This window comes from Parachlamydia sp., assembly GCF_050255895.1.
Lineage (GTDB): Bacteria > Chlamydiota > Chlamydiia > Chlamydiales > Parachlamydiaceae > Parachlamydia > Parachlamydia acanthamoebae.
The window spans coordinates 1-44273 of record NZ_JBFWIR010000017.1; the positions used below are offsets into that span (position 1 = coordinate 1).

Consider the following 44273-nt stretch of genomic DNA (forward strand, 5'->3'; position numbering starts at 1 on the left):
AGCCATTTTATAACAATCCAATGTATCGTAAGCCCCATCCCCAACCGTTCTCTTAACAGATCTGGGAGCTTTCTTCAAAAGCTTTGGACCCACTTCACAATCTGCTGTTTCTATTGAGTGCACACTCGTATATGGAACTTCTTCCATCGCCTTCTTTTTTGCTTACCATGTTGTCTTACCTTCCATTCGCCTCTCCATAATAGATTTTAACTATCAAACACTAGGTCTGTGAGAGATTCTTTCGATAATCTCTTGAAATATTTACCCAATAGCTTTGCTCTGGCAGCTACTGTAGTAAAATGAGGAATCTTCAACTCCAATTCCATGGAGATAAAATAGATTCAACAAATCCAATTAACTAGCGATAAGGGAGGCTATAAACAACCTTCAATAGCATCATTAGAGTATTATTGAGGAGAGTCTAAGAAATGGGGATCTTTCCGAGATCGCCATCTTTCAATAGCATCTTCATTAATCCAAAGAGAAAGTTTATCATGATTTTTCAGGGATTCGGTATACTACGACCAGTTCCGTGCTTTGTATTGGGACATTGTAAGCTCAGTTGTGTTTCAAAGCCGATGAGCTTACAAATTTTTCATAAAAATTTTAGGATAAGTCTCTCTTTAGTCGACTTATCCTACAAAACCCTCTTTTAGCACAATTTTTGAGTCTTCCATCAATTCAGCTCTTAAAGCTTTTGCATAGGCCTTTTCTCCAGAATCTGGAGTGCAATCGGCACAATTAAGAGCAAATCGCCATTCTGTCCATACGGATACCTCTCGCTGGGTCACCTGATTAATGCCCAACCATGTAGGGAGAATTTCACCGTTTTTTTTTCTCCAATTAATTTCAGGCCTTAATTTTTCAACTTTCTCTGCAACCTTATTGAGCTCATATGCCAATTGAAGAGCATATCGCTCTGAAACTTTTTGATTAAAGCTCGAGTCAGAACTCATTTTGGCACTGAATGTCACTTGAATATCACTTATTTTGATCTCACCTAATTTTCTTCTCACTTTTTCTAAAACACGTTTTTTAGCTTCGATCACGCTTTTTTTGATCAAAGAAATTTCTTCAGGCCCTAGCTCTCCTCTTATGAGATATTTTTCTGGAATATGAGGCTCTGTCAAAATGGAATCAGCTGGGTTTAAATAAACGGTAGTTAACTCGATCATGTGTCTCTGTATTAAATAAATGATTGAATGGACTTTGATTGAGAAGGTCGGAAATTCCCACCTTCTCACCTTTTGATCTAAAAATGAATGGCATGTCCCAGGGCATTTAATGCCGCTTCTTTGATTGCCTCACTCAATGTCGGGTGAGCATGAGAAGCATAGGCGATGTCAGAAATGGTGGCTTTTTTCTCAATCGCGATCACGCCCTCACCAATCATCTCCGAGGCGTTAGGACCAATAATATGCATTCCGATTAAACGTCCTGTATTGGCTTCTCCGATGATCTTGACCAATCCATCCGTATCGCCAATGCATCGCGCTCGTGAATTGGCTTTGAAAAGGCAGCTTCCTATTTGCAATTTTAATTGCGCATCTTTTGCTTCTTGCTCAGTTAATCCTACCGCAGCAACCTCCGGATGCGTATAAATCACATTAGGAATAGCCATATAGTTCACATGAGGATGTAAACCAGCTAGCTTTTCCACAGCTGCTATTCCTTCTTCGGATGCGCGATGTGCAAGCATAGCCCCGTCAATGAGATCTCCTATCGCATAGATAGAAGGAATGTTCGTTTGTAAATCCTGATTGACTTCCACGAATCCTCTAGGAGAAACTTGGACACCAACGTCCTGCAATCCTAACCCTTTGCTATAGGGACGACGTCCAACGGCCACGAGTACATTGTCCGCATCAAACGTCAGTTTTTTGCCTTCATGCTCGACATAGACAGCAACTTGCTCTTTACCAACCTCTGCACCTGTGACTTTGGCACCTAAGTAAAATTCAAGCCCTTGCTTTTTTAAAGTCTGCAATAAAGTTTTGCGAATGGTTTGGTCCATCATGGGGCAAATATAATCGAGCATCTCAACAACCACAACTTGTGTACCAAGGCGCGAATAGACTGAGGCTAATTCAACTCCGATGACTCCCGCACCTACCACAATCAATTTTTTAGGAATTTTTGGCAGGCTGAGAGCTCCCGTAGAAGAGAGCACAATCTTTTCATCAAAAGGAAGAAATGGCAATGCAATTGGCTCTGATCCTGTGGCTAAAATTGTGTATCTAGCCTGAATCTTTTGAGTTTGACCATCTTTTGTGACTTCAATTTCATTGGGAGAAAGCAAACGCGCTATGCCCGTGATTCTTTCCACATTATTTTTTTTGAAAAGACCCGCGACGCCCTGCGTGAAGCCTGTCACTACCTCTTGCTTACGTTTCATCATTTGAGAAAATTCGACACGCAAATCAGAAATTTCAATTCCGTGTGTTTTCCCATCTTTTTGTAAAAAATGAAACATCTCCGAAGAATAGAGTAGGGCTTTAGAAGGAATACACCCGACATTTAGGCAAGTACCTCCTAAAGTAGAGTCTTTTTCAATACAAGCCGTTTTAAAACCCAACTGAGCAGCGCGAATAGCTGCTACATAACCGCCAGGTCCGCTACCAATGACAACAACATCAAATGAGGTATTACCGTTCATGTTACACCTCAATTAATAGTCTTGAGGGATCTTCCAAGGCATTTTTGACATGCACTAAAAAGGTCACGGCTTCTTTTCCATCGACGATGCGATGATCATAGCTTAAAGCTACATACATCATGGGCCGAATCACAATCTGATCATCCACAACAACCGCTCTTTTTTCTATTTTATGCATCCCTAAAATGCCACACTGCGGAGGATTGAGGATAGGCGTGGAGAGAAGAGAACCATAAATCCCGCCATTGGTAATAGTAAAACCTCCCCCTTGCAAATCATCCACAGCGAGTCGACCTTCGCGGGCTTTTTTGGCATAAGCTTCGATATCTTTTTCAACTTCTGCAAAAGAAAGTTGTTCACAATTACGTAAAACGGGCACGATTAAGCCACGATCTGTTCCGACCGCAATTCCAATATCAAAATATTCGCGATGGACGATCTCATTTCCATCAATATAGGAATTCAAATCGGGGACTTCTCTTAGAGCAGATACCACAGCCTTAACAAAAAAAGACATAAAGCCTAATTTCACACCATGTTTTTTTAGAAAAGCATCTTTGTATTTCTCTCGAGCAGCCATGATAGCTGAAAAATCGATCTCATTAAAGGTTGTTAGCATGGCTGTGGTTTGTTGAGCTTCTACCAATCGATTCGCAATCACTTTGCGTATCTGAGACATTTTACGTCGCGTTTCGCGCCCTTCCATTTTTTTAGGAGGGGGAGCCTCTTCTTCTAGCTGTGGAATTTCTTGTTCACGTGTTTTTCCCACAGGCACAGATTGTGGAAAATCTTTTTGTTCAGGTTTTACCACATCCTCTAAAAACGCCTCTTTTCCATACCGAATGCCCTGTGAAGGCTGTGGAGCTTCTTGCGGTTTGGCTTGAGCTTTTTCTTCGGTTTTTGGAACAGTAGCTTGAGGTTCTGACGCTGAGCCTTGTGTTGCTTTTGCTTCTGTATCTACAAAGCCGACGACCTGACCAATTGTAACTGTCTCTCCTGGTTTGACCTGCAAAGTTAACACTCCAGATGCTTTAGCATAAAGAACCTGATTGACCTTGTCAGTTTCCAATTCCAAAATTTCATCATCAACTTGAACTGTTGAACCAGACGGTTTGATTAAGGTTCCCACAGTTGCTTCAGTAATCGATTCTCCCATTGCAGGGACTTTGATTTCCTCTTTCATTTTTTTGTGTGCCTTTGTTTTACTTTGCCTTCTTTCCAAAGATGGCTTGGATGATTTCGGCATGTTCTTGTTTATGCAAAGCGTATGATCCAACGGCTGGGGAAGCTTTACAAGCTCTTCCTATATACTCTAATTCGAGAGTTGAGGGAAGAATTTCTCGCAATTTTGGTCGAATAAAGTTCCAAGCTCCCATATTGCGAGGCTCTTCTTGTACCCAAGCACAGCGGCTAAACCCTTCATATTTTTTTATAATCTCTAATAATTTCTTCACGTTGAGGGGATACAGCTGCTCGATGCGTACAATTACCATGTCCTCCACCCCTTGTTTTTTGCGCTCTTCATCGAGATCATAGTAAAAGCGTCCACTACAAAACAGAAGCGTTTTCACTTTCTTTGATGCGCGAGGATCATCATAGATGTCTTGGAAAGAGCCATTCACAAAATCTTGGATGGGATTCTGAGCAGCAGGATGGCGTAAGAGCCCCTTTGGAGTAAAAACCACCAGAGGCTTTAAGGAAGCAAGCATCGTTTGCCGACGTAAGAGATGGAAGAATTGAGCAGGCGTCGTCGGATTGACAATTTGCATGTTGCAATCCCCCGCGAGGGTCAAAAATCTTTCGATACGTGCAGAGGAATGTTCGGGTCCTTGACCTTCATAGCCATGTGGTAAAAGCATAACCAAGCCCACTTTCTGGCCCCATTTTTCTTCTGCGGCAGAAATGTATTGATCGATCACAATTTGCGCACCATTCGCAAAATCTCCAAATTGTGCCTCCCAAATCACCAAAGCCTTCGGATTTCCAATGCTATACCCATATTCAAAAGCTAAAACAGCATATTCAGAAAGTGGCGAGTTGTAGATATTAAAGCGACCTTGTTTCTCCTTTAAATGTTGAAGCGGAAAATAGGGCTGATCCGTCTGTTGATCAACCCACATAGCGTGACGATGACTGAAAGTTCCTCGGCAAACATCCTGCCCAGAAATTCTGACACTCACACCATCCCATAGCAGAGTACCGTAAGCAAGTGTTTCGGCCATTCCCCAATCAACAGACTTTTGACCGATTCCCATCTGACGACGATCTTGAATCAAATTTTCGAGCTTTCGGTGAATATGAAAATCGGGCGGAATTGTGCTGAGCTTTTCCGTTACTTCTACTAAAGTATCTTGTGGAACACCCGTCGGATAAGTGACAAACAACTCATCTGCATCTTCGGATTTAACTTTCTTGACTTTTTCAGTCGGTATTTTCGTTTCTTGCAAAGCTTTTTGTAACGACTCTTTAAACTCGTGTTCTAAAGATTCAGCCATTTGTTTTTCTAGAATCCCTTGGTGAATCAAATTGTCTCGATATAGCTCTCGAATAGGCTTTTTTTGCCGAATCAGTTGGTATTGATACGGCTGAGTATACGCAGGTTCATCAGTTTCATTGTGGCCAAATTTGCGATAGCAGTTTAAATCAATAAATACATCACATCGATATTTTTGCCTTAACTGCACAGCTAAAAGAGTCGCGTACACACACGCCTCGGGATCTTCCGCATTCACATGAAAAACAGGCGCACGAAATGTCCGTGCAATGTCTGTACAATAATGAGTTGAGCGAGAGTCACGCGGCAACGTGGTAAATCCGATTTGATTGTTAATCACGACATGGATTGTTCCGCCAGTCGAATAGCCTGGCAAATCATACATTTGCATAGTTTCATAACAAACTCCTTGCCCAGAAATAGCTGCATCCCCATGTACCAAAATAGGGAGCACTTTTTTCTTTGTTTCATGATCGCCAGCGAGGATTTGACGAGCATAAACTTCCCCTTCCACTACCGCATCGACCGATTCTAAATGGCTCGGATTGGGGGGCATCTCCACACGCACTTTATGCCCAGTAGCTGTTTGCACATTGGAAGAGAAGCCTTTGTGATATTTAACATCTCCACTCCCTTCAAAAGAGTCTGGAATATATCCTTCATCAAATTCTGAAAAAATATCGGCATAAGATTTGTCCAAAATATTACTGAGAACATTTAAACGTCCTCGATGAGCCATACCCAATACAAACTCTTCCACCCCTTCTTGGCTTCCTTTCTCAATAATCGCATCTAGGATTGGAATAAGAGTCTCTCCACCCTCTAAGGAAAATCTTTTTTGTCCTGTATACTTTGTGTGCAGAAAGAGTTCAAATAATTCCGACTTATTTAAATGCTGCAGAATCAAGCGCTTTTGCTCAAATGTCAGCTCAATTTTAAAGCGTGTGGGCTCAATGTGATTTTGCAACCACTTTTCCATGTCAGGATTTTCCAATCCCATGTATTCAATCCCGATGTTTTCACAGTAAATCTCGCGTAAGCAGTTAATCAATTCCTGAAGGGTTGCAGAGGCTTCATTCAAAAGTCCACAAGTGGGAAAACGATGAGACAGTTCTTCTGGAGTAAAACCTAAAGTCTCTAGCTTGAGCTGCCACGGTTCCTCGATCGGAGCTGTAGCGATTGGATTAACTTTAGCCATGTAATGCCCATATGTCCGATAGGCCTCAATTAAGTGGTAGATGCGCACTCCACCAGCTGCGACTTGATCGATAAGCATCTGATCGATCCCTCTTCTATCTGAGGGAAAGGTTTGAGTCGCTCCCGGTTTAGCCTCTTCAAACAAATGACGCCAGGAGGAATCCACACTGTGAGGATCTGCCTGAAATTTTGCATACATTTCGTCGATCAAAGCTAAATTAGCAAAGCCTGATTGAATTAAAGCATTATAGGACGTCATTTCGAAAACCTCTTTATAGATCACCACTCAAGTTATGTATTAAAAAATGATGGCAGAGAAAAAGGCAATCCTTATCACCATTTTTTTGCACATAGCGTTAATTCTTGTTTAACTCAGAAAAAATTTATTTGGAAGAATAACTGCAATGATTAAGATAGATGACTAAATTGTAGGAAATATCTATGACTTCGCGATTGATTTTCATTCTGTTATGCTTTTTTCTGTGGGGATGCAATACGCCCCCACCTTCCGACCCGCGACAAACCCAAGAAATTGGGGGGAGAGAAGATGGAAACCCACCGACCCGCTTTCCTGTTTACCAAGCCAAAGTCCCCTTGTCATGGATTCGAAAAGATGCGCTCCACACTCAATCTCTTCAAGATAGTACTTTACCCATTTGCGAGTTTTTTATTCGAGAGGAACAAAATGAAGTGCGTGTTACGGTACATAATTTTCCGAATGCATCACTAGAAAGCCGAGTTCCACCTTTGGCTCAAATTTCTCGCTGGAAAAAACAATTTGAGCAGTTAAATCCTTTGCATCAACATACGCAACCTCAATCATGGGGAGGATTCGTCGGCCTTTATTTCGAAGGAAGCGGACAGATAAAAGGAGAACAGGTCAAAATGCTTGGCTGGTGTATGCAATTGGCTCGAGACCATTTTTTAAATGTTCAACAAAAATTGTTGATTTCTCCTGATCCCTACTTCAAGCAGGCTTTGGCTGACTACACGATTAAGGCTTTAGGACCTAAGGAATTCGTTGAGCAACATCAAACTGAAATCGAAGCATTTGCAAATAGTTTTGAACTCATTAAAGAGCTACCTAGACAATGAAGAAATTGATCAAAACCTTTTACCGATTTTTAGGAAGCATTCAATTTGCTGTCACTTTGATTGCCATCTCTGCTTGTTTCATCGTGGCAGGAACTTGGATTGAATCCCTAACAGATTCTCACCGTTCTGCGGCGCAATTTGTTTACCAAAATCCGGTCTTTAAATTTTTGCTGATCGCTTTTTTTATCAATATTCTTGTTTCTGCCCTTAATCGCTGGCCATTTAAATGGAAGCATATTCCTTTTTTAATTACGCACGTAGGCTTGTTAATGATTATAGCAGGTGTGTTTATCAAAAATATGTATGGGGTCCAAGGTTCACTCGAAATTGTCGAAGGCAGCGGTAGCCACTCCTTTTTCTCTCTTGACAATCCGATTGTTCATTTAGAAAAAAAAGACTCCCCTCTGACAGAAAACTATGCACTTAGATCATCCCCCTTAGGAAATCTCACTCTTCATGCTCCTGAATCAAAAGCATTTCCAGAAATCTCTGTTGAGCTTTTAAGCTATGCCCCTCATTCGGTTGAAAAAGCCCATACATGGATCGATCAAAGCCAAGGCAGAATAGCGGGTTTGAAACCATTTCCCATTTATCTTTGGGAAGGCAAAGATTCACCCCTTCCTTATAGTTCACAGGTTAAATTGCATCACCCACGCTCTTTCCCATGGCGGATTTATGCATTCCGTACTCCATATGTTGAAGAACTGGCAAAAGAGCTTTTTCTTCATATGACCGAGGTAGCAATCAGTGACACGACAAATGATCAGCTGCTATGCCATATGCCCTTAAAAACAGCTCTTGAAATACCCATGACTTGGAAAAATGGGAAGGCAACCCTTTCTTTAGACTTTAATTTTTCAACTCTTGCAGGATTTCAAAATCCCCATATTCTGTTAGAAGGAAAGCACAATAAAAACTTCAAAATTAAAACACAACTTACCGGTGATCAAGCTATTTTTAATCAAAATGAGCTTGTCACACAAATGGGTAAGGCCCCTGTATCTCTGGATTTAGTTTGTTCTCCCAGTTTAGCTTTCATAGAAAATGAGGAAGGAGATGTTTATTTACTTGCATTTGATTCAAATGGTGAAGTTCATTCGCAATTTTTTAAAAATGGGGCTTTAGACAAAGTTGTCATTTATGACCAAGGATTTGGAGGCTATTTTGCGACAGCAACAATTCCTTTTTCAAACCTACCCAATACACGAAAAGAAAAAGAAGCGGCTCGCCTGCAGGGCTTAGCTATGCAATTGCGACAAATGCTTAAAAGCGCCTCTCTTTTACCACCACCCGTTCAATTGCTCTCGAAGACATGCCAAAAGGTTCAGAAAGATTTTGTCTCCTCCTTTTTACTCTTTTTGCATGAGTGGGATAAACAAGGAGGCTGGGTGTTGTCGTCTTCAGACAATTTGCCAGACAAACTGAATGCTTTGCTAACATCTTTGGACTGGAGTACTCTCTCTCCGATTGATCTTAAAGCTTGTCACTGGATCGCTCTACTTTCCCAAGAAATCGAATCCAAGCTTTGGGCTGGAGAAGATCTGTCTATTTATTTAAAGGAAAAGGGATGGCCCTATCCAGTCCCTAAATTAGTAGAAAAACAATTTCCTGCTTTTATGACCGATTTCACCCAACAGATTTATGCACTTTCGACAGATCTTCCTGCGATTGATACGCAAAATTTATCCAAGCCCCTTCCAGATGCAGCTTTATTATCTGCCTATTTCAGAATTTACTCTCTTCATCTCAGTCATCTGCAAAATGTTCAGAATCAAGAATCTCTTGCCGATATTTGTCAAAGTTACTTTGCCTCTCAATTTTTAGAATCCCTATTACAAGAACGATTAGAAGCTTCTAATCAACCAAATTTTTCTGAACTCATTACAAATCTTGCGGAAGATGATCAAGAATGGTTAACTTTGCAAAAATCTTGTCAAACTCTTGTTCCTTTCTTTTTTAAGCGGGGGAATGAAGATCAGCTAACAAAAGAAGAGATCCTCCAATTAATTGCTCTTACATTGCCTCTGCCTGTTTGTGAAACGACCTATTCAAGTGAGAAAATGCAGATGGATCTGGAAACCTCTTCTCCTGTCACGATCGAATGTCCTTTGACATATAGCTATCAAGCTTTGCCTTCCTTAGAAAAATTGGAAGCCAATATTCCGATTATTAAACTACTCGTCAAAGATGGCAAAATGGAAGAAACACAAGTTATGTCTTTCAAGCCACATGGGACACATTTGCGGCAACCCGTTTTGGGGGGTGACTATGTGATTTCTTTCGAGACTAATAAAGAGGAAATCCCTTATCACTTGCGTTTGAAAAACGCCCGACAAATTCAATATGCCCAGTCTTCCCAAACCTACAGTTTTGAGAGCGACCTTTTAATTTTGGACCAAAAAAGAGGATCACAAGTTGAAACAACTTTAAGTATGAATCGAGTTTATGAGACTTGGGACGGATATCGCTTTTACTTAGCAAATATGACTCCCGCTACAGAGAATTCAGCTAAGCGCGTACAAATTGTCGTTAATTATGACCCCGCTAAGTATATTTTAACTTATCCTGGTGCAATCATCCTTTCTATGGGAATTCTTCTCCTCTTTTGGTCTCCTTACCGAAAGAAATAATTAAAATATTAGTTTAACTTAATATTGAAATTAATACATTTTTAGTATAAAATAAAAGAAAGCTTTATTAGAGGGCACAATGACTAAACATCCCCCTGATAAATTATTTTATCAAAAACTTGAAGTCCATATTCACCCTTCTAAAACAAATTCATCTTCATTTGTTTCGAAATTATTTTCTAAACTCAAACGTAAAATTTTTAGTGAGCCAAATCAAAATCCCTTGCAAGGAAGAATTCAAGAGCTGCATTGGAATAGCACGCAAATTCGAGAAGAATTGGAAAAGATCAAGGCAGGGGTAGATTTAGATTTACAGCCACTTGTTTTTGAAGTGATTGATCCAATGCTTCGCAGTATTCAGCAACTGCACCATATCACACAAAATGCCTCTCTTCCTGCTGTTCATGAAAAAACTGTACAACGGTATATGAAGTGGATCGAGCAAGCAAAACTATGGGTTCAGCTATACACGAAAGCAAAAGATAAAGAGGAAGTTTTAAAAGCGGTCATCGATCACATCGTTTTAGCGTCCAATCAAATTATCGAACGCGATCTTCAAATTTTAAATGAATACAAAATACAGGCTATTGAATTTTTGGATGGCAATCCCGAGAAAAAAGAGGCTTTACGAAAAAATTTATATGATCAAATGGCACCATTTTTAGACAATCTTGATCAACTTAAGCGTATCAATTGTCCCGAATTTCAAGATTTAAAGGCTGTCAGTTCTTGGAAAGCTAAAATTGACAGTCTAAGGCAGGAAAATTTCAATAATGCCTTACATGCTATTGATACTTTCATTGAGGATCATCGTTAGCCTTAACGGCGAAAAATTGGCGTAGTTGCACAATATTCCCTTCACTGATTCCTTTCATTTTTTTGAGCTCTTCATCGGAAGCTTCTTTTATTTTTTTTATGCTGCCAAAATGCTTCAAAAGAGCCTTCTTTTTGGCAGGTCCTATTCCTGGCACATCATCGAGAATACTTTTAATGGTTCGCTTTTGCATACGCTTACGATGAAACTTAATGACGAATCTGTGGGCTTCATCTCGTATCTGTTGCAAAATAAAGAGAATGGGAGAGGTCACTTTTAGAATTAAAGGATCTTTCACATTTGGTAAGAAAACCTGCTCTAGCGTTAATCCTCGGTCGTGGCGCCCCTGCTCTTTCGCAATGCCTATCACATTCACAGAAATGATATCCAATTCGACCAAGACTTTAAGGGCAATATTGAGATGCCCCTTCCCCCCATCAATGATCAATAAATCAGGCAAATCATTTTCATCTTTAGCTTTTCCATACCGACGGGTGAGCACTTCCCGCATAGCCCCATAGTCATCGGAAGGACCGGCTTGCTTGAGTGTATAAGTCCGATAATTTCTTGTGTCTTTTTTACCATCGGTAAAGACAATGACTGAAGACACGTGCTCGGTACCAGCAATGTGCGAATTATCAATGCATTCAATTCTTTTTGGATAATTGGTTAAATGAAACTGCTCTTGTATGGCTAATAAAATATTTTCACGCAGCGTTTGCTCATTCTTTTCTTTCTTAAAAGAGGCTTCGGCATTCGCTTGAGCCATGTCAATTAAAACACTTTTTCCCCCTCTTTTAGGAGCATACACTTGAACTTTTCTGGCGCGATTTTCAGATAAAAGTTCGGTGAGAGCAACTTCATCCTCTATTTCTATAGGAAGCAATATTTCATGAGGTAAAAAATCTCGATTTTGGTAGTGCTGCAAGACAAAAGAAGTCAATAATTCGGCATCATCGTCCGCTATTTTTGTGAAATTGAAACTTTGGGAAGAGGTCAACCTTCCCTCTCTAAACAACAACTGACAAAGCATCACGTCTTCACCCTGTCGATAAATACCTAAAGCATCGGCGTCTTTACCTGACACACTATCCACATACTGAGGTTCGATCGTTTTTTCAATATAACGTATGGTATCTAACGATTTACCAGCTTTTTCAAATTCCAAATTCTCCGCATAAGTTTCCATTTCCTGATACATTTCTTGTAGAATTTCTTTATTTTGCCCGCGCAAAAACTTGATCGTCCGGTCCACTTGTATCTGATACTCTTCTTTTGTGCATTTTTGTACGCACGGAGCAATACACCGTTTCATGTCATAAAGAATACAGGGACGTGTTCTGCGCGCAAATTCCGCGTCTGAGCATTGACGGAGAGGAAAAAGGCGATGGAGAAGATCCAGGGTACGCCGTGCAGCCCCAGCGTGCGTATAGGGACCAAAATAAACACCATCTGCTTTTGGTTTACCACGGTAACGCTCCAGACTAAGCATGGGCCAAGGATTTTTCACATTAATCTTTAAAGCGACATAACTTTTATCATCTTTTAGTAGGGCGTTATATTTCGGTTTGTGCTTTTTGATTAGATGGCTTTCTAACAACAAAGCCTCTTTTTCAGAGGTAACGCTAATCGTTTCAATGGATTCTATTTGGGGAACAAGGAAAGGAATCATTTCGCGGCCGTCACCGCTTGTCATAAAGTATTGTCGAATGCGGGTGCGGAGATTTTTGGCTTTGCCGACATATAAAATCATCCCGGTGCGATTTTTCATTAAATACACACCAGGATGATTTGGATAAAGAGAGAGAGTTTTAGGATCAAAAGGCATATCAGGCTTGCGGATTTATCCGATTTGCGTCGATTTGTTTAGTTTTATCCATTAAATTTTGAGAGTGTTCCCCATGTTTATGGGTTTTCTTTAATTGTTTTTTGAACTCTTGCTTTTTAGCTTCTCGTTGCTCACGCAAATGTTTTTCGTTGCGAATTTCGAGTGTAAGCTCTTCTTCCGTTTCTAGATTTTTTTTTGTATCTTTAGTCAGGTATTTGGAAAAGATTGCATTAGTCTTTGCTTTATTGCGTTCAAGCTGCGTCGATTTGCTCTGATTTTCTAGTTGTTCCTCAACATTTTGAGCAGGTTGATCTATTTCACAATCTTCATTTTTGCTATCTTCTCTAGATAGTCCAATTTCTGCCTCAGAGAATTCTTCTACTGGTTCTTTTTGCTCATCTTGCGATTTATAAAGAGAGCTGTCTTGATTGTAAAATTGCCGAAGAGAATCTCCTCCAGCAGGAGAATTTAAATTCGTATTCACGTTTTTCTCCTTCACTCCAAGTTTTCACTTGCAACACTATTATTATACTAAATAATTCAATAGTTAGGCAATTTTTTCTTTCTCAAGCTCTTGCAATGCTAACTGACCACATGCTGCGGCAATATCATCCCCTTTTGTATAACGACAGGTGTTGACAACTTTCGCTCCAAAAAGAACAGCGCGAAATTGTTTAATCGCTTTTTTCTCAGGTCTTTTCAATCTCAAGCCAGGAACGGGGTTGTATGGAATCAAGTTGACGGTAAATTGGCTTTTACCATGCAAAAGATGCGTTAATTCAAAGGCATGATCGGGATGGTCATTGATCCCTGCAATTAGAGTGTACTCAAAAGTAATATCCCGTTTTGTCAGTTTCGCATACTCATCCATCGCTTCCATAATTGCGTCTAAAGGATATTTACGAGCATAAGGGATGATTTTTTGACGAATATGTTGATTAGGCGCATGTAAGGATAAAACCAGGCTTACTTTGAGCTCTTCCCGACTTAAACGCTTGATTCCTTCAACGATGCCCACCGTAGAAACGGTAATACGTCTTTGCGAAAGATTTAAAAGTTCAGGGTTGCTGAGTAAACGGATTGACTTGATGACTGGATCATAATTTTTGAGAGGCTCACCCATTCCCATATAAACAACGTGAGAAACACGTTCATTTTTGTCTTTCAGCCATTGGTTGATGAGGAAAACTTGTTCAACAATTTCATGCGGACGTAAGTTGCGAAAAAAGCCTTGTTTTCCAGATGCGCAAAAAGCACATTTGGCAGGGCATCCCACCTGCGAGGACACACATACAGTACGCCGATCTCCGGAGCAAATTAATACAGATTCAACAAGTTTATTATCTTTTAATCGCCATAAAAATTTATATGTTTCTAAATCAGCCGATGGTTTTACATGTACAAGCTGTAGATGTGATAGTGAAATTTGCGACTGAAGTAATTTTTTTAGATCAGTGCTAATATTAGTCATTTCATTCCAATCAATAATTCCTTTTCCATAAACCCAATCGATTAATTGTTTGGCGTGAAATGGTTTTTGATCGAGAGAAGTCAATAAAGTCTTGAGTTCTTCTTCTGTCATTTCAAAAAACTGATGCATCTTTTAAATCTCATGATAAATTTTAAATTCGGTCAACTAAAGGAAAAAATTTTATCACATACCCACATATTCTTCAATGCTTTGATTTTTTCAGCTTGATATATGAGAATCAAAAAGTTTCATTATTTTTTTAATTAAAACCAAAAAAGATTTTGCTTTTTTCTTGTCGCTTATTTGCCACTTAGATATTGTTCATGCATAAGAAAATGATCGAGTTGTGGCATCAACTCGTGGATTACATTCTATAAAACCTGTTTAGTAAACAGGCATTAATCTTTTGAATCCAGAATTTAACGCTAACAATCGTTGAAATATGTCAAGTATTAACAACATTTAGAAAATAAAAAAATGCACACTTCAGAAGTGCACGTGGTAGACAACGAGAAATGCGGGCAAAATTTGACAAGCTTGCGGAAAACCTCTTGCATCCATATAATTTGTACTTTTCTATTGTTGTGATGGGTTGTTTTACTCAAATGCAAGAGTACTCAATTACATGAAAATATAAACTGAAACGATAAGTAACTAAATTGTACACAGGAGTGTCTTATGCTAAAAAAAACTTTTTTAATCACAATGCTTTCAATCTTTGCAGCTAGTGCTAGCTATGCGAACGATACCAAGCAAGAAGAAGAAGAAGCTCAAAAGTTTTCAACAGCAATTTATCATCACGATGATGAAGAAGAGCATGGCAAAGAGCTAGCAAATCTTCAAGCTGAAGAAGAAGAGCAAAACCTACTCGTTGCTAGTGAAGAAGACGAAGAAGAACAAAAAAACCTACTCGCTGCTAGTGAAGAAGACGAAGAAGAGCAAAATCTTCTAGCTGCAAGCGATGACGACGACGAAGAAAACCTTCTCGTTGCTAACGAAGACGAAGAAGAGCAAAATCTTTTAGCTGCAAGCGATGACGAAGAAGAAGAAAACCTTCTCGTTGCTAACGAAGACGAAGAAGAGCAAAATCTTCTAGCTGCGAATGATGATGAAGATGAAGATGCTTTAGCAAAATGCTCTTGCGGTGGAAAAACAAAACAAGATAAATTTTCCGATAATGAAGACGAAGAAGATCAACTTCTCGCTTATTCTTACAATGATGAAGATGAAGACGAAGACGACGATCTAGTTTAATTTTTATCTCATCTAGATTTAGATGGCAGATCACTGCCATCTTTCCTTTCTTAGTTACCCAGAAAAGCCCCCCTCACATTTCTCAACCATAGCTTTAAAAAACGCAGAATATCTTTTTGTCTACATAACCATCGAAAAGTTGCATAGAGGCCAAAATAATGAAAAACGGTTTTCATTGTTTCATAAAAATGAGTTAGAACCATGCGACGTGTCACTAGACGTAAATCATAATCCGTTAACACACGATTAGTTGAAATGCTCTTCAAACGACGATTTAAAATAAAGCGACACAACAATTCATAGCCACCTCTCAATTTGTATGAGGTATTGAATTTTCCTAAGACTTTTAATGTATCAGTTTTGAACCAACAAGATTGTAAGCTTGTTGGTTGTTGCCCCATTTTCAAAAGCTTTAGATTTAGATGTCGAAATAGCGTCTTAGGTTCCGAGCGGCCATTTCGAAGAAATGTACCACAAAAAACCAGATCAGGAGATTGGTGGTTTAAGGCAAGCATCATCATATATTTTAGGGTTTCACGTCCTAAATAAAAATCACCAGGAAAAAGACAATTCAGATACTCGCCTTCCGCCTGAGCAATCCCTTTATTCAGCATCTCATAGCGATGATAACCTGAAACTGAAAAAATCCTAATCCGCTCATCCCGATAATTTTTGATCACTTCCAAAGTTCGATCTTTAGAACCCGCATCAACCACCACAATTTCAAAACGCGGGTATAGCTGGTTTAAAATATGATCTAAAGTTAGAGAAACGGTGTGCACACAGTTAAATGTAGGAACAACAATGGTTACTTTCGGATATGCGTAGTCTTCGTAAGGATAGGGATTCTGAAAATCAGAAGAGAAGTTTACCGTGTTATCGTAGATATGTCCTGATTTATCTATCATATAAAGAAAGCTATAGCCTTTGTAATCTATTCTTTTGTTGGAATAATGACTTTCAGTTGAGGCGGATTACGTTTAAGTTCATCAAAACGTTTCGCAAGATCCAAAGCCTCATCATCTGAAAGTTGTCCACTTTGAATTTTCATCTTGATCTCCTCACGCATTTTCATCCAATTGCGATCTAAAATGCGTTGCACCGTTTCTTTGAAATATCCTTCAGCTTTATCTTTATTGATTTTTTTCTCAAGAATTTCAGAAATGAGTGTTTGTCCTTCTTCATCATCAATGGCTATCGCTAATGAAAGGAGATCGGGCACCTTCTGATTTTTATATCCTTCTAAAAAAGCCGTGAATAGACGGCCACAAACCAAATGATAAAAATCTTCTACTTTCAAATTTAAGCAAACCATTTCGATAAAGTGGGGATGTGTCTCACCCATTAATAGCATCCAACGCAATAAATCACACTCTAAAATGCGATCAGGGTCAACTTGAGCCGCAGTTCCAATACTTGCTCCTTTTTTCATAAAAGCATGTGAAGAACGAGGAAGCACTCCTTGATTGACCATATTTTCAGGCACCTGCATTAAATGCGCCAATTGTCGCAAACTTTCGTGCACCATGACGGGATGGTTCCATTTTTGAATTTGCTCGGTGACAGTCTGAACCAGTTCACTTTTACCCGCAGGCGAGGCACTATTGAATTTTTTTGATAAATGGGTAACAAGAAAAGAGAGATAATCAACACTTTTTTGCAAAAGGATTTGAAAACTTTCAGGTCCTTTTTCACGTAAGAAAATATCGGGATCCATTCCAAGGGGAAGTGCAACAATTTTAACATCCACTCCTTCCTTTTGAAAAAGATTTCCAATCTTCGCCGCAGCTTCTTGTCCAGCTCCATCGGGATCTAAAGCCAAATAAACAACCTGGACACCGAGCTGCATCAACTCTTTGACATGCCCTTCTCCAAAAGCTGTGCCCTGTCCAGCAACAGTCATATTGAATCCCGAATAAATTAAACGTAATGCATCGACTTGACCTTCGACAATAATAGCGCGTCGCTCTTTTGCAATTCTTTTGCGGCAGTAATTCAGACCAAATAGGACTCGAGATTTTTTAAATAAAGGTGTTTCCGCCGTATTGACATACTTACCACCAAATGTTTCCTCTTTGAATTTTCTCCCTGAAAATCCAATGACGCCTCCAGTTGGATGATGAATAGGAAACAAAATGCGGTCGTAAAAAAAATCCTTTTTTTTCCCTTCTTTGGTTTCAATTATAAGCCCCGCTTCTAGCATGGCATCATCCGAAATCGAACGCGCATGTAAAACTTTGCGAAGCATGCCAAATGGAGGAGCAAATCCAATTTTAAAATGTTGAATAAAGGCTAAATCAATCCCTCTTTTATAAAGATACTGCAAGCCTTGATGACCTTCGGGTGTGTGCAAGAGAGCAAAATGATAAAATTCAGCAGCCAATGCAAGGGCTTCTCTTAAACGCGCCTTATTGATCGTCTTGGTTTCTTCACCATTTTCAACTTGATCCAAATGTACGTGAAAACGGTTAGCGAGATATTCTACGGCTTCAAGAAAGCTCATTTTTAAATGGTTCATTAAAAAATGGATAGCGTCCCCATGTGCCCCACAGCCAAAACAGTGATAATGGCTATCCCCTTTCTGTACCACAAATGACGCAGATTTTTCATCGTGGAAAGGGCAGAGAGATTTATAAGAAGCTCCCGCCCGTTTTAAATCAAGATGCGCGGATAGAACATCCACCAAATCAATTCTCTGACGTAAAGTTTCAAGGCTTTCTTTGGTAAAAACTGGCATTTTAATTCCTCTCGGGCTTCACATTTTCAATTTGATCGGGACTATTTTGCCGTAAAAAATGTTTGCCTGCAAGTCGGGCATGCGTTCGAAGAAAAAAAGATCTTTTAATTTATTTCCCGACAATTTAAACGATTTCCCACTGATCACGTTATAGATATAAAATATTGTTATCATAGTTTAAATATTTTATGAAGTTTATTAAGATTATCAACAATCCCACAATATTTAGTTAAAAAATAAAGAGATGAGGATTTATGAAAAAAGCAGACTACAAAAAAGTAGCTTTTAATGGGCTTAATAGGAGCTAGTTTATTAACACAACGCAAACCCCTGCTGTTCAATACGATAGCAACAACCTAACCACTCAACAATCTGTTAAAAGCCCTCTCTCAGAAACAGATTTTTTATTAGGGCTTAATCCCGGGCGAAAATCAACCTACCCATTTAGACAATGAAAGAAAAGTCTGGCATGTAAACTAGCGGCCAAACCTGTAAAGGGCAAAATACATGTAAATCAATAGAGAATGCATATGCAGGTAAAGGAGGCTGTAAAGAGATAAGTAAGTACCTCTTTCGAGCTACGATGAAGCAGTTGAAGTTGCAAAACAGATGTCCGAAAAACGGTCTAAGATAAATAATTGAAATTTAAAGTAACTTCATTTCTAGGGTTTCGACTTTTGTTATCAAAAGTTCGAAGCCTTCATTCTCTGATGATATCTTCCGATATGATACCCTATCAAACGACACCTTCTGTAGCAAGCGCTGGCTTTTTTACAAATTTTTGTTTAATCCGAAGATTGACGCAATACACTAAAAACATACAAACAGAACTTACCCCAACGATAATCCAACCTAAAGTATCGTAATGTTCAAGTGGGCTAAAGTTATCTTTTTGAATAACAATCATCCCTGCAATGGAAGAGGCAACCCCTCCCGCAATTTGCTGCAGCGATGAATTGACACTCATGAAAGCGCCACGATCTCTCATCTCGGGAATGGCTGTCGTTAAAGCCATAGCTGGAACCATACGCCCCATAATCCCAAGCATCATGAGAACATTTAATAGCATAATAATCCAGAGAGGCATTGGGGAAAGATGAGCGTAGATGACAATGATCCCCATTGTAAAGAGCGAAGCGATTGCAAAAAGCTTAAATTTGTCCATTTTATCGCTTAGACGTCCTATCGTGGGCATCATAATCAATGCACTGACTCCCGACATCATAAAAAGAAAAGGTAATTGCTGTGGAGTCACATGCAAGTTATTAATTGCATACGCGCTGCTAAAAGGCATGATCATAAACCCCCCGATCGAAAGCAATGCCGTTGCGGCAAAACCAATGCGATAGTGAGGCTGTGCGATTGTCTCGCGTAAATGCGCAAAAGCATTGTGCTCATGTTGTAAGGCAAGATGCGCAGTAATCGGTTGCATATTGAACCAAATCAGCAAAGCTAAAATTATGGCCATCACAACGATCATCAAAAAAGGAGATTGCCAGCCGGCCATAGTTGCTAAATAGAGGCTAATCGGAATGCCTAGCACCTGACTTGCTCCAAAACCCATTTGCGTAAATCCCATAACGCGACCTCTCTGCTCAATCGTAAAGACATCGGATACAATCGCAAGGGAAATCGAGCTTATGACGCCCCCAAAGAGCCCTGTAATAATTCTAGCGAAAATCAACATGGAATAGGAATTAGCCAAACCACAAAATAAAGTTCCCAAAATGAATCCGACATAGAAAAATAAGAGAATTTTTTTACGATCAAATCTATCTGCAAATCCAGCGGCCAGAAACCCTGAAATCCCCGCACTGAACGCATAAGCAGAAACTGCAAATCCAAATTGAGAAGGTGTAATCGTCATCGATTTCATAAGCAAATCTCCTAGAGGAGACATAACCATAAAGTCTAAAATAACGCTAAATTGAACGAGCGCAATCAAAGCGATAATTATTTTTTGATATAGCGAAAAAGACGTTGCTTTCATAGATACGACTTAAGAGTGAAATTGATGGTAGGTAATGACTATTCATTAGTAAAGATGACCATCATAAAGTTTTTTCTTTTTCTAGAACAACAAAAAATTCAGGAAGAGACATACGATTAGAACTTTAGATTTTTTCTACAAAATAAAAATGATCTCTTGTATGCACAAAAACGATATATTTTTTTAAAAGGAAAAGATGACAAAATTAATAGGCAAAGAGACTCATGGAGAATAGGAGACACATTCGCATTTTATTGGACTTGGCAACTGGAGCATATGAGGAGATCCCAAATTTTGATTGTCTATGAGAACACTCATTCTAAGCTTCCTTCATTTTTTAATCATTTTGCTGTTTCAATGTTTGCAAATTTAGTCGTCATTTTAAATGGGAAGCAAGCGTACGCCAAAAGGATTCACAACTTTTTGGACACGACCTCTCGAAACGCGGATTTTTAAAGATCCGAAAGGCTCAGCCAGAGATTCCGGAGGAGAAGATTTAATAACTGTCGCAGCAATCCAGTGAGCAGTGTGAGGCAATTTGACAAGAATCCGCCTTTCTTTTTTTATGCCATGCATATCTAGAATTTCAGTCGATTGCAGAGCAATTTCTTTTGAAACAGGATAGCCGTCCACAATTTTATCCTTTGAACCTTCTTCCAAAATCTTTAGTATGGCCGATGGGAATGCTAAATGTTTGCTATGGATATTTAGATCAACAATCGTTTCATCTTGGTGATGAGAGATAAGGAATTTCGCATAATCGAGTGCCTTGTTTTGATTGTCTTGTTGCAAAAAATGCTGCAAAATAGACACATGAAGAGCTAAGTAAAAAATTTTTGTCTCTGCAGGATCTTTAGCAGTGTATACAAGACGTTCACGCTGGCTGATCAATAAATCAATCGCATGTACGTCGTTCAAAATATCTTCTAAAGCCCATGCAGAAAATTCATTTAACCCAAAAAATCGGTTTTCACTTCCGAATGCACAAAATTGGCGTGGATGTGTATGTAAAAAGTTTACTAAAGCAAAAAAGACCTTTGAAAATAAAGGAGAATCCTCTTTTTGAAAATGCAATCCTATGTGTGAGAGAATCGCCTGGCATTCTTTGTCCCATTTTTGAGCAAAACAACTTTGCATCAAAGCATGAAAATAAGGTGCCCCGGCTTTAAACCAATGTAAAGTATTCTCTTTGGAATCCCACAATGTTTTCCAAGTCTGCACATTGCCCTTGTCCAAATTTTCTAACTTGAGCGCTGTTAGCTTCTCCCGCTCTGCTAAAGTGTCTTCTAATGCCTTGACTAGAACATGAATAATTATTTTGAGTTTTTTTTCAGATTTTATTTCTTCCTCATGAAAACGCCATCTAAAAAGGAGCATTTTTAAACGCGCATCATATTCTGGATAGATTTCACATTTTAAGTTTTGCGCAATACTCTGCACACACACATTCTTCCCAATCGTTTCCATACGCCCCCCACGATTGTGTCCAATGATGCGTACTTCTACTTCCACTTGTTGGGTTAAAAGATGGTAAGTTACATCAATAATCGTGCTATGATTTTTAACGGGGATATTATACTTCAAGCTAAAGCATGGATAATGATACGACACCCCTACCCAGTTCGCATGAACAGGAACTTGAACTCCTGGTCTAATGAAACAATCCTGTTTGATACTAAGCAATGCGTGATGCAACGGATAAATTTCTGAAGGTAATTTTCCTTCCCAAAGAGGGATGCATGCAGTCATCTGTGCAATTAAAATGTTTTGGTGCATTAACGAACACAAATCTTCTAACGTCGAATGTGTGGGTAATTCTTGGCTTTTGAAGTAGGCGCTACTAATGACTAACGCATTGACGTTAAAACCTGTACTGGGCAGAAGTTGCTCTTCCCCATTAGAGGTAATCTGATTAAAGCTACGCTGAATGGCTTGAATGATGGTTTGTCGATAGTCTCCTGGTAATTTATCTCCAAATCCCTCAATTGACCGAATCCATTCTTCGATATTTGCCGATGGAATGTGCGTGACCCAAATTTTCATTAATTCTAAGAAAGGAATAAGCATTTCTCTGAAACGAAATACCTGAAGAGCTTTGTCATGATACATAGAGCTACTTTTCAGCTCTTTCATGGCAAGATCATACATTTCAATCGATTCTTGCAGGAATTTCAATAAGACAACACGTATTAGCCATTGATTGTCTGGAATGGAGAAGAATTGATAGGCAACGTCATTTAATTCAAGTAAGAGACTGATTTTGAATTCTCTCCAAAGTCTTTCATAATGCTCAGGTAGAGCCCACAGAGCTAATCTGTCTCTAAAGTTATTCCAATTTTGTCGAGCACTCGCAATCTGACGCATAGCTGGAATGGAAATTTTAAATTGTGCTTCCAAGTGATTAAGAAGATCTTTGGAAGATTCTGCATACTTTTCCTTCCACGCATACGCAAAAGCTATATTAATCCACTCTTCATTAATTTGGTTTTCTTGAATTTCATGAATTAAATATTCCAGTTTTTTAAGCGTTTCGGATTCTAGAAATAACGGCTCGATAAAAGCTTTCCAAGCCATTTTGACTTGAGGAAGAACAGCGAATTTTTCCATTTGAAAAATTAAATATTGTTCTTGAAGAATTTCACGTCGCGAATCTGTTTCGACGATATCTACACTTCTTTTTTGAAAAAACAACGCCTCTAATCTTTTAAGAGCGTGTAAACGCTGTTTACGTGGAACCTCTCTTAAAAAATACATCTGAAGAATTTTATGGGCATGGCTTAATAGCACATCCATTCGTTTTTGAAGAATGGGCTTATCTTCAAGCGTTTGCATATCCCATGCCAACGTTCCCACAAGCTTCTGAACGGGTATATTCTCGGTGAGTCTATGGGCTTCTCTAAATAGAGTCTCTATCTCCTTATCCGTCAGGGCTTGCCGAAAATTCAGTTTTTTTAAGGTCGTCTCTAGTTCATACCGTGGAATGGATTCAATCGAAGGAATTGGGTGATAGGTCCAGCCTTCTTCTACAACGCCCTTTTCGCTTAACCATTCCCACAATTGGGTTTTATCGCGATCTTGGCCATGTATGATAAATAATTTTCCCTGCTGAGGATCAATCAATGCAAATGCATCGGCACGATCTAGTTCTTCAGGAAGAACATCGATCCCGCACAAAACTTCAATACCTTGTTCACGTAATGAGCATGCGGCATGGGAAGTTGCAGCTGCAGAAAGTCTCGCAAAAATCGCTTTTGCGGTAGGCTTACTTTCTTGCAGATAATGGTTAAATCCTTTCTCCAAAGTAACATCTTGTAAAAGATCATAAGAACCTGTTAATAGGGTCACAGCTCCTTTCGAAGCAATAGTTTCACCTTGATAAACTGTAAAATCCCCTACACAAGCATGTAAATTCGACTCATTCACAAAGCTTGGACCTAGCTTTTTTGTTTCAATCAAAGGCCTGGCCTGAACCAAATAAAGCGTTTGATGAGAATACACCCATTCCACTTCCATCATTTTTTTGTAGAAAGCTTGAATTTTCCCGGCAATTTGATAAAAAGCAAAAAGTTGTTCGTGATTTAAAGTCGCACTTGTTCGCAATTCCCACGGATTATCAATTGTAACAAACTCTCCCGCTAAACTAGGAACCATCCTTTTCTTTTTAAAACGAATGATCGCATGCACATCGTCTGGATACACATAAAAGCTATCACAAGGCTGAATATTTTTGACTAGAGCTTCGTTATGACCATAAAGGGCCTGTATTTGAATAAGCTTTGGAGTATGTCCCAAAATTTCTTGGGTGTGCAAAATGCCAGATACAGGAATCCCTAAGCGACAATTTTTTTCATAAATTTCCCCAACCATTACCTGAACAAAGACTGATAAAAAAGGAGAAGAATAGGGATCATCCTCACCAAAAATGCGTAAACGCAAAGATTTTACAGAATGATAGGATGCAATCACTTTTCCAATGGCAGCTGAAATCGCTGCGATTTCTGGCAAAATGCCAGACTCAGAACGGTTTCCCCCTGCATTTGAAAAGGTTTCTCCATCCTCTCTTCCTGTACTCCGAACAACAAGCACCTGATTATTTTCGACTTCCTTACCGATAAATGCATCCAAAGCTGGTGATTCAAAAGGATGATTTGCAAACAAATGGATAAGGTTTTCTTGAATCTTCCATAACGACAATTGCGCATCCGGGCTAAACAGAATTCCTTCTTTCTGAATCTGCGTGAATATCGTCCAATCTTCCAAATATTCAGGGTAGTATTGCTGAATGTGCGCGAAAATTTCAGAATGCGCAAAGCAAATGAAGGGAGGAACGCGAACCTGAATATCTGGAATGGATAACAAATGGCATAATTCATTCAATTTAATAAGATTAGCAGCTTTGTGCCCAAAATTAGTTTCCGGAATCACTCTCAGATTCAATCCTTCATATATCGATGTTGATCAACGTTGGTATTTTCCAATTAAGACAGCTTTCGCAAGGATGTGACCTCCCATAGCATCCAATACACTTTTTTTGGAACTTCCTTTTGGTAAATTAAGCTTAATATCTAGCGCATAAACTTGGATGACATAGCGATGAGGATTTCCTGGTGGAGGGCAAGGTCCTCGATATTTATCGACTTGAAAACCATTTTTGCCTTCCATTGGAACATGGGCGCCTTCTTCCAAAAGCTGCGTCGTGGGAGGTAAATTCCAGACAATCCAATGGTCAAATACACCTTTAGGTGCATCTGGATCTTCAATAATCAAAGTTAAACTTTTAGCACCATCCGGAACATTGTGAAATTCGAGTGGTGGAGATAGGTCCTCTCCTTCACACGTGTATTTTTGGGGAATCTTCTGTTCATGCTCAAATGCAGGACTTGCAATTTCCATATATGACTCGATTTAAAAGTTATTCTTCAGGTTCGAGAGAATCCACTTTTTCTGCTCGAATTCCCCGTTTATGATCTTCCTTTAAATTTTTGATTAAATTTTGAAAATCTTCAATCGTATTCCAAAAAAGAGAGGCTTGTAAGGCTCCTGCTTTTTCTTGTGTAACTTTATCTTTAATCACATGAATTTCTGTCAAAAGTTTCTGTATAAGTTGTATTTCCTTTGCAAATTCGGAATGAGATTCAAGAGACTTAACATTGTAATCACGTAAGTTTCTCAGGTTCTTCAATACGGCATGCGTTTCTTTTAAATGATGAGAAAAATCATCTATCTCTTTTTTAGAAACAGGGGCTTTAGATGTAGAGATGATCTCTATGAAATCCTCAAGAGTTTTGGAAGCTTGACTCAAAACTTGATGAATAGAATTATCCATGGTTACACCTTATGGTTTTCCGATTAAATCTTCGACAGCATCAACAAGAGATTCTTCATGAAAACTCCCTTTTGATAAATAATAATTTGCACCCGCTTCCATTCCTAACAAACGATCTTCTTCTTTTTCCTTGTAGGAAACAATCATCACTGGAAGATTCTTTAGTTTTGGGTCGTTTTTAATGTGGCGCACAAGCTCAATTCCATTCATGCGAGGCATATCAACATCTGTCACAACCAGATGGTATTGCCCAATTCTGACCGCATTCCAACCATCCATTCCATTAATTGCAACGTCTACTTCATAACCTTTATTTTGCAAAAGCCTTTTTTCAACTTCTCGAACCGTAATCGAATCATCCACAACCAAAATGCGTTTTTTCAAACTTCGTTTTTCTCTTTCTGGTTTAGGACGCAATTTTTCAGGCTGACCTGCAGCTAAAACGGTGTCAATGGAACGCAACAGATCTTCTACGTCCAAAATCAGCAAAGGCGTGCCATCTTCCATTAAAGCTCCGGCACTTAGATCCATGATTTTGCCTAAGCGAACATCTAACTCTTGCACGACAAGTTCTCTTTCACCCAAAAAGGTATCGACAACTAACCCGTAATAGTTAGAAAGATTATTCAACAAAATAACAGAGTATACATCGGCCGTTTCTTTAGGGGCTTCAACATTTAAAATTTGATGGGCAGAGATTAAACCAATATTAACTCCTTCAAATTTAAAATACTGCCGATTTTCCATGGTCTCAATCGACTCTTTTGGCACTAGCAAAGCGGAATCAATCCTTGAAAGAGGAAATGCATATGGCTCCCCAGAAATCTCGACGAGGAGTGCGCGAATGACAGATAAAGTCAAGGGGAGCTGTAACTGAAAAGAGATCCCTTTTTTTGGTACAAAAGAGATTTGAAGTTTTCCTCCAACCTCGTGAATCATACTTTGAACAATGTTTAAACCAATTCCTCTTCCCGAAATTTCCGTTACACGCTTCGAAGTGGTGAATCCGGGTACAAACAAAAAATCGAGGATTTCTTTTTCCGTTAGTTTTCTCATCGCTTCTGGAGTAACCATTTTTTTGTCGATCAGAACCTGACGCAGTTCATCTAAATCAATTCCTTTTCCATCATCGCTGACCGTGATGATCAACATGCCGCCACGATGTTCCGCCTCCAATTTGATCCATCCCTCAGGAGGCTTCCCGGCTTTCATCCGTTCTTCGGGTGTAGAGATTCCATGATCGACAGCATTTCGAATTAAATGGCTAAGAGGCGATTCGAGTTTTTCCAAGATCTCACGATCGACAAGCGTATTTTTTCCGATGATTTGCAGGCGTACTTTCTTTTTTAGTTCGTGTGCAAGATCTCGTACCATACGCGGAAAGGCTTCAACACCATCAGCAAAGGGTCGCATACGACTCGCAATCACTTCGCGGTATAGGCGATCGGAGAGATTGGAATGACGTCTGATAAACATCTCCAATTCGGACAACCGCGCGGAAAGATTTTTAGTGTACTCTTTTTCTTTATTTTGAACTTCATTTAGATAATATTCAGCATGTTCTGTCAACGCATCTTTATCTAAACTATTGCGTAACTGTTCTAAATTCTCCCCAACTTTGCGTTGTCCTTGATTTAACTTTTGTAATTCTGAACTGAAAGGCTGCAGCCAGTGTGATTCCACCAAGGTTTCGCCGGCCAGACCCATTAAACGATTTAAATTTTCGGCTGTAACTCTTAAAACCCGATCCCCTTCTCTCTCTGAAGCTGGCAATGTTTCATCCAATTTTTTGCTTAGCTTGTCATAAATCTTTGACTCTTCAGATGAAGAAGATGATTCTTCCTTTGTATAAGGGTTTGTCGACTCCGAGCTTGTTAAAGGAATCTCTTCCACGTGCAAGAGATCAGCCACTTTCTTAATCAATTGTGTAATTTTTTGCTCTTGTTGAACCATTTTCAAGGAGAAGTTGGCAAAAGAGGTTTTGGACAAATCTGATAAAAAATCGACGACCTCTAAAAGGATATCGATGCTCCAAGCAGAGAGAATCATTTTCTTTTCTTTGGCAGCGACAAAACAATCTTCCATAGCGTGGGCCAATTGGACAATTCCATTCAATGAAACTACCCTTGCAGCTCCTTTAATGGAGTGAGCCGCCCGCATCAATGTATTTAAAATTTCTGTTGATTCGGCATGCTCTTCGAGAAAAACTAACCCCGTATTGAGCACCGTTGTTTGTACTTGTAATTCAGTCAAAAAAATTTCTAACATGGCTCGTTCAAGTACAAGCTCTTGCCCAACTTCTTGACTTACATTTCTTAACGGGGAAGGAGGCGAAAATTCTTTAACAATCGGCGTTGGTTGAGGCTCTTTTAAGGACTTTCTCGTAAAGCTTTGTGCGATTTGATGAGCCAATTCTTGAGCCTTTTTTTCCTCTGCTTTTAGCCAGGTTGACAACTGCGCTGACTCAATTTCACAAAATTTCTGCAAAAAATTTAATGTCTCATCCAAAACGGGATTGTCAATTAATGGCTCGTATTGATTGGATTCTTGTACATGCTTAAATAGAACTTCTAATGACTTCAACAATTGAAATAAAACATCTTGCTGAATCAGATTGGCTTCTGCTTTCAATTCATGTAAAATCGTGCCAGGCTTATAGGGAATGTCAAAGTCTTCTCTTTTTCCATCTTTAATCTGTTTGACATATTTTTGAATCTGACTTAATCGTCCTTTTAAGTCTTTTCTAAATAGCTCTAATACGGGGAGGTTCTTTTCCTCCGATGGATTCATAAAATACTCCTTTCAAGACTATGAAAAAGAAGATCTGAGTCAATATAAGCCACATTTTTATTCTGCCATTTAAACACACCTTGAAGATAATTAACATTAGAGCGCATGACTGTAACGGGCACATTTTCTAAAATGCGACGGTCGAAATGATGCACTCCAAAAACTTCGTCGACAGGAAAAACCCATCGTTTGTTAGCTTGTTCAATGGCCAGCATGCGGCTAGCAGGAAAAGCCTTAGATTCAATCGGTTCGTGGGTTAATTCAATGTTTAAAAAAACATGCATGTTAACACCCATCCAAAGCTGCCCACGAAAGTTGACCGTGCCTAAAAAAGCAGGGTATGTAACGTGTGGGATGGAGTGAAATGGTCGGCGGTTGGTCACTTCTACAAGTACGAATGTTGAAAGCGCAAGCCATTCATTTGAAAGGCGAAAAATCACTGCGGACTCTTCAGCGACGATTTTTTCTCTTTCTTTAGGTCTCATCAATAAGTCGGTCCATTCCTCAATATAGCTTTCCTCGGGAACTCTATCTAGCAATTTATTTGCAGATACCGCTCCACGCTGATGATCTAATCCTGGAAATCCAAATTCATCTAAAGATTCAACCATATTTCAATCCGATGAATAAAACGTTAGCCGTTTTTTTCTTTTAGTTTTTTCTCTATTTTTTCCGCTCGCTGATAAAGTAAAAAGGCATCATCTTTTTCTCCTTTTATCTCAAGGAGTAAAGCTAAATAGGTCAAGGCTTGGTAATGATTAGGATTGAGATAAATCGATTTGCGATAAAAAGCTTCAGCCTCATCATTATGTCCGATTGCCTGGTGAAGAACTCCAAGCAAATAATAAGCATCCGCGTTTGCACCATGGGTCTGAACAAAAAGCTGACATGTCTGCATAGCCTCATCAAGCTCACCTTTATCTGCATGTTGAAAAGCTTGTTTAAGAAGATCTTTTTCCACATGTCCATTATTTTGAACCATGGTCGCTAGGCCTTCTCTAAACTTAAAGCTATTTTTCGAAGGAAAAGAGGGTGTTTTTTTGGCTATCTTTGCTTCAATTTTTTGCGTAGATTTCTTTCTAAAAGCACAAACTCCTGGATCCGCTTCAGGCAAAAAACCGTGCGTACGAAGCAACTCTGTTTCAGCTGGAGCCACAATAAGAACACCGTTCTCTTTTAAAAGATGATCCATTAAAAAAATGACATTTTCTTGAGCCTTAGGATTTAAATAAATCAGCAGGTTGCGGCAAAAAATGACATCATACAATCTTTTTTTAAGAAATAAATCGGAGTTCACCAGATTATCGTGCATAAAGTGCACTTGAGCTTTTACCTGGTCATCAAGATGATACAGGTTATCTTTCAATTGAAAGTAGCGTTGTTGAAAAAAGAGGTCTTGCCCCCGAAAAGAGTTATTTTTGTACCTCCCCTGCAAGGCCTTTACGAGAGAGCGATTGCTAATATCAACGGCATCAATCCGAAAATCAGAGGGAAGCAATTGTTTATCAAAGAGAGCCATGGCAATGGAATAGGGCTCTTCTCCGGACGAGGCTGCAGCACTCAAAATGAGAATGGGGCTATTTCCTTCTTCACATTTTTTCTTAGCAAGATCGGCAACGTAATCAATTCCTTTCCTTTCTCGAAAAAACCATGTTTCTGAGTTTACAAATAATTCTATAAGCTCTTGAAATTCAGTAGGATTATTTGATAAAAAAGGATAATACTCCTCGACAGGAATGGAGAGAGTGGTCAATCTTTCTTGAATACTTTTCTCGAAAAAAGGAAAGCCAAAAAAAGAAAGTTCAATTCCGGTTTTCTCTTCAATGAGGGATTGAATTTTTTTATAAGTTTCAGCGTATGCTTGTTCCATAAACATCCGACTACCCGCTCGTTTTATTTAAAACAATACAGATTCCATCGACTCAAATAATTTGGGAACTTGCACCATACGAATCATGCCGCCGTAGTCATTCAGAACCTTACCTAAGAATGGAAGTTCTTCAATGAGAACCCCTGGATCAACAAAGTCTGATAACTCGCGATCAATTGTTTCCGTAACTTTTTCAGCAATAATTCCCATTGAATGCTGCTTTCCTTCCACCTGATCTGATAAAACAATAATTCGGGTATGCATACAAGCCTGAGAAGGCCTATTTTCGATAAGTTGGCAAAAATCGATAATGGGGATTGGGCTACCTCCAGAATTTAACAATCCGGCTACATAGGGAGGTGTATGAGGAAGCTCTTTTAGTTTTACATTCGGGACAACCTCTACAATGTATTGGCTATCGCAAACATATCTTTCGCGACCCACGTAAAAAAGAAGAAATAACATATAGAGCTCCTCAGACACAACCCTAAGCGACCATGAAATTGCTCATTCCTTAATCATTCGATAATTCTAAGGTTTGTGGCGACCGCTTCCATCTCTTCATCTTGTTCTTCAATAAAAGTTTGAGCTCCTTTTAACAGATAAGCTGCTAAAGCAGTATCACCCTCATAACTCATACATACTTGCATATTTCCATCCGCGGAAGGCGGATCACAGGTGATAAGGACATAACAAGCATGATTTTTTGCTAATTCTTTTGTAATTTGACTTGCGTCCCGACGCTTCATCCCCTCTCCTTAGTAATGGGGTGTCCAAGAAAAAAATGAAAAGAGCATTCTCTAATCATTTCCCAAAGTCTCTAAAAGGCCTCATCGATCCTGATTTGGATCACTATTCGCCACATTAGCCGAAGCGCTGATTTATTACAAAGTCAAAACAAAAATTTTTTCGATCGCGATAGTTTATACCTCCTTCTCATTAGATAAAAGAAAAAAAACATTTGTCAGCAGCTTATTTTATTTATATAGTGCAAATCAAGCAAATCAACTAACTTGGAGTCATCCTGGTGACAAATCACCCTCTACTTTCATACGTCAATTGGATCCAGGGAGAGCAAGAAGACCTGGTTGCGCTTTTGGAAACATGGACAAACATAAACACTTCCTCGTTCAATCTTGAAGGACTCCAGAAACAAACAACCCTCTTGAAAGAAGCCTTTTCGAAATTGGGCGGCCACGTAGAAGAAATTGCTTTGCCACCCTGCGAGCAGATCGATTCTAAAGGAAAATGGCGTCAAAAGCCACTCGGCAAAGCCTTATCCATTATTAAGCATCCAGAAGCCCCTATTCAAGTTTTTTTAGGTGGGCATATGGATACCGTATTTGCTCCAGAGAGTGCCTTTCAGAAAACACAAAAAATCGATCAAAATATTTTGCAAGGCCCTGGCGTCGCAGATATGAAGGGGGGACTTATTATTCTTCTGAAGGCTTTAGAAGCTTTAGAGAAGAGTCCCTTTGCAGGAAAAATTGGCTGGCATGTGTTGATTAACCCAGATGAAGAAATAGGTTCTCCAGGATCTGCCCCACTGATTCGGCAATTCTCCAAAAACAAGCAGCTCGGCTTACTTTTCGAACCTGCTTTCTCCGATGGTTCAATCGTTTCAGCTAGAAAAGGCTCTGCCAATTTTACCGTCATCGCTAAAGGCAAATCAGCACACGCAGGCCGAGATTTCGCCGCTGGACGCAATGCCATTGTGGGGCTTGCACGGTTAATCTGTGAACTCGACGAGCTTAATGACCTTGATCAGAAAGTTACTTTAAATATTGGGAAAGTGGAGGGTGGCGAAGCTGTCAATGTTGTTCCTGATACTGCCTTATGTCGATTCAATATGCGAGCCTCCCTTCCAGAAGAATTTGTGCTCGTCAAAGAAACCATTCATAACATTCTCTCCACGCTAAACGCAAATAAAGAGATTACCCTGACTTTGTACCAACATGGAGAACGCACCCCTAAAATGTTTGATGAAAAACATCAGGCTCTCTTCAAAAATTTGCAGCAGACAGCTCAGGCTATGGGAGTTGCGCTCACCTGGAAAGCCTCGGGGGGCATTTGTGATGGCAATATCTTGGCGGAGGAAGGGATCCCTTCGATCGACACTTTAGGAGCCGTAGGAGGAAATATCCATACACATGAAGAATATATTCTCATCAATAGTCTCGTTCAGCGCGCTCAATTAACAGCTCTTTTTTTGATGCAATTAGAATCACTTTTCAAAGGAAAATTATGAAAGAATCTTCTTCCTTAATTGCGGATGATCTTTATGCTGACCCAAGAATTCTTCAGGCTAAGCAGCTGATTATGGAAGCGGTGACTGATCACCAAAAAAAAATCCAGCATATCGCTCCGCCAAAAGAATTTCTGAAAGCCTATTCTAATCATCTGCTTGCAGAATATGAAGAACTGCGCGGAGGTAAATTATGGTATCCCTTCGTAGGCAGTGGAATTGGAAACGGATGCTTAGTTGAGCTAACAGATGGAAGCATTAAATATGATTTAATTAGTGGAATCGGTGTGCATTATTTAGGTCACAGTTCCCCTTTGTTGATTGAATCCAGTATCGACGCAGCTATTAGTGATACTGTTATGCAAGGAAATCTCCAGCAAAACAGAGATTCCATTGAGCTTGCCCGTATGTTGATTGAGCGTTCCCATATGGATCATTGCTTTTTTTCTTCCTCGGGAGTCATGGCTAACGAAAATGCCCTTAAATTGGCTTTTCAGAAAAAATCACCAGCTTACCGCTTATTGGCATTTGAGCATGCCTTTGCAGGAAGAACGTGGGCGCTTTCTCAAATTACAGATAAGCCGGCTTTCAGGGAAGGACTACCCGCAAATGTTTTTGTGGATTACGTTCCGTTTTATGATCCTGAACATCCAGAAGAAAGTACAGCAAAAGCCTTAGAAGTGCTAAAAACACACTTAAAGCGCTATCCAAATCAATATGCGGCAATGCTGATCGAATTTGTGCAGGGAGAAGGGGGTATTTATCCTGGTTCCACGGCTTTTTTTACACCTCTCTTTAATCTCTTAAAAGAAGCTGGAGTCACGATTATTGCTGATGAAATCCAGACCTTTGGACGAACGCCGCGATTATTCGCTTTTCAACACTTCGGCTTAGATTCTTACATTGATATTGCCACCATCGGCAAACTTTCGCATGTTTGCGCCACACTATTTACCAAGGAATTTAAACCTCGGGCAGGACTCTTAAGCCAAACCTTCACCAGTAGTACAACAGCCGTACAAGCTTCCCTTAAAATTTTGACCGAACTTTTTGAGGGTTCTTACTTTGGTGCAGAAGGCAAGATTATGCAAATACAGGAGCATTTCTTTAAAAATTTTTCTGCGATCGAAAAAAAGTCTCCAGACCTTATAAAAGGCCCATACGGGATAGGAACCATGATAGCTTTTACTCCGTTTGACGGTGATAGCCAGCGCACCGCACATTTTGCTCAGGCATTATTTAAGGCTGGAGTTATGAGCTTTATAGCCGGAACAAATCCTACGCGCATCCGTTTTTTGATCCCTGCAGGAGCCATCAAACCTCATGAAATCGATATCGTCACAAGCATCATTGAACACACATTAATCCAAGAGAAAGAGTGAGCTATGCTTATTGTTCGCCCAATAGAGCTAAAAGATTTATCTGCTTATCAAGAACTTGCTTTTAATGCTTCCATTGGCATTACTACACTCCCTAAAAACAAAACGCTGCTCGAAAAAAAAGTGCATCTCTCCCTTCAATCGTTTCAAAAAAAAACTCTTTTTCCTGAAAATGAACTTTACATCTTTGTCTTAGAAGACACCGATTCAAAGTCTGTGGGAGGGACGTGTGCCATCTTTTCTAAAACGGGCATCCAAGCCCCTGCTTACTACTACAAAGTGATCACAGAAAAGAGGGATTCCCCTTTTCTAGTTGCAGAATCACGGGTCTTACATCCCATTAGCTATGTTTACGGTCCTTCTGAAGTTTGTGGGATTTTTCTTAAAAAAGAGTTTCGAAAAGGTGGTCTGGGTAAACTCCTTTCGTTTACGCGCTTTTTATTTATGGCTTCCTTTCCACATTTTTTTACAAAGACCATTATTTCATCCATTCGAGGACGTATTGATTCGCAAGGAAATTCCCCTTTTTGGAATAGCCTTGGTCATCATTTTTTATCAAAGTCTTTAGATGAAGTATTTCATCTATTAGAAGATCAAAAAATTTCTCACAAAGAAATTATTACGCCTTACCCTGTTCATGGGGCCCTTTTGTCAAAAAAAGCCTGCCAAACAATCGGAAAACCACATATGAATTCGACTCCTGCTTTCAAAATGCTAAAAAATCAAGGGTTTTCAATCACAGATGAAATCGATATTTTTGATGGAGGCCCCAAGTTAATGGCGGAGTTAAGTGATATTCATGCCATCACTAAAAGTCGCACAGGATTTATCAAAAAAATCTCAAGCAATATAGAGAATTCCACCTACTCTCTTATATGTAATCAAAATCATCCTTTTCGGGTTTGCTATGGAGAAGTCTCTGCTAAAAAAGAAGAAGTGACTCTTTCATCTCAAGTTTGTGAAGCTCTGCAACTTGAACAAGGGGATGCGGTACGCTACCTTCACATTCCTAAACATCATTAATCAGGAAAACAATATGCCGAACCAACATCGTTTATGCATTCAAAATAGTTGGGAAAAAGGTTCTGGACCACTTTTTCAATCCTTTAATCCCGCAACAGGAGAGCTTTTGTGGGAAGGAAATGCGGCAGACCGCGAAGATGTCGATCGAGCCATTGGAGCTGCATTACAAGCTTTTGAAGAATGGGCTAATCTCCCGATCAATGAAAGAATCGATTATCTTTTAAGCTTTCGCGATGAACTTGAAGAAGAAAAAAATACCCTAGCTTTAGTGATTGCCCAAGAGACAGGCAAACCTTTATGGGAGTCTAAGGGAGAAGTTGATGCAATGCTCGCCAAAATTGCGATTTCCATCGATGCCTACCAAGTACGTTGCCCAAATACCACACTCCCACAATCGGCAAATGTTGTCAAAACACATCATAAGCCCCATGGCGTCGCCGTTGTTTTAGGACCCTTCAATTTCCCTGGACATCTTCCCAATGGACACATTATCCCTGCCCTGCTCGCCGGAAATACAATCGTTTTTAAGCCCAGCGAACTGACCCCTCTGGTAGGAGAATTTATCGCCCAGATTTGGCAAAGAAGTGGCTTACCAGAAGGCGTGCTGAATCTTGTTCAGGGAGGACGAGACACGGGTAATTATCTGACAGAACATCCATACCTCAATGCTCTTTTTTTCACAGGTAGCTGGGAAACAGGAAAAAAACTGTCCGAAAAATTCGCCACACACCCCGATAAAATTTTGGCACTTGAAATGGGTGGAAATAATCCTCTCATCATCGATTCTGTCAAAAATCTCAAAGCTGCAGCCTATACAACCATTCAATCCGCTTTTTTGACAGCAGGCCAGCGTTGTACTTGTGCCAGAAGATTGATTGTGATCGAAAGTGAACAAGGTAGAGCTTTTGCGCATGCACTCGTTGATCTGATGCAAAAGATTCGGGTAGGCCCCTATACAGATGAACCAGAACCATTTATGGGACCGGTTATCCACCTAAATGCCGCGCAAAATTTCTTAAAAAAGCAAGCGTCTTTATTGGAACTTGGAGGGAAAGCGCTTGTAGAAATGAAGCAAATCAAAGAAGGCCTTCCCTTTCTTTCTCCAGGTTTAATCGATGTCAGCGAAGTTCACCATGTTCCAGACGAAGAAATTTTTGGCCCTCTTCTACAGCTAACTTATGCCAAGAATCTATCGGATGCCATTGAAAAGGCTAATCATACTGTTTATGGATTAAGTGCTGGAATACTCACTGATCAAGCCGATCATTTCGACATCTTTTACCGCAAGATTCGGGCTGGAGTCATTAATTGGAATACCCCTTTGACAGGAGCGAGCAGTTCCGCACCTTTTGGAGGAATCGGAAACAGTGGAAATCATCGTCCTAGCGCCTTCTACGCGGCAGATTATTGTAGCTACCCCGTTGCTTCTACCGAATCATGTCTCTTACAAATGCCCTCGAAAATGCCTCCAGGAATTGCGCCATAGGAATCACGATGAACCAAGCATACGAAGTCAATTTTGATGGATTAGTCGGACCCACACATAATTATAGTGGCCTTTCTTACGGGAATACAGCCTCTCTACATAATCAAAATCTTCCATCCAATCCTAGAGCCGCGGCTTTACAAGGATTAGAAAAGATGAAAATGCTACATGATTTGGGAATCAAACAAGGAGTCTTCCCTCCCCATGAACGCCCCCACCTTCCCACTCTACGCGTCTTAGGATTTACTGAATCGGAAGACCGTTTAGGGGAAGCCGTTTTTAAAACGTCTCCCGAAATTTTTTTTAATTGTTTTTCCGCTGCAGCCATGTGGACAGCCAATGCAGCAACTGTTTCCCCTTCAGTAGACTCCTCTGACAAGCATGTGCATTTTACCCCTGCAAATCTATGCAGTAAATTCCATCGTTCTTTTGAACACCACACTACTCAAAAAATTCTAAAAACCATTTTCTCTAATCCCATTTATTTTATACATCATGACGCACTGCCTTCTAACTCCTACTTTTCCGATGAAGGCGCCGCGAATCACACCCGTTTTTGCAATGGCTACGGAAATCCTGGAATTCAGCTATTTGTCTATGGAAAATCCAGTTTTCATCCCACTATTATCCAACCCTTAAAGTTTCCCGCGCGGCAAGCGGATGAAGCCAGCTATGCAATTGCTCGATTGCATAAACTCTATCCAAAGCATACAGTCTTTGCGCAGCAAAGTCCTGAAGCCATCGATGCAGGTGTTTTTCATAATGATGTGATCTCTGTAGGAAATCAGCATCTGTTTTTTTATCATGAAGATGCTTTCTTCAGAACAGAAGAGGTGATTCAAGACTTACAAAAAAAAGTTCGAGACATTTGCTTGCAAGATCTCTTTTTAATTAAAGTCCCCAAAAAACGCATTTCTCTTGCACAAGCTGTGAAATCTTATTTATTTAATTCTCAAATTGTTACGCTAGAAGACCAGACCATGACCATTCTAGCTCCGCAAGAATGTCAAATGACCCCAGAAGTTGAGCTTTTCTTACGAGAGCTTTCACAAGAACCGCAAAATCCAATCAATTCCATTCGATACCTTGATCTTAATCAGAGCATGCAAAACGGCGGAGGTCCAGCCTGCTTGCGATTGCGCATTGTGTTGACCGAACAAGAATTGGCCGAAACACATCCGCATGTGTTATTTACTGAAACATTATATCAAAACCTCTCTAAATGGATTCAAAAGCATTATCGAGATCGACTAACTCCTCATGAGCTTGTCGATCCCACATTGATCCAGGAAACACGTCAAGCGTTAGATGAGTTGACTCAAATTTTACAGCTTGGTTCAATCTATTCCTTTCAGCAAAATTAGTCCTTTGATCGCTTTTTTAAGAGTAGCTCGGCAGCTGTTCGGATAGCTTGACTTTGTGTTGGAAAAGGATGAATCGCTTTTGTTAATGCCAGCAATCCATCTTTAGATGCCATCGCCACGCTGATTTCAGCAATCATATCCCCTGCATGTTGGGCCATGATATCTCCGCCGATGATTTCGGATGTTCCCTTTTTCACAATTAATTGCACAAAGCCGATGGTTTCTTCATCCAAAATGGCTCGATCAACATTTGCAAATTCCATAACAAGCGTCTCCACATCAATTCCACGCGCTTGTGCTTCCTGCTGACTTAAGCCCACATGGGCAATTTCAGGAGATGTAAAGGTACACCATGGCACAATTAAGGCATCTTTTTGCCCTTCTCCACCTTTTAATGCATTGGAGACCGCTAAACCGGCCAATTCTTTCGAAATGTGGGTGAATTTATACTTTGAAGTGACATCGCCAATTGCATAAACATGTGGATTTGTTGTTTGGAGGAATCCATTCGTTGAAATTCCCTTACGGCTATCATAACTAATTCCAGCCTGATCTAATCCCAATCCCTCTACAACAGGTGCTCTTCCCACCGCCACGAGGATTTCATCCACAGGAATGCCTGTGGACTGTCCTTCTAGGTATAAAATCTTCTCTTTTCCCTTTTTCTCAACTCGCACCACTTTTGATTGAGTGAAAATTTGCATTCCTTCATTTTCCAATACCTTTTTCAAACGTTCGGTTGCTTCTGGGTAATCTTTTGGTAATAGTGTCGCACTATTTGTAACCACGGTAACCTGAGAACCAAAACGCAAAAAGGCCTGGGAAAGCTCACAACTAATGGGCCCTCCACCTATGACACCTAAACGTTTTGGCAAGGTGGATAATTCGAATATGGTTTGGTTTGTCAAATAATCGGTTTCATCTAATCCAGGAATCGCAAAAGGCGCGGGCTGTGTTCCTGTGGCAATAATCGCTTTTTTAAAGGTGATGGTTTGTCCTGCAACCTCCAACTGATTGGGTCCGATAAAATGACCTGCTCCAAGAAAAACATCCACACCTAGTTTTTTAAAATGTTCGGCTGAATCATGGGGAGATATGGTTGCTTGTAAACGGTGGACTCGCTGCATCACAGCCCCAAAATCGACCTTCCAATCTTTAGGGACCTCGACTCCAAAATATTGCGCATGGCGTACTTCTGCAGCAACACGGGATGAGCGAATCATTGCTTTTGAGGGTATACATCCATAACTTAAGCACTCACCACCAAAATGTTTTTTTTCAACAAAAGCAACTGAAGCATTTAGACTTTTGCCGATTGAGGCTGCCGTCATCCCCCCGGGTCCACCTCCAATAACCAACAGATCATAGGTTTCAATAGGCTTTGGATTTTTCCAATTTGAAGGAAATATATCTGCATGAATTTTTTGAGCGAAGTCCTGAGAGGGTGCATTTGAATCTGTCATTGAATGTCTCCGTTTGTATCAAATTCTTTTTATGACACTCAAAAAATATTGTCAATGCATAGACTGGTTCCCCATTTAAATAGCAAAATTATTCTCATCAAAGTATACATAAAAAATTAAATATGCGTGGTCAATGACAACCACGGCAAAAATCATTTACACACAAAGGAGAATGATTATGCAACGCAAAGGTTCTGCAGTCTGGCAAGGAGATTTAATTCATGGGAAAGGCACCGTTTCAACAGAAAGTGGAGCACTTGAACACACACCTTATTCCTTTAAAACGCGCTTTGAAAATAGCACAGGAACCAATCCTGAAGAGCTATTAGCTGCAGCCCATGCTGGATGTTTTGCTATGGCTCTTTCTAATGAGCTAAGCACAGCAGGAATTCCACCCAAGGAGCTCCAAGCAACAGCAACAATTACCATCGATAAAGTTTCGGATGGATTTGCTATTACAAAAAGTCATATTGATCTTGTGGCAGATATTCCAAATGCGGATAAGACTAAATTTGAAACTGCTGTTAAAGCAGCAGAAAAAGGGTGCCCCGTCTCAAAACTTTTCAAAGCCGAAATCACGGTTTCTGCGACTCTAAAATAATCTTTCAGCATGCGAATATTCGCCAATATTCGCATGCAAAAACGCATTTTAAATAAAATTAAAAATGCATAGGATAAGCCATCAATTTAATGGGAATGTCTCCATGCAATTTAAAGAGTTGGAAAAAGATTTAAAAACACACTTAAGTGGCGATGTCCATTTCGATGAAATATCTCGTAAAATCTATAGCGTGGATGCTTCCATTTATGAGATCGATCCCATTGGCATTGTGCTTCCTCGCTCGAAAGAAGATCTGATTGAAGCTGTTAAAATTGCAAAAAAACATCGCATTCCAATCATCCCACGCGGGGCTGCCACTGGTATTACGGGCGGCTGTATCGGAAAAGCTTTAATTTTGGATACATCCAAATATCTCAATCGCATCCTACATATTGATTATGCCAACGAATCTGTCACATGTGAGCCTGGTGTCGTCCAAGACGTCTTGAACGCAACGCTTGCAAGTCATGGATACCGCTTAGGACCAGATACTTCAACAGGCAATCGAGCCACATTGGGAGGAATGCTTGCCAATAATTCTGCAGGAGCCCGATCGCTTCGCTACGGAAAGATGGTGGATCACGTGCAATCCGTTGAGTTGCTTCTTTCTTGTGGAAGCCTCATGACCTGCCAAATGGTTGACGAAGAAAGTTTTAATCAAAAACAGACTTTAGATAACAGCGAGGGGAGAATCTATCGTACACTTCATAATATTCGACAAAACGATGCCGAGGAAATTGAACTTCGATTTCCAAAAATCCCCAGACGCGTTTCCGGCTATAACCTGGATGAATTAATTAAGCCTTTTCCCCTTAATATCAGCCAACTTATCGCAGGATCAGAGGGAACACTCGGCATTTGCACAGAAATAACCATGCATATCAGTAAAAAGCCGATGCACACAGCCCTAGGTTTGCTGTACTTTCATAATCTCATTACAGCCATGCATGCTGTCATGCCACTTTTAAGCCATCAACCTCTTGCAATTGAAATGATTGATCATCAAATTATTGATGCAGGAAGACGATCTCCCCCGCTTAAAAATAAGCTTGAGTGGCTCAGAACAGATGCCAAAATCCTTATTTTTGTTGAATTTGATGCCCAAACTCTAGAAGAACTCAATCAAAAGCTGAAGCAATTCCAAGACGATATTTTGACACGCTCAATTTGTGATCATTTGCATATTTTAACAAATGCCAGCCAAATCGCGCATGTTTGGGAAATGCGTAAAGCAGGACTTGGCTTACTTTTATCTAAGCGCTCCTATAGTCGTGCCATTGCCTTCATAGAAGATGTCGCCGTTCCCCCCGAAAATTTAGCCTCTTTTATGCAAAAACTCACCACCTATCTGCAAAGCCAAGGAAAAGAAGCTGGCATTTACGGACATGTGGGAGCCGGATGCATGCATGTCAGACCTTATATGGACCTTCGAAATCCCAAAGAACTGCAAAAAATGCAGCAAATCATGGATGCCGTCTCTTCATTAGTTCTAGAAGAAGGTGGTTCTATGAGTGGAGAGCATGGCGATGGTCGTGTCAGATCATGGTTGCATGAAAAAATGTTTGGAGAAAAAATTGTGCATGCCTTTCAAGAGCTGAAAACAGCCTTTGATCCCGATTTGCGGATGAACCCAGGCAAAATTGTTTTTCCGACACCCTTTCTAGAAGACTTCCGTCAAGGCCCTCAAATGCAACCATCCATAGTCTCTCCGTTTCTCGACTTCACCAGAGAAGGGGGATTTGATTTGTCTGTCGATTTATGCAATGGGAATGGACGCTGTCGCAAAGGCGAAGGTACGATGTGTCCATCCTTTCAAGCCACTCAAGACGAATACGATACTACACGGGCTCGTGCACAGGCTTTACGCGCGCTTATTCGCGGAGATCTTGCCAATTCAACACCCTCCAATGTGGAAGTTCATGCTGTTTTAGATCTGTGCCTAGAGTGTAAAGGATGCAAAACAGAATGCCCCTCACAGGTCGATATGGCTAAAATGAAAGCCGAGATGACTTATCAGTATCAGCAAAAACATGGAATTCCTCTACGAAGCCGCCTTTTCGGTCAAATTGGTCGAGTCAATTGGCTGCTTTCCCACATGCCAACGTTTTTTAATTGGCTCCTCGCCAAGCAATGGTTTAAAAACTTGCAAACTTGGGGAGGCATTGCTTTTGAGCGTTCTCTACCACCCTTGAATACAATCCGCTTTTCTACTTGGTTTAAAAAATATACTCAACCGACCGGCTTGGACAAACAAGTCGTACTTTTTAATGACACCTTCACAGAATTCAATGAATTAAATATTGGCCAATCCGCGGTTAAGGTATTAAATGCCTTGGGATATTTTGTCATTTTGCCAGCATGGCAATGTTGTGGAAGACCTTTGATTTCTAAAGGAATGCTAGTTCAAGCGCGTGAAAAAGCGGATGCTTTGATTCAAAGTTTATCTCCTCTTGCTGAAAAAGACCTTTTCATTATTGGATTAGAACCTAGCTGCATCTTAACGATTCAAGATGACTTTCAGGATTTAACACAACAAGCCCAAGATCAAATCAAAAAGATTAAGGGATTATGCCTCACATTTGATGAATTCATCAGCAAACATCTTGAAAAAGAGGCCTTTCCGACCAAAACTTCGACAGAAACCCCACTTAAGCTCCATGTACATTGTCACCAAAAAGCTTTAGTTGGAACATCTCCAAGCTTGGCTATCTTGAAATCCCTTCCAAATCATCAAGTAGAACTTATTCAAGCAGGATGCTGTGGCATGGCAGGCTCATTTGGCTATGAGAAAGAACATTATGGCATTTCGATGAAGATCGGAGAACTGCATTTGTTTCCCGCTATTCGACAAGCTCCAGAAGACACAAAAATCATTGCTAATGGGATGTCTTGCCGTGCGCAAATTAAGCAGGGCACAAACAAAAAAGCGCAGCATTTGGCTGAATTTTTAGCAGACATTTTGAACGTTTGATTCAGCAAAAAGACCTCTGATCTCGTCTTTTAACTCATTCAGTGCAATTAAAAAACATAAGTTTACTTTTATGAAAATGAATAAAATTATATTATCAAATAATTTTACGATTTTGTTAAAAATAAACTATAATAAATTATGTCATTAATAATAAATTGTCATCACCATATGCCAATTGCAGATGAGCCCATTGGCATAGATGCAACTGATATATTTCCACATGAACTTACTCTTAAAGTTTTTTCTTATTTAAGTCTTGCAAACCTTGGAAAAAGCTGTCTTGTAAGCAAAAAATGGCATCTATTAGCAAGCGATCACATTTTGTGGAAGTACGCTATTTATAAAGAATTAGCTTTTGGTGACGATAAATGGAGACAATTCCTTGGAAAAGATGTGATAAAAGACGAAAAACATCGAGAAGATTTTGTATCTTTACCCGTGAATGAAATTATTAAAGACTATCGAAGGTTCAAAAGCATATTTCCAGAAAAAAATGTGAAGGATGGTCTTATGCTTATTAGGCTCCCTAAAACGCTTAATGGACAGCTCACTTTAAAAAGTCTTGGAGAACTAGCAAAACGCTATTTTCCAAATACCAAGACAGGTTACGGATACCTTAACATCCACATGGATAAACTGGGAGATAAGTCGATCAACCAATCTTGTTGGGTTCTTATGACACAAGACGCTCTACCTGGAAGTAAAGGAGTAAACAACACCAAGCAAAACGAGATTATGGCAGATCCTACTGAAACTCTAATTGGTTTTGAACTTCCAGGAACACTAGAAGCTACCACTTGTATTTTGGCACAATACTTTGGTTTTAAAATACGCTTATTTAGCAATAAGCCACGGACCTATATACACTGTAAAGATATTGTAAAAGGCTTTCAGGTGATTCATGAAGACAAGCAAGTCTTCACAATTGGAGGTTATCAAGTGGCCGTTGGGAATTTCCACGAAAACGGCCTCTGCATCGACATCTTCGACGCCCTAAAGAATGAGGTCATTGGCATTGCTGCTCTAAAGTCTTATGCGATCAAAGGTGCCATTCTCCCTTAATAGCATAAACGCGATGACACTTGTACACGGGAGCCAAAATCCACCCTCTTTTCAAGAAAATATCAGCTTTCCAACAAGCGACTGCTAATTCAATTTTTGCTGCTGCACTTGATTGTGGGTTAATTTTTCATATCAACTAAATCATCTGGGCCACCATTTCATGATTTACCAATTATCCGTCAGAATTATACCTATGTTAAATAAGAGGCCATTTTTCACGTTGCGCTTACAACTTATAAAAAAACATTGACCCATATTTTCAATTTTAATATAAACCCTCTGTTTTATTCACTTTTATTTTGAATAGGGTGACATGAGATCTTTTCTAAATCTACTAGCCAGCCTAATTTTGCTCCTTAACCCCTTGATGGCAGAAGAAGATCTCACGCCTGAACCCTCGAACGAAGTGGTTAAAATTCCCCGCTCAACGACGGATGACAGTGATGGCCGTATTTCTTTTGCCAACCTTTTAGGCCTGCCGAGTGGAATCGTTGCGGGGATGGTGAATGTGGTCACAGGCGATTTTG

At 39.9% G+C, this 44273-nt stretch carries 32 protein-coding genes; 13 read left to right on the top strand and 19 right to left on the bottom strand.

Annotation, left to right across the window (positions count from 1 at the left end; genetic code table 11):
• Nucleotides 1–632 precede the first annotated feature (632 nt).
• From AB7E63_RS04235 to AB7E63_RS04250, 4 genes are all read right to left on the bottom strand, one after another.
• Nucleotides 633–1175: a hypothetical protein gene (locus AB7E63_RS04235; protein ID WP_006340961.1), complete on the bottom strand. Its 543-nt coding sequence runs from the start codon at nucleotides 1173–1175 to the stop codon at nucleotides 633–635.
• Between the two features lie 77 nt (nucleotides 1176–1252).
• On the bottom strand, nucleotides 1253–2656 hold the full coding sequence (lpdA, locus tag AB7E63_RS04240; RefSeq protein WP_006340962.1) for a dihydrolipoyl dehydrogenase: 1404 nt from the start codon (nucleotides 2654–2656) through the stop codon (nucleotides 1253–1255).
• 1 nt (nucleotide 2657) lies between these two features.
• On the bottom strand, nucleotides 2658–3839 hold the full coding sequence (gene odhB, locus AB7E63_RS04245) for a 2-oxoglutarate dehydrogenase complex dihydrolipoyllysine-residue succinyltransferase (RefSeq protein ID WP_006340963.1): 1182 nt from the start codon (nucleotides 3837–3839) through the stop codon (nucleotides 2658–2660).
• A gap of 19 nt (nucleotides 3840–3858) precedes the next feature.
• The gene (locus AB7E63_RS04250) at nucleotides 3859–6606 is read right to left on the bottom strand and encodes a 2-oxoglutarate dehydrogenase E1 component (RefSeq protein WP_050784557.1); all 2748 of its coding nucleotides are present in this window, start codon (nucleotides 6604–6606) and stop codon (nucleotides 3859–3861) included.
• A 182-nt stretch (nucleotides 6607–6788) separates the two neighbouring features.
• Between AB7E63_RS04250 and AB7E63_RS04255 the strand changes: the two genes are divergently transcribed.
• The 3 genes from AB7E63_RS04255 (at nucleotide 6789) to AB7E63_RS04265 (ending at nucleotide 10889) form a co-directional block, all read left to right on the top strand.
• Complete coding sequence (locus AB7E63_RS04255; protein WP_006340965.1) at nucleotides 6789–7442, top strand: hypothetical protein; 654 nt, start codon at nucleotides 6789–6791, stop codon at nucleotides 7440–7442.
• The gene (locus AB7E63_RS04260) at nucleotides 7439–10072 is read left to right on the top strand and encodes a hypothetical protein (RefSeq protein ID WP_013924835.1); all 2634 of its coding nucleotides are present in this window, start codon (nucleotides 7439–7441) and stop codon (nucleotides 10070–10072) included. The genes AB7E63_RS04255 and AB7E63_RS04260 overlap by 4 nt, the downstream gene beginning before the upstream one ends.
• A gap of 79 nt (nucleotides 10073–10151) precedes the next feature.
• A complete protein-coding gene (locus tag AB7E63_RS04265; protein ID WP_006340968.1) occupies nucleotides 10152–10889 on the top strand; it encodes a hypothetical protein in 738 nt (245 codons plus the stop codon).
• Here the strand turns inward: AB7E63_RS04265 and uvrC are convergent.
• The 3 genes from uvrC to rlmN all read right to left on the bottom strand — a co-directional run bounded on the left by uvrC (nucleotide 10870) and on the right by rlmN (nucleotide 14314).
• Entirely contained in the window at nucleotides 10870–12714 is a 1845-nt protein-coding gene (gene uvrC / locus AB7E63_RS04270) for an excinuclease ABC subunit UvrC (RefSeq protein WP_006340969.1), read from the bottom strand. The two genes, AB7E63_RS04265 and uvrC, sit on opposite strands and share 20 nt — an antisense overlap.
• A 1-nt stretch (nucleotide 12715) precedes the next feature.
• Nucleotides 12716–13198: a hypothetical protein gene (locus AB7E63_RS04275; RefSeq protein WP_013924834.1), complete on the bottom strand. Its 483-nt coding sequence runs from the start codon at nucleotides 13196–13198 to the stop codon at nucleotides 12716–12718.
• 63 nt (nucleotides 13199–13261) lie between these two features.
• Complete coding sequence (rlmN, locus tag AB7E63_RS04280) at nucleotides 13262–14314, bottom strand: 23S rRNA (adenine(2503)-C(2))-methyltransferase RlmN (RefSeq protein WP_006340971.1); 1053 nt, start codon at nucleotides 14312–14314, stop codon at nucleotides 13262–13264.
• A gap of 549 nt (nucleotides 14315–14863) precedes the next feature.
• Between rlmN and AB7E63_RS04285 the strand changes: the two genes are divergently transcribed.
• Entirely contained in the window at nucleotides 14864–15439 is a 576-nt protein-coding gene (locus tag AB7E63_RS04285; protein ID WP_006340973.1) for a hypothetical protein, read from the top strand.
• Between the two features lie 50 nt (nucleotides 15440–15489).
• Here the strand turns inward: AB7E63_RS04285 and AB7E63_RS04290 are convergent, their stop codons facing one another.
• The 11 genes from AB7E63_RS04290 to AB7E63_RS04340 form a co-directional block, all read right to left on the bottom strand.
• The gene (locus AB7E63_RS04290) at nucleotides 15490–16347 is read right to left on the bottom strand and encodes a glycosyltransferase (protein WP_013924833.1); all 858 of its coding nucleotides are present in this window, start codon (nucleotides 16345–16347) and stop codon (nucleotides 15490–15492) included.
• Between the two features lie 26 nt (nucleotides 16348–16373).
• Complete coding sequence (gene dnaG, locus AB7E63_RS04295; RefSeq protein WP_013924832.1) at nucleotides 16374–18176, bottom strand: DNA primase; 1803 nt, start codon at nucleotides 18174–18176, stop codon at nucleotides 16374–16376.
• 736 nt (nucleotides 18177–18912) lie between these two features.
• Nucleotides 18913–20166, bottom strand: coding sequence for an MFS transporter (locus AB7E63_RS04300; protein WP_006340977.1), 1254 nt, complete (start codon nucleotides 20164–20166; stop codon nucleotides 18913–18915).
• A 381-nt stretch (nucleotides 20167–20547) separates the two neighbouring features.
• Nucleotides 20548–24591, bottom strand: coding sequence for a PEP/pyruvate-binding domain-containing protein (locus AB7E63_RS04305; RefSeq protein WP_428418808.1), 4044 nt, complete (start codon nucleotides 24589–24591; stop codon nucleotides 20548–20550).
• Between the two features lie 33 nt (nucleotides 24592–24624).
• Entirely contained in the window at nucleotides 24625–25059 is a 435-nt protein-coding gene (locus AB7E63_RS04310) for a YbhB/YbcL family Raf kinase inhibitor-like protein (protein ID WP_006340979.1), read from the bottom strand.
• 19 nt (nucleotides 25060–25078) lie between these two features.
• Nucleotides 25079–25492 carry a hypothetical protein gene (locus AB7E63_RS04315; protein ID WP_006340980.1) on the bottom strand — a complete coding sequence of 138 codons (414 nt, stop codon included), beginning with the start codon at nucleotides 25490–25492 and terminating at the stop codon, nucleotides 25079–25081.
• 9 nt (nucleotides 25493–25501) lie between these two features.
• Nucleotides 25502–28282: a hybrid sensor histidine kinase/response regulator gene (locus AB7E63_RS04320; RefSeq protein WP_013924831.1), complete on the bottom strand. Its 2781-nt coding sequence runs from the start codon at nucleotides 28280–28282 to the stop codon at nucleotides 25502–25504.
• Entirely contained in the window at nucleotides 28279–28893 is a 615-nt protein-coding gene (locus AB7E63_RS04325) for a chemotaxis protein CheW (RefSeq protein ID WP_006340982.1), read from the bottom strand. The genes AB7E63_RS04320 and AB7E63_RS04325 overlap by 4 nt, the downstream gene beginning before the upstream one ends.
• A 23-nt stretch (nucleotides 28894–28916) precedes the next feature.
• On the bottom strand, nucleotides 28917–30152 hold the full coding sequence (locus tag AB7E63_RS04330) for a CheR family methyltransferase (RefSeq protein WP_241208979.1): 1236 nt from the start codon (nucleotides 30150–30152) through the stop codon (nucleotides 28917–28919).
• Between the two features lie 27 nt (nucleotides 30153–30179).
• Nucleotides 30180–30617 (bottom strand): chemotaxis protein CheW, encoded by a 438-nt coding sequence (locus AB7E63_RS04335; RefSeq protein ID WP_006340984.1) that lies wholly within the window; start codon nucleotides 30615–30617, stop codon nucleotides 30180–30182.
• Between the two features lie 53 nt (nucleotides 30618–30670).
• The gene (locus AB7E63_RS04340; protein ID WP_006340985.1) at nucleotides 30671–30901 is read right to left on the bottom strand and encodes a hypothetical protein; all 231 of its coding nucleotides are present in this window, start codon (nucleotides 30899–30901) and stop codon (nucleotides 30671–30673) included.
• Nucleotides 30902–31179: 278 nt separating this feature from the next.
• On the opposite strand from AB7E63_RS04340, the gene AB7E63_RS04345 reads away from it, so the two are divergent.
• The 5 genes from AB7E63_RS04345 to astB are packed head-to-tail and all read left to right on the top strand — an operon-like array spanning nucleotide 31180 to nucleotide 37649.
• Nucleotides 31180–32400, top strand: a complete 1221-nt coding sequence (locus tag AB7E63_RS04345) for a hydrolase (protein ID WP_006340986.1) — start codon at nucleotides 31180–31182, stop codon at nucleotides 32398–32400.
• Nucleotides 32397–33779, top strand: a complete 1383-nt coding sequence (locus AB7E63_RS04350) for an aminotransferase class III-fold pyridoxal phosphate-dependent enzyme (protein WP_013924829.1) — start codon at nucleotides 32397–32399, stop codon at nucleotides 33777–33779. Before AB7E63_RS04345 ends, AB7E63_RS04350 begins: the two co-directional genes overlap by 4 nt.
• A 3-nt stretch (nucleotides 33780–33782) precedes the next feature.
• Nucleotides 33783–34799, top strand: a complete 1017-nt coding sequence (locus AB7E63_RS04355; RefSeq protein ID WP_006342673.1) for an arginine N-succinyltransferase — start codon at nucleotides 33783–33785, stop codon at nucleotides 34797–34799.
• A 13-nt stretch (nucleotides 34800–34812) separates the two neighbouring features.
• On the top strand, nucleotides 34813–36285 hold the full coding sequence (astD, locus tag AB7E63_RS04360; RefSeq protein ID WP_006342672.1) for a succinylglutamate-semialdehyde dehydrogenase: 1473 nt from the start codon (nucleotides 34813–34815) through the stop codon (nucleotides 36283–36285).
• An 8-nt stretch (nucleotides 36286–36293) separates the two neighbouring features.
• Nucleotides 36294–37649 carry an N-succinylarginine dihydrolase gene (gene astB, locus AB7E63_RS04365; RefSeq protein ID WP_013924827.1) on the top strand — a complete coding sequence of 452 codons (1356 nt, stop codon included), beginning with the start codon at nucleotides 36294–36296 and terminating at the stop codon, nucleotides 37647–37649.
• Here astB and AB7E63_RS04370 read toward each other — a convergent pair.
• Nucleotides 37646–39112, bottom strand: coding sequence for a mercuric reductase (locus AB7E63_RS04370; protein WP_006342669.1), 1467 nt, complete (start codon nucleotides 39110–39112; stop codon nucleotides 37646–37648). The genes astB and AB7E63_RS04370 overlap by 4 nt on opposite strands.
• Before the next feature lie 178 nt (nucleotides 39113–39290).
• On the opposite strand from AB7E63_RS04370, the gene AB7E63_RS04375 reads away from it, so the two are divergent.
• The 4 genes from AB7E63_RS04375 to AB7E63_RS04390 all read left to right on the top strand — a co-directional run.
• Nucleotides 39291–39713 (top strand): OsmC family protein, encoded by a 423-nt coding sequence (locus AB7E63_RS04375; RefSeq protein ID WP_013924825.1) that lies wholly within the window; start codon nucleotides 39291–39293, stop codon nucleotides 39711–39713.
• Nucleotides 39714–39816: 103 nt separating this feature from the next.
• Nucleotides 39817–42684 carry an FAD-binding and (Fe-S)-binding domain-containing protein gene (locus AB7E63_RS04380; protein WP_284452626.1) on the top strand — a complete coding sequence of 956 codons (2868 nt, stop codon included), beginning with the start codon at nucleotides 39817–39819 and terminating at the stop codon, nucleotides 42682–42684.
• 168 nt (nucleotides 42685–42852) lie between these two features.
• Complete coding sequence (locus tag AB7E63_RS04385; RefSeq protein WP_013924823.1) at nucleotides 42853–43746, top strand: F-box protein; 894 nt, start codon at nucleotides 42853–42855, stop codon at nucleotides 43744–43746.
• Between the two features lie 313 nt (nucleotides 43747–44059).
• On the top strand, nucleotides 44060–44273 hold a 214-nt coding region (locus AB7E63_RS04390), incomplete at its 3' end, for a hypothetical protein (RefSeq protein ID WP_428418474.1).

What these genes read in the sequence shown, in the direction of transcription:
- AB7E63_RS04235 (WP_006340961.1), bottom strand. Translation starts at nt 1,175, where the DNA reads ATGATCGAGTTAACTACCGTTTATTTAAACCCAGCTGATTCCATTTTG.
- lpdA (WP_006340962.1), bottom strand. Translation starts at nt 2,656, where the DNA reads ATGAACGGTAATACCTCATTTGATGTTGTTGTCATTGGTAGCGGACCT.
- odhB (WP_006340963.1), bottom strand. Translation starts at nt 3,839, where the DNA reads ATGAAAGAGGAAATCAAAGTCCCTGCAATGGGAGAATCGATTACTGAA.
- AB7E63_RS04250 (WP_050784557.1), bottom strand. Translation starts at nt 6,606, where the DNA reads ATGACGTCCTATAATGCTTTAATTCAATCAGGCTTTGCTAATTTAGCT.
- AB7E63_RS04255 (WP_006340965.1), top strand. Translation starts at nt 6,789, where the DNA reads ATGACTTCGCGATTGATTTTCATTCTGTTATGCTTTTTTCTGTGGGGA.
- AB7E63_RS04260 (WP_013924835.1), top strand. Translation starts at nt 7,439, where the DNA reads ATGAAGAAATTGATCAAAACCTTTTACCGATTTTTAGGAAGCATTCAA.
- AB7E63_RS04265 (WP_006340968.1), top strand. Translation starts at nt 10,152, where the DNA reads ATGACTAAACATCCCCCTGATAAATTATTTTATCAAAAACTTGAAGTC.
- uvrC (WP_006340969.1), bottom strand. Translation starts at nt 12,714, where the DNA reads ATGCCTTTTGATCCTAAAACTCTCTCTCTTTATCCAAATCATCCTGGT.
- rlmN (WP_006340971.1), bottom strand. Translation starts at nt 14,314, where the DNA reads ATGCATCAGTTTTTTGAAATGACAGAAGAAGAACTCAAGACTTTATTG.
- AB7E63_RS04285 (WP_006340973.1), top strand. Translation starts at nt 14,864, where the DNA reads ATGCTAAAAAAAACTTTTTTAATCACAATGCTTTCAATCTTTGCAGCT.
- AB7E63_RS04290 (WP_013924833.1), bottom strand. Translation starts at nt 16,347, where the DNA reads ATGATAGATAAATCAGGACATATCTACGATAACACGGTAAACTTCTCT.
- dnaG (WP_013924832.1), bottom strand. Translation starts at nt 18,176, where the DNA reads ATGCCAGTTTTTACCAAAGAAAGCCTTGAAACTTTACGTCAGAGAATT.
- AB7E63_RS04300 (WP_006340977.1), bottom strand. Translation starts at nt 20,166, where the DNA reads ATGAAAGCAACGTCTTTTTCGCTATATCAAAAAATAATTATCGCTTTG.
- AB7E63_RS04310 (WP_006340979.1), bottom strand. Translation starts at nt 25,059, where the DNA reads ATGGAAATTGCAAGTCCTGCATTTGAGCATGAACAGAAGATTCCCCAA.
- AB7E63_RS04315 (WP_006340980.1), bottom strand. Translation starts at nt 25,492, where the DNA reads ATGGATAATTCTATTCATCAAGTTTTGAGTCAAGCTTCCAAAACTCTT.
- AB7E63_RS04320 (WP_013924831.1), bottom strand. Translation starts at nt 28,282, where the DNA reads ATGAATCCATCGGAGGAAAAGAACCTCCCCGTATTAGAGCTATTTAGA.
- AB7E63_RS04325 (WP_006340982.1), bottom strand. Translation starts at nt 28,893, where the DNA reads ATGGTTGAATCTTTAGATGAATTTGGATTTCCAGGATTAGATCATCAG.
- AB7E63_RS04330 (WP_241208979.1), bottom strand. Translation starts at nt 30,152, where the DNA reads ATGGAACAAGCATACGCTGAAACTTATAAAAAAATTCAATCCCTCATT.
- AB7E63_RS04335 (WP_006340984.1), bottom strand. Translation starts at nt 30,617, where the DNA reads ATGTTATTTCTTCTTTTTTACGTGGGTCGCGAAAGATATGTTTGCGAT.
- AB7E63_RS04340 (WP_006340985.1), bottom strand. Translation starts at nt 30,901, where the DNA reads ATGAAGCGTCGGGACGCAAGTCAAATTACAAAAGAATTAGCAAAAAAT.
- AB7E63_RS04350 (WP_013924829.1), top strand. Translation starts at nt 32,397, where the DNA reads ATGAAAGAATCTTCTTCCTTAATTGCGGATGATCTTTATGCTGACCCA.
- AB7E63_RS04355 (WP_006342673.1), top strand. Translation starts at nt 33,783, where the DNA reads ATGCTTATTGTTCGCCCAATAGAGCTAAAAGATTTATCTGCTTATCAA.
- astD (WP_006342672.1), top strand. Translation starts at nt 34,813, where the DNA reads ATGCCGAACCAACATCGTTTATGCATTCAAAATAGTTGGGAAAAAGGT.
- astB (WP_013924827.1), top strand. Translation starts at nt 36,294, where the DNA reads ATGAACCAAGCATACGAAGTCAATTTTGATGGATTAGTCGGACCCACA.
- AB7E63_RS04370 (WP_006342669.1), bottom strand. Translation starts at nt 39,112, where the DNA reads ATGACAGATTCAAATGCACCCTCTCAGGACTTCGCTCAAAAAATTCAT.
- AB7E63_RS04375 (WP_013924825.1), top strand. Translation starts at nt 39,291, where the DNA reads ATGCAACGCAAAGGTTCTGCAGTCTGGCAAGGAGATTTAATTCATGGG.
- AB7E63_RS04380 (WP_284452626.1), top strand. Translation starts at nt 39,817, where the DNA reads ATGCAATTTAAAGAGTTGGAAAAAGATTTAAAAACACACTTAAGTGGC.
- AB7E63_RS04385 (WP_013924823.1), top strand. Translation starts at nt 42,853, where the DNA reads ATGCCAATTGCAGATGAGCCCATTGGCATAGATGCAACTGATATATTT.